This window comes from Streptomyces sp. WAC 06738 (assembly GCF_003945505.1).
Taxonomy (GTDB): Bacteria; Actinomycetota; Actinomycetes; order Streptomycetales; family Streptomycetaceae; genus Streptomyces.
This window is the reverse complement of record NZ_CP029618.1, coordinates 974283-1031670: the sequence shown is the minus strand read 5'-3', so window position 1 is coordinate 1031670 and position 57388 is coordinate 974283. Positions and strand designations below refer to the sequence as shown.

General features: G+C 72.3%; 49 protein-coding genes, 1 tRNA gene and 1 pseudogene (2 of these 51 only partly in view). 37 read left to right on the top strand and 14 right to left on the bottom strand.

Features of this window, described 5'->3' with window-relative positions; translation table 11 throughout:
- Window positions 1-791, top strand: partial view of a helix-turn-helix transcriptional regulator gene (locus DMB38_RS04180; RefSeq protein ID WP_125933995.1) — the 3' portion only. 109 nt of this gene lie to the left of the window's left edge; only the last 791 of its 900 coding nucleotides appear in the window; its start codon lies off the left edge, out of view; the stop codon is at window positions 789-791.
- A gap of 187 nt (window positions 792-978) precedes the next feature.
- Here the strand turns inward: DMB38_RS04180 and DMB38_RS04175 are convergent.
- Window positions 979-1065 (bottom strand) — tRNA-Leu (locus tag DMB38_RS04175).
- A gap of 144 nt (window positions 1066-1209) precedes the next feature.
- Here DMB38_RS04175 and DMB38_RS04170 point away from each other — a divergent pair.
- The 3 genes from DMB38_RS04170 to DMB38_RS04160 all read left to right on the top strand — a co-directional run bounded on the left by DMB38_RS04170 (window position 1210) and on the right by DMB38_RS04160 (window position 3842).
- Window positions 1210-2544 carry a M20/M25/M40 family metallo-hydrolase gene (locus tag DMB38_RS04170; RefSeq protein WP_047014880.1) on the top strand — a complete coding sequence of 445 codons (1335 nt, stop codon included), beginning with the start codon at window positions 1210-1212 and terminating at the stop codon, window positions 2542-2544.
- 183 nt (window positions 2545-2727) lie between these two features.
- Window positions 2728-2961 carry a chaplin gene (locus DMB38_RS04165; protein WP_125933994.1) on the top strand — a complete coding sequence of 78 codons (234 nt, stop codon included), beginning with the start codon at window positions 2728-2730 and terminating at the stop codon, window positions 2959-2961.
- Between the two features lie 140 nt (window positions 2962-3101).
- Window positions 3102-3842: a chaplin gene (locus DMB38_RS04160; RefSeq protein WP_206337636.1), complete on the top strand. Its 741-nt coding sequence runs from the start codon at window positions 3102-3104 to the stop codon at window positions 3840-3842.
- 231 nt (window positions 3843-4073) lie between these two features.
- Here the strand turns inward: DMB38_RS04160 and DMB38_RS04155 are convergent, their stop codons facing one another.
- A complete protein-coding gene (locus DMB38_RS04155) occupies window positions 4074-4262 on the bottom strand; it encodes a DUF5703 family protein (RefSeq protein WP_026276372.1) in 189 nt (62 codons plus the stop codon).
- 47 nt (window positions 4263-4309) lie between these two features.
- On the opposite strand from DMB38_RS04155, the gene DMB38_RS04150 reads away from it, so the two are divergent.
- A complete protein-coding gene (locus tag DMB38_RS04150; RefSeq protein ID WP_164715920.1) occupies window positions 4310-5068 on the top strand; it encodes a hypothetical protein in 759 nt (252 codons plus the stop codon).
- Between the two features lie 114 nt (window positions 5069-5182).
- On the opposite strand, the gene DMB38_RS04145 is transcribed toward DMB38_RS04150, so the two are convergent.
- Entirely contained in the window at window positions 5183-7474 is a 2292-nt protein-coding gene (locus DMB38_RS04145; protein WP_240661967.1) for a helix-hairpin-helix domain-containing protein, read from the bottom strand.
- Window positions 7471-8478, bottom strand: a complete 1008-nt coding sequence (locus tag DMB38_RS04140; protein ID WP_125933992.1) for an aldo/keto reductase — start codon at window positions 8476-8478, stop codon at window positions 7471-7473. The genes DMB38_RS04145 and DMB38_RS04140 overlap by 4 nt, the downstream gene beginning before the upstream one ends.
- A 124-nt stretch (window positions 8479-8602) precedes the next feature.
- Here DMB38_RS04140 and DMB38_RS04135 point away from each other — a divergent pair, with 124 nt between their 5' ends.
- Complete coding sequence (locus tag DMB38_RS04135) at window positions 8603-9652, top strand: LLM class F420-dependent oxidoreductase (protein ID WP_125933991.1); 1050 nt, start codon at window positions 8603-8605, stop codon at window positions 9650-9652.
- 227 nt (window positions 9653-9879) lie between these two features.
- On the top strand, window positions 9880-10671 hold the full coding sequence (locus DMB38_RS04130; protein WP_125933990.1) for a ferritin-like domain-containing protein: 792 nt from the start codon (window positions 9880-9882) through the stop codon (window positions 10669-10671).
- Window positions 10672-10720: 49 nt separating this feature from the next.
- Here the strand turns inward: DMB38_RS04130 and corA are convergent, their stop codons facing one another.
- Entirely contained in the window at window positions 10721-11719 is a 999-nt protein-coding gene (gene corA / locus DMB38_RS04125) for a magnesium/cobalt transporter CorA (protein ID WP_125933989.1), read from the bottom strand.
- A 56-nt stretch (window positions 11720-11775) separates the two neighbouring features.
- Between corA and DMB38_RS04120 the strand changes: the two genes are divergently transcribed.
- The 4 genes from DMB38_RS04120 (at window position 11776) to mshC (ending at window position 15417) form a co-directional block, all read left to right on the top strand.
- Window positions 11776-12501 (top strand): histidine phosphatase family protein, encoded by a 726-nt coding sequence (locus DMB38_RS04120; protein ID WP_125933988.1) that lies wholly within the window; start codon window positions 11776-11778, stop codon window positions 12499-12501.
- 85 nt (window positions 12502-12586) lie between these two features.
- Entirely contained in the window at window positions 12587-13177 is a 591-nt protein-coding gene (locus tag DMB38_RS04115; RefSeq protein WP_047014870.1) for a DUF3090 domain-containing protein, read from the top strand.
- On the top strand, window positions 13141-14061 hold the full coding sequence (locus tag DMB38_RS04110) for an SCO1664 family protein (protein ID WP_125933987.1): 921 nt from the start codon (window positions 13141-13143) through the stop codon (window positions 14059-14061). The genes DMB38_RS04115 and DMB38_RS04110 overlap by 37 nt, the downstream gene beginning before the upstream one ends.
- 126 nt (window positions 14062-14187) lie before the next feature.
- Entirely contained in the window at window positions 14188-15417 is a 1230-nt protein-coding gene (gene mshC, locus DMB38_RS04105) for a cysteine--1-D-myo-inosityl 2-amino-2-deoxy-alpha-D-glucopyranoside ligase (RefSeq protein WP_125933986.1), read from the top strand.
- A gap of 19 nt (window positions 15418-15436) precedes the next feature.
- Here mshC and DMB38_RS04100 read toward each other — a convergent pair whose 3' ends face one another.
- On the bottom strand, window positions 15437-16705 hold the full coding sequence (locus DMB38_RS04100; RefSeq protein WP_125933985.1) for a PAC2 family protein: 1269 nt from the start codon (window positions 16703-16705) through the stop codon (window positions 15437-15439).
- A 260-nt stretch (window positions 16706-16965) separates the two neighbouring features.
- Between DMB38_RS04100 and DMB38_RS04095 the strand changes: the two genes are divergently transcribed.
- The 6 genes from DMB38_RS04095 to DMB38_RS04070 all read left to right on the top strand — a co-directional run bounded on the left by DMB38_RS04095 (window position 16966) and on the right by DMB38_RS04070 (window position 23978).
- On the top strand, window positions 16966-18285 hold the full coding sequence (locus DMB38_RS04095; protein WP_125933984.1) for an enolase C-terminal domain-like protein: 1320 nt from the start codon (window positions 16966-16968) through the stop codon (window positions 18283-18285).
- 133 nt (window positions 18286-18418) lie between these two features.
- On the top strand, window positions 18419-19465 hold the full coding sequence (locus DMB38_RS04090) for a sugar ABC transporter substrate-binding protein (protein WP_125933983.1): 1047 nt from the start codon (window positions 18419-18421) through the stop codon (window positions 19463-19465).
- A 3-nt stretch (window positions 19466-19468) separates the two neighbouring features.
- A complete protein-coding gene (locus DMB38_RS04085) occupies window positions 19469-21112 on the top strand; it encodes a sugar ABC transporter ATP-binding protein (RefSeq protein WP_125933982.1) in 1644 nt (547 codons plus the stop codon).
- Between the two features lie 53 nt (window positions 21113-21165).
- Window positions 21166-22170: an ABC transporter permease gene (locus DMB38_RS04080; protein ID WP_047014864.1), complete on the top strand. Its 1005-nt coding sequence runs from the start codon at window positions 21166-21168 to the stop codon at window positions 22168-22170.
- A 10-nt stretch (window positions 22171-22180) separates the two neighbouring features.
- Window positions 22181-23146, top strand: a complete 966-nt coding sequence (locus tag DMB38_RS04075; protein ID WP_125933981.1) for an aldo/keto reductase — start codon at window positions 22181-22183, stop codon at window positions 23144-23146.
- A 4-nt stretch (window positions 23147-23150) separates the two neighbouring features.
- Window positions 23151-23978, top strand: a complete 828-nt coding sequence (locus DMB38_RS04070; protein ID WP_047014862.1) for an amidohydrolase family protein — start codon at window positions 23151-23153, stop codon at window positions 23976-23978.
- A gap of 60 nt (window positions 23979-24038) precedes the next feature.
- Here DMB38_RS04070 and DMB38_RS04065 read toward each other — a convergent pair whose 3' ends face one another.
- The 5 genes from DMB38_RS04065 to DMB38_RS04045 all read right to left on the bottom strand — a co-directional run bounded on the left by DMB38_RS04065 (window position 24039) and on the right by DMB38_RS04045 (window position 29873).
- Window positions 24039-24710, bottom strand: coding sequence for a FadR/GntR family transcriptional regulator (locus tag DMB38_RS04065; protein WP_047014861.1), 672 nt, complete (start codon window positions 24708-24710; stop codon window positions 24039-24041).
- 172 nt (window positions 24711-24882) lie between these two features.
- Entirely contained in the window at window positions 24883-26505 is a 1623-nt protein-coding gene (locus DMB38_RS04060) for a glycerol-3-phosphate dehydrogenase/oxidase (protein WP_125933980.1), read from the bottom strand.
- Between the two features lie 5 nt (window positions 26506-26510).
- Window positions 26511-28037, bottom strand: coding sequence for a glycerol kinase GlpK (glpK, locus tag DMB38_RS04055; protein ID WP_125933979.1), 1527 nt, complete (start codon window positions 28035-28037; stop codon window positions 26511-26513).
- A gap of 84 nt (window positions 28038-28121) precedes the next feature.
- Complete coding sequence (locus DMB38_RS04050; RefSeq protein ID WP_125933978.1) at window positions 28122-28919, bottom strand: MIP/aquaporin family protein; 798 nt, start codon at window positions 28917-28919, stop codon at window positions 28122-28124.
- 189 nt (window positions 28920-29108) lie between these two features.
- Window positions 29109-29873 carry an IclR family transcriptional regulator gene (locus DMB38_RS04045; protein WP_125933977.1) on the bottom strand — a complete coding sequence of 255 codons (765 nt, stop codon included), beginning with the start codon at window positions 29871-29873 and terminating at the stop codon, window positions 29109-29111.
- Between the two features lie 258 nt (window positions 29874-30131).
- On the opposite strand from DMB38_RS04045, the gene metH reads away from it, so the two are divergent.
- The 4 genes from metH (at window position 30132) to DMB38_RS04025 (ending at window position 38177) form a co-directional block, all read left to right on the top strand.
- On the top strand, window positions 30132-33671 hold the full coding sequence (metH, locus tag DMB38_RS04040) for a methionine synthase (protein WP_125933976.1): 3540 nt from the start codon (window positions 30132-30134) through the stop codon (window positions 33669-33671).
- A gap of 165 nt (window positions 33672-33836) precedes the next feature.
- The gene (locus DMB38_RS04035) at window positions 33837-34571 is read left to right on the top strand and encodes an HAD family phosphatase (protein WP_125933975.1); all 735 of its coding nucleotides are present in this window, start codon (window positions 33837-33839) and stop codon (window positions 34569-34571) included.
- A gap of 340 nt (window positions 34572-34911) precedes the next feature.
- The gene (locus DMB38_RS04030) at window positions 34912-36516 is read left to right on the top strand and encodes an ABC transporter substrate-binding protein (protein ID WP_164715919.1); all 1605 of its coding nucleotides are present in this window, start codon (window positions 34912-34914) and stop codon (window positions 36514-36516) included.
- Between the two features lie 59 nt (window positions 36517-36575).
- Window positions 36576-38177, top strand: coding sequence for an ABC transporter substrate-binding protein (locus DMB38_RS04025; RefSeq protein ID WP_125933974.1), 1602 nt, complete (start codon window positions 36576-36578; stop codon window positions 38175-38177).
- A 66-nt stretch (window positions 38178-38243) separates the two neighbouring features.
- Here the strand turns inward: DMB38_RS04025 and DMB38_RS04020 are convergent, their stop codons facing one another.
- Window positions 38244-38915, bottom strand: coding sequence for a response regulator transcription factor (locus DMB38_RS04020; RefSeq protein ID WP_018836882.1), 672 nt, complete (start codon window positions 38913-38915; stop codon window positions 38244-38246).
- A gap of 32 nt (window positions 38916-38947) precedes the next feature.
- A complete protein-coding gene (locus tag DMB38_RS04015; protein ID WP_125933973.1) occupies window positions 38948-40021 on the bottom strand; it encodes a PD-(D/E)XK nuclease family protein in 1074 nt (357 codons plus the stop codon).
- A gap of 104 nt (window positions 40022-40125) precedes the next feature.
- Between DMB38_RS04015 and DMB38_RS04010 the strand changes: the two genes are divergently transcribed.
- The 8 genes and pseudogenes from DMB38_RS04010 to prcA all read left to right on the top strand — a co-directional run bounded on the left by DMB38_RS04010 (window position 40126) and on the right by prcA (window position 48949).
- On the top strand, window positions 40126-41295 hold the full coding sequence (locus DMB38_RS04010; RefSeq protein WP_125933972.1) for a site-2 protease family protein: 1170 nt from the start codon (window positions 40126-40128) through the stop codon (window positions 41293-41295).
- 26 nt (window positions 41296-41321) lie between these two features.
- Window positions 41322-42227 carry a tRNA (adenine-N1)-methyltransferase gene (locus DMB38_RS04005; RefSeq protein WP_125933971.1) on the top strand — a complete coding sequence of 302 codons (906 nt, stop codon included), beginning with the start codon at window positions 41322-41324 and terminating at the stop codon, window positions 42225-42227.
- Between the two features lie 100 nt (window positions 42228-42327).
- Window positions 42328-42903 (top strand): hypothetical protein, encoded by a 576-nt coding sequence (locus DMB38_RS04000; protein WP_125933970.1) that lies wholly within the window; start codon window positions 42328-42330, stop codon window positions 42901-42903.
- A 292-nt stretch (window positions 42904-43195) separates the two neighbouring features.
- A pseudogene (gene arc, locus DMB38_RS03995) lies at window positions 43196-44961 on the top strand (proteasome ATPase).
- A gap of 244 nt (window positions 44962-45205) precedes the next feature.
- Window positions 45206-46717, top strand: coding sequence for a depupylase/deamidase Dop (gene dop, locus DMB38_RS03990; protein WP_125933969.1), 1512 nt, complete (start codon window positions 45206-45208; stop codon window positions 46715-46717).
- A 161-nt stretch (window positions 46718-46878) separates the two neighbouring features.
- Complete coding sequence (locus tag DMB38_RS03985) at window positions 46879-47097, top strand: ubiquitin-like protein Pup (RefSeq protein WP_018836875.1); 219 nt, start codon at window positions 46879-46881, stop codon at window positions 47095-47097.
- Between the two features lie 130 nt (window positions 47098-47227).
- Window positions 47228-48073 (top strand): proteasome subunit beta, encoded by an 846-nt coding sequence (gene prcB, locus DMB38_RS03980; RefSeq protein ID WP_125933968.1) that lies wholly within the window; start codon window positions 47228-47230, stop codon window positions 48071-48073.
- 54 nt (window positions 48074-48127) lie between these two features.
- A complete protein-coding gene (gene prcA / locus DMB38_RS03975; RefSeq protein WP_240661965.1) occupies window positions 48128-48949 on the top strand; it encodes a proteasome subunit alpha in 822 nt (273 codons plus the stop codon).
- A gap of 84 nt (window positions 48950-49033) precedes the next feature.
- Here the strand turns inward: prcA and DMB38_RS03970 are convergent, their stop codons facing one another.
- Window positions 49034-50131, bottom strand: coding sequence for a LacI family DNA-binding transcriptional regulator (locus DMB38_RS03970; protein WP_125938799.1), 1098 nt, complete (start codon window positions 50129-50131; stop codon window positions 49034-49036).
- Window positions 50132-50232: 101 nt separating this feature from the next.
- On the opposite strand from DMB38_RS03970, the gene DMB38_RS03965 reads away from it, so the two are divergent.
- The 8 genes from DMB38_RS03965 to tatA all read left to right on the top strand — a co-directional run.
- A complete protein-coding gene (locus DMB38_RS03965; protein ID WP_125933967.1) occupies window positions 50233-51483 on the top strand; it encodes an MFS transporter in 1251 nt (416 codons plus the stop codon).
- A gap of 9 nt (window positions 51484-51492) precedes the next feature.
- The gene (gene pafA / locus DMB38_RS03960) at window positions 51493-52854 is read left to right on the top strand and encodes a Pup--protein ligase (protein ID WP_018836870.1); all 1362 of its coding nucleotides are present in this window, start codon (window positions 51493-51495) and stop codon (window positions 52852-52854) included.
- A gap of 127 nt (window positions 52855-52981) precedes the next feature.
- Complete coding sequence (locus tag DMB38_RS03955) at window positions 52982-53968, top strand: FKBP-type peptidyl-prolyl cis-trans isomerase (protein ID WP_125938798.1); 987 nt, start codon at window positions 52982-52984, stop codon at window positions 53966-53968.
- A 276-nt stretch (window positions 53969-54244) separates the two neighbouring features.
- Window positions 54245-54619 (top strand): FKBP-type peptidyl-prolyl cis-trans isomerase, encoded by a 375-nt coding sequence (locus DMB38_RS03950; RefSeq protein WP_047014842.1) that lies wholly within the window; start codon window positions 54245-54247, stop codon window positions 54617-54619.
- 179 nt (window positions 54620-54798) lie between these two features.
- The gene (locus DMB38_RS03945) at window positions 54799-55815 is read left to right on the top strand and encodes a WYL domain-containing protein (protein WP_047014841.1); all 1017 of its coding nucleotides are present in this window, start codon (window positions 54799-54801) and stop codon (window positions 55813-55815) included.
- Between the two features lie 47 nt (window positions 55816-55862).
- On the top strand, window positions 55863-56798 hold the full coding sequence (locus DMB38_RS03940; RefSeq protein WP_125938797.1) for a WYL domain-containing protein: 936 nt from the start codon (window positions 55863-55865) through the stop codon (window positions 56796-56798).
- A 95-nt stretch (window positions 56799-56893) separates the two neighbouring features.
- A complete protein-coding gene (locus DMB38_RS03935; protein ID WP_125933966.1) occupies window positions 56894-57118 on the top strand; it encodes a hypothetical protein in 225 nt (74 codons plus the stop codon).
- Window positions 57119-57252: 134 nt separating this feature from the next.
- A protein-coding gene (gene tatA / locus DMB38_RS03930) for a Sec-independent protein translocase subunit TatA (protein WP_047014839.1) crosses the window boundary here: on the top strand, window positions 57253-57388 show its beginning. Its footprint extends 173 nt past the window's final position; only the first 136 of its 309 coding nucleotides appear in the window; the start codon lies at window positions 57253-57255; the stop codon falls past the right edge of the window.

The following is a 57388-nucleotide window of genomic DNA, read 5'->3' as shown; positions in this document are numbered from 1 at the left end:
TGCGCCGTGAGGAACTGGCCTTCCTGGCGGGGATCAGCGCCGAGTACTACGTACGCCTCGAACAGGGACGCACTCCGAACGTCTCCGCCGACGTGCTCGACGCCGTGGCCGACGTCCTGCGTCTCGACGCGGACGAGCGCGCTCACCTCCACCGCATCGCCCGCCACCCGACGACCCCGCCGCGCCGTCCGCGGGCCCAGCACGTGCGGCCCGGCATGCTCCAGATGCTGCACGCCATGGGCGACAGCACCCCGGCGTTCGTCTTCGGCCGGCGCATGGACATCCTGGCCTGGAACCGGCTGGCCTGCGCCCTCATCACCGACTTCGGCGCGCTGCCGCCGCAACGCCGCAACGTCGCCCGTCTCGTCCTGCTGGACGAGGACGTCGTCCGCCTCTACCCGGACCGGGAGTTCGTGGCCCGGGACACGGTCGGCCATCTGCGCGTCGACGCCGGGCGCAACCCCGAGGACCCGAAGCTGGCGGCGCTCGTGGGCGAGTTGTCGCTGAAGAGCGAGGAGTTCCGCAAGCACTGGGCGTCGCACACCGTCAAGAGCAAGTCCCACGGCTACAAGCGCATCGACCACCCTGTCGTCGGACGGCTCACGCTGAACTTCGAGACGCTGCATCTGCCCGACGACCCCGAGCAGTTCCTCACCGTCTACACCGCCCCGGCGGGCTCACCTGACGCGGAGCGCCTGCGGTTGCTGAGCAGTTGGCAGGGGCAGGGGAACGAAGCCGCCCCCGCCGCACACGCCGCCGACCACGACGCGCTCGGCGCACCCGGCGGGTGACGTCCGCGCCGCGGGGGCCGCACGCGCCGTCAGTCCCGGACGAATGGCGCGGAAGCCCGGCGTGCAGAGGCGGTCGCTCAGAGTACCCGGAGTTCCGGGAAGCGCCCGATGGTCAAGGAGGAGATCCAGGCCGTGATCGGACCGCTCAGCTCTATCGGAGGAGCCCTCGCCGCGGTGGAGCCGAGGATGGTGTCCAGGGGGGACTTGAACCCCCACGCCCTAATACGGGCACTAGCACCTCAAGCTAGCGCGTCTGCCATTCCGCCACCTGGACCGGTGGAAGCCGCGCGGGCGGGGCCCGCCGCGACGCGGTACACCTTAGCAAACCCGCGGGGGCCCGCGATCACCCCGCGGGTTGGGTCGGGGGGTCCGGCGGGGCAGGATGGGGCGTGGACCCCGAACGTGCCAGGGAGGCATCGTGAGCCAGCCGGAGAACGCCCGTGGCGGCACCGTCGAGCGCGCGGAGAGCGAGGTCGTCGACCTCTGCCGCGAGCTGATCCGGATAGACACCAGCAACTACGGCGACCACTCCGGACCGGGGGAGCGGGCGGCCGCGGAGTACGTGGCGGAGAAGCTGGCCGAGGTGGGTCTCGAACCGGAGATCTTCGAGTCGCACCCCGGGCGGGCGTCGACCGTGGCGCGGATCGAGGGCGAGGACTCCTCGCGGCCGGCGCTGCTCATCCACGGACACCTCGACGTCGTGCCGGCCAACGCCGCCGACTGGACCCACGACCCCTTCTCCGGGGAGGTCGCCGACGGCTGCGTCTGGGGGCGGGGGGCGGTGGACATGAAGGACATGGACGCGATGACCCTCGCCGTCGTACGCGAGCGGCTGCGTACCGGGCGCAAGCCCCCGCGCGACGTCGTGCTCGCCTTCCTCGCCGACGAGGAGGCCGGCGGGCTCTACGGGGCCAGGCACCTCGTGGACACGAAGCCGGAGCTCTTCGAGGGCGTGACCGAGGCCATCGGCGAGGTCGGCGGCTTCTCCTTCACCGTGAACGAGGACGTGCGGCTGTATCTCATCGAGACCGCGCAGAAGGGCATGCACTGGATGCGCCTGACCGTCGACGGGACCGCCGGGCACGGCTCGATGACCAACCGCGACAACGCCATCACCGAGCTGTCCGAGGCGGTGGCCCGGCTGGGGCGGCACGAGTTCCCGGTGCGGCTCACCAAGTCCGTACGCGGCTTCCTCGACGAGCTCGGCGACGCCCTCGGCGTCGAGCTGGACCCCGAGGACATGGACGCCACCCTCGCCCGGCTCGGCGGCATCGCGAAGATCATCGGCGCCACCCTCCGCAACACCGCCAACCCCACCATGCTCGGCTCGGGCTACAAGGTGAACGTGATCCCCGGGCAGGCCACGGCGCACGTCGACGGCCGCTTCCTGCCGGGGTACGAGGAGGAGTTCCTCGCCGACCTCGACCGCATCCTCGGCCCGCGCGTCAAGCGCGAGGACGTGCACGCCGACAAGGCGCTGGAGACCACCTTCGACGGGGCGCTGGTCGAGGCCATGGCGACGGCCCTGAAGGCGGAGGACCCGATCGCCCGCGCCGTGCCGTACTGCCTCTCCGGCGGTACCGACGCCAAGTCCTTCGACGACCTCGGCATCCGCTGCTTCGGCTTCGCGCCGCTGCAGTTGCCGCCGGAGCTGGACTTCGCCGGGATGTTCCACGGGGTCGACGAGCGGGTCCCGGTCGCGGGTCTGCAGTTCGGCGTCCGGGTGCTGGACCGGTTCCTCGACGCCTGCTGAGCTGGGGTTTCTCCCCGGCGGAGGCGCGGGTGCGGGCGGGTGGCACAAGCCGTCGAATCGGCCACCTGTACCAATCGGACTGAAAAGGGTGAATGGCACGATAAGCGCGTAGCTCGAAACCTACCTCGTCGTTGCATTGGGTGCGGTCCGCTGCTGGGGCCGCACCGTCAACGAGGAGGAAGAATGATCAAGAAGGTTGTCGCCGCGGCGGCCGCCACGGGCGGTCTGATGCTGGCGGGTGCCGGCGTCGCCGCTGCCGACGCAGGTGCCCAGGGCGCTGCCGTGCAGTCCCCGGGCGTGCTCTCCGGCAACGTCGTCCAGGCTCCGATTCACATCCCCGTGAACGCCTGCGGCAACACCGTGAACATCATCGGTCTGCTGAACCCGGCGTTCGGCAACACCTGCATCAACAAGTGACGTTGAACCTCCCGTAAGGGTGTGACCGTACGGCCCCGGAGTGCGCTGCAGTGCTCCGGGGCTGGACGGGCTTTTGGGCGAGTAGGACGGGGACGGCCCGCCTGCTCGCGTACTCAGAGCTCAGAAGGCAGGAAAGACCCATGCGACATGTCGCAAGGAAGGGCCTGTTCACCATCGCCGCCGCAGGCGGCATGCTGGTCGCCGCAGGCGCCACCGCCGCACAGGCGGACGCGGGCGCCGAGGGCGCAGCGACGAACTCCCCGGGCGTCGGCTCCGGTAACACGGTGCAGGCGCCGGTGAACGTTCCGGTGAACGTATGCGGCAACACGGTGAACGCCGGGGGGCTGCTCAACCCCGCGTTCGGCAACACGTGTGTCAACGACGGCGGAGGCACGAAGACCGGCGGCCACGCCACCGGCGGCGGGGCCCAGGCCCAGGGCCAGTCGTCGCAGTCCCCGGGCGTGCTCTCCGGCAACACGGTGCAGGTGCCCGTGGACGTGCCGGTGAACGCGTGCGGCAACTCCGCCAACGTCGTCGGGGTCGGCAACCCCGCCTTCGGCAACAAGTGCGGCAACGGCGCGGTCCCCGACACTCCGAAGCCGCCCAAGCCCGAGGAGCCGACGACGCCGGAGGAGCCGGACCGTCCCGACGTGCCGGACACCCCCGAGCAGCCCGACACCCCGGACCGGCCCGACGAGCCCAAGGACCGGAGCCACACCCCGCCGAACCACGAGACGCAGGCCGGCGCGCCCGCCCCGGAGACGGAGCAGCTCGCGGAGACCGGGTCCGAGATCCCGGTGGGGGCCCTCATCCCGCTCAGCGGCGGTCTGCTGCTCGGCGGCGCGGTGCTCTACCGCCGCGCCCGCGCGGCCGCGGCCTGATCACGCGGGCAACCCGATCAAGCGGGCAGCCCGATCAGGCAGGCGGCCTGATCGCGCCGGCTCCTTGATCAAGTAGTCGACGGCCGGGGGCGGGTCCGGGCAACCGGACCCGCCCCCTTGCCGTCCGTATCGTCTCCGCCACTGTCCGGCACCCTCCGGTGCCGACCCCCTGGGCGCGTGGAAACCGCAGGTCAGCGGGGCGTCCACGCGAGGGATAGGCCCCCGCGGGGCTCACCACGTCGCTCGCACCTGTCTGATGATCCGGCGCCGCAGCCGCGCCCTGCGACTGCCGTCGGGATACAGCCGGAGCCGGTGCAACTCCCAGTGCCCGTACTCGGCTTGGTCGGTCAGAAGCCTCGCCGCGGCGGCCCGTGAGACTCCCCGCGGCACATAGACATCACGAAACTCGTATTCCGGCATCGCATCCATTGTGCGGAAAGTGCCTCGCTCCGGATAGCGTCTGCACTATGTCTGATGCTGCGCAGCCTACGGCTGCCGAGGTACGCGCCGCCGCGTCGGTGCTGAAAGCCGCGATCGACCGCCACCTCGAAGCGGTCGAGCGCCGGTCGGGCGAGGAGGGCTCTGCCGTCTATGCCGCCTTCGAGGAGCTGGCAGCGGCAGCCGAGGCGTACGACGAGGTGTTGTACGAGGTCCACGACGAGGTGACCCCCTTCGAGATCCCCAGCAGCGACACGCTGCCCGCCTACACCGGGCCGGACGAGCCGGGGGCGCTCAGTGTCCTCATGCGCCGGGACTACACCGTGGCGGAGCCGCACCGGCTGCTGGCTCAGGCACAGCGCATCGCCGACCTCGACCCGGACGTCGCGGGCGGGGACGAGACCGGCGACCGGGAGGCCGTGGGCAGCAGCCTGACGGCGGCGGTCGGCGTGCTCTTCGGCGAGTTCGAACCGGACGAGATCGCCTCGCGGCACCGGGAGTTCGGCCTCTCCGAGGGCGACTCCGCGGTGTGGGTGGCGGCGGCGGAGGAGCCGGCGGAGCCGGGGGAGTGGCTCTCGGCGCCGTTCGACCAGGTCGACCCCGAGCTGGTCATCTGCCGCTTCGACGTCAGCGCGTCGTTCGAGGACGAGCTGGACTTCGACGCGGACGACGAGGCGGACATCGAGGACGACGACGCCGCGGGCCGCGAGGACGACCGGGTGGTCGACGCGCTCGACGACCTGGACGACGGCGACGACGAGCTGGAGCGGGTGGACACGGGCCGCTGAGCGCCGTTCCGCGGGGCCCGGCGCGGACGCGCCGGGCCTTCCCCGTGCCGGCGCCGCCTGACGCCCTCCGGGCGGCCTCGTGCCGCCTCGCGGGGCTTCGTGCCGGTCCTGCAATCAGGCCCGCGTCTGGGCGCCGAGCAGGCCGCGCAGCCGTGTCGTACGCCGCGGGGCCGGCACCTCCGCGAGGCGCCGGGCAAGCACGGGGCCCGCGCCGTGCACGACGGACAGGTGCCGCTCGCCGCGGCTGAACGCCGTGTACGCCCAGGCGCGGCTGAGCGCCGCCTCCGCGTCCCCGGGCACCACGACCACCGCGGCGGGCCAGCGCCGCCCCGCCGCCTGGTGCGCGGTGAGCGCCCAGCCGTGCCGTACGGCTTCGGCGACCCGGTCGGGGCGGACGACGACGGCGGTGCCGCCGCAGTCGAGGTGCAGCCCCGCGTCGTCACCGGAGGTGACCAGTCCCGGCACTGCGGTGCCGGGGGCGGGGACGTAGACCACGCGGTCGCCCGCGTCGAAGCCGCCGAACGCGCCCGGGCCGGGGTTCAGCCGCTCCTTCAGCGCCGCGTTCAGCACTCGGGTGCCCGCGGCACCGCCGTGTCCCACGGCGATCACCTGCGTGTCCGCGGCGGGCACCCCGAGGGCGCGCGGTACGGAGTCGGCGACGAGCTGCACCGTGCGGTGGACCGCCTCGCCGGGGTCCTGCACCGGGACGATCACGACCTCCTTGCCCGGCGCCTCGACGGCCTGCAGCTCGCCGGCGCCGACGCCGGAGACCAGCTCCCCGATCGGTCCCGGGTCGGGGGTGCGGGACGTCACCCGCGGGCAGACCCGCGCGGCGGCCACGTCGGCGTAGACCCGGCCGGGGCCCGCGGACTCCAGCAGCCCGGGGTCGCCGCTGAGCACCAGCCGGGCGCCGTCGGGCAGCGCCTCGACGAGGGCGGCGGCGGCCTCGGCGTCGAGCTGCGGCGCGTCCAGCACGGCCAGCACGTCGACGGCGAGCAGGCCGTCCGGATCGCGGCCGGGGCCCTCCCGGCCGGCGAGCAGCCCGCGCACGGTCACGGCTCCGCCGGACGCCGGGTCCTCCGCGCCGGGGCCGGAGCGGCCTTCTCCGGCGGCGGCCTCCGGTCCGGTGGCCGCCGCGGCGAGCAGGCCGGCCAGGCGGGCGCGGCCGTCGTCGGTGTGGGCCGCCGCGTACGCGCGCAGCCCCAGGGCGCGGGCCGCGGCGACCAGCGCCGCGGGCTCCGCGCGGGCGGCCTCGCCGCCGCTGTGCAGCACGAGCCCGCTGCCCGCGGCGGCGCGGATCAGCTCCGCGGCGGAGGGCGACGGCGCGGCGGCGGCCGCGGCCTCCCACGCGCCCGCGTCCGCGACGCGGACGGCCGGGTCCTCACCCTGCGCGCCGGCGTCCTCCTCCGCCGGTCCCGGAGGCGGCGTGAACGTGCTGACGAGCCGGGAGAGGCCGTCCGCCAGGCCCTCCTCCGCCATCGCGTAGCGCTCCAGGCCGAGCAGCAGCCGTACGGGGACCTCCTCCTCGCCGTCCTCCCCGCCCTCCGGTACGGGGGCCCCGGCTGGCGGCTCCTCGCGCTCCTCGAAGACGAGCACGCCGCCCGTGGCCGCCGCCTCGCGCAGTGCCTCCTCGGCGTCCGGCACCCCGTACCCCGACAGGGCCTCGGCCAGCGCCGGGAACTCCAGCGCGGTGTGCCCCCTGAGGGCCGCCTGCGCCAGCAGCCAGCCCACCAGCGCCTCCACCCGGCGCTCGTCGCCGGGCTCCGCGGACTCCAGCAGCCCGCGCGCGAACTCGTCGGCCTGCGACGGCCGTACGCCCGGCACCGCGAGCAACTGCCACGGGTCCGCACGCAGCAACTCCGCCGCGCCTTCGCCGAACTGCCCCGCGATCCGCGCCGCGGGATCCTCCGGGGCGCCCGCGCCGGCGAGCAACCGCCGTACGGCGGCGACCGCCTCGGCGCCCGGCTCCCGCGGCCGCACCGGCTCCCCCTGCTCGCCACCGGCCCCTGCCCCGGGCCCCGCACCGGCCTCCGGCGCCGTCCCGGCCCCGGCCGGCGGCTCCGCGCCCGGTACGGGCCGGGGCGCGGTCGCGCGCGCGGGCGCGCGGAAGAACGCGGCGGCGTCCCGCTCGCCCCGCTCCACCGCCCGCACGGCGGCCAGCAGCTCCGCCGCCTTCCCGGTCAGCGCCGTCCCGCTCTCGACGGCCGCGGCGGCCCGCCTGGGCCGCTCCTCGCCGCCGCCCTCGCCCTCACCGGACCCGCCGCCCGCCGCGCTCGCGTCGGCCCCGGTACCCGCGTCGCTCCCGGCGCTCGCGCCGGTCTCCGCGCCCCCGCCGCCGTCCCCCGCAGCCCCCGGCTCCGTACCGCCCCCCGCCGCCGTCTCCGCGGCCTCCGGTGCGTCGTTCACAGCGTGCTCCAGTCCTGATCGGGATAGCGGTGCACGGGCGCCGACACGTCGTCCAGCGCCTGGCAGATCTCGTCAGGAAGCGTAAGACCCTCCACCGACAACGCCGCCGACAACTGCTCGGCGTTGCGCGCCCCCACCAGCGGCGCCGCCACCCCCGGCCGGTCCCGTACCCACGCGAGCGACACCTCCAGCGGCGTCACCGCGAGACCGTCCGCCGCCGTGGTCACCGCGTCGACCACCCGGCTCGCCTCCTCGTCCAGGTACGGTGCGACGAACGGCGCCAGGTGCTCCGAGGCCAGCCGCGACCCCGGCGGCGTGGCGTCGCGGTACTTGCCGGTCAGGACCCCCCGGCCGAGCGGCGACGACGGCAGCAGGCCCACGCCCAGGTCCAGGGCCGCCGGCAGCACCTCCCGCTCCACCCCGCGCTGCAGCAGCGAGTACTCCATCTGCGTCGACGCCAGCCGCGTCCGGCCGCCCGCCGCGCCCGCGCCGCCGCCCGCGGCCCCGGCGAGCTGCCAGGTCGCGGCCTTGGCGAGCTGCCAGCCGCTGAAGTTGCTCACGCCCGCGTAGCGGGCCCGGCCGCTCGCTATGGCGGTGTCGAGGGCCTGGAGGGTCTCGTCCATCGGCGTGTACGGGTCGAAGGCGTGCACCTGCCACAGATCGACGTAGTCGGTGCCCAGCCGCTCCAGCGAGGCGTCGAGCGCGCCCAGCAGGTGCCGCCTGGAGGTGTCGAAGCGGCGCTCGGGGTCGGGCACGCTGCCCGCCTTGGTGGCGACGACGATGTCCCGCCTCGGCACGAGGTCCCGCAGCAGGCGTCCCAGCAGGTGCTCCGCGCCGCCGTCCGCGTACACGTCGGCGGTGTCGACGAGCGTCCCGCCGGCCTCCCAGAACGTCTTCAGCAGCCCGGCCGCCTCCGGCTCCCCGGTGTCCCGCCCCCAGGTGAGGGTGCCCAGTCCCATGCGGGAGACGCGAAGGCCCGTGCGGCCGAGTTGCCTGTGCTCCATGGGCGTTGAGATTACTGGGGCGGGCGCGCTGCGGCGGCGGGGACCGTCGCGCTAGAGTCGCACAGATATATTACCCACCGGTACGAAACCTCGGCGCGAGGCGCCGGAGAGCAGGGAGGCCCGCATGCGGCTCGGGATCAACCTCGGCTACTGGGGCGCCGGCATGGACGCCGACAACCTCGCCGTCGCGCAGGAGGCGGACCGTCTCGGCTACGACGTGTGCTGGGCCGCCGAGGCGTACGGCTCCGACGCGGCCACCGTGCTGAGCTGGGTCGCCGCCAAGACCGAGCGGATCGACGTGGGCTCCGCGATCTTCCAGATCCCGGCCCGCGCCCCCGCCATGACCGCGATGACCGCCGCCACCCTCGACTCGCTCACCGAGGGCCGCTTCCGCCTCGGCATCGGCGTCTCCGGGCCGCAGGTCTCCGAGGGCTGGTACGGGGTGGAGTTCGGCAAGCCGCTCGCCCGCACCCGCGAGTACGTGGAGATCGTGCGCAAGGCGCTCTCGCGCGAGCGGCTGTCGTACGCGGGCGAGCACTGGACGCTGCCGCTGCCCGGCGGCGCCGGGAAGCCGATCAAGCTGACCGTGCACCCCGTCCGCGAGCACATCCCCGTCTACATCGCCGCCATCGGCCCGAAGAACCTGGAGCAGACCGGCGAGATCGCCGAGGGTGCCCTGCTCGTCTTCTACTCGCCCGAGCACGCCGAGGAGACCACCCTGCGCCACGTGCGCGCCGGGCGGGCGAAGGCCGGCAAGGAGCTGGACGGCTTCGACATCGTGCCCACGGTCCCGATGGCCCTGGGTGACGACATCGCCGCGCTCGCCGACGTCTTCCGCCCGTACACGGCCCTGTACGTCGGCGGCATGGGCAGCGCCAAGCAGAACTTCTACAACCGTCTCGCCGGCCGTATGGGGTACGAGCGCGAGGCCGCCGAGATCCAGTCGGCCTACCTCGCCGGCGACAAGGCCGGCGCGGCCGCCGCCGTGCCGCAGGAGCTGATCGACGCCACCACGCTGCTCGGTCCCGTGGAGCGGATCGCGGACCGGATGCGGGCGTACGCCGAGGCGGGGGTGACGTCGCTGTCGCTGGCGCCGTCCGGGTTCACGCGGGAGGAGCGCATCGCGGGCGTGCGCGCCGGAGTGGAGGCGCTGGAACGCGCCGGCCTCGCCTGAGTCCTCACGGCTCCGGCCCTGCGTGCCGGGCCCTCTCACCCGTGCAACGGCCGTGGTGAGGGCTCGGGTGTCCCCACCACGGCCGTCACCCTGACCAACGCGCCGTCACCGGATCGGTTACGGATCGCCCGCATGGCGGATGGTGCGCACCGCGGGTGTTGCGTCATACGCATCCGCGTCATTCACTCGGATACGGGTGTATTCCGGCAGTGAAAGGCGACGGTGACATGCTCTCGGCCAAGGACCTGTACCAGGAGATCCTCGACAACGACGACACCTTCCGGCTGTTCTGCTCCATCGCCGCCGCCGGGGAGGCCCAGGGCGGCTGGGAGAACGCCCGCATCTCCGCCCTCGTCCCCGACTCGTACCGGAAGCTGGCCCCCAAGGTGGCCCGGCACGGCGCCGACGAGGACAAGCACGGCCGCATCTTCAACGCGCTGCTGAAGAAGCGCGGCCTGGAGCCGGTGGCCGTCCCCGCCGAGACCGACTACACGATGCTGCTGGAGGGCATCGGCATCGGCCTCGCCCACGACCGGCTCCGCCGGGACGGGCAGCTCACCGAGGCCGACCTCATCACGTACCTCGCGCACAGCAGGGTCACCGAGCAGCGGGCGTCGGACCAGATGCGGATGCTCCTCAAGTACTTCGGCGACCACCCGGACATCGGCCGCGCGGTACGGATGATCTCCCACGACGAGGACAACCACCTCGCGTACTGCCACGAGGAACTGCTCGCCATGGCCGCGCACGGCCACGGCCGCCGCGTGCGGGCCGCGCTGCGCGAGGCGGCGCTCGCGGAGATCCGGGTGTACCGGGACGTGAGCCACGCGGTGATGGCGCACATGGGGCGGATCCTGAAGTGGTCGCGGGCCAGGCGCGCGCTGCTGTCCGCGGGCATCGACGCGGTGTACGCGTACGAACGCGCCGGCGGCTGGCGGCGGATGGTGAGGCTGCGGATGCCGGAGTTCCGCGACGCCCTCGGCGGGCCGCCGCCGCGCACCACGGCCGAGTTCGCCTGACGCGAACGGCGTCCGGCGCGAACGGCACCCGCCAGGGGCCCGCGACCCCTCAGCGCTCGCCGTTGCCCAGCCAGCCGCGCCGGCGGAAGAACACGTAGAGCGACAGCACCACGGACGCCATCACCAGCAGCACCGCCGGATACCCGAGTGTCCAGTGCAGCTCCGGCATGTGGTCGAAGTTCATCCCGTAGATGCTGCCGATGACGGTCGGCGCCGCGGCCATGGCGGCGTACGCGGAGATCTTCCGCATGTCGTCGTTCTGCTGCACCCCCACCCGCGCGAGGTGCGCGGCGAGGATGTCGGACAGCAGCCGGTCGATGGTCTCCAGATGCTCGTTGACGCGCATGAGATGGTCGCCGACGTCGCGGAAGAACGGCCGTGCCCGCTCGTTGACGAACGGCAGCCCGGCGCCCGCCAGCCGGGCGATCGGGTCGGCCAGCGGGCCGGTGGTGCGGCGGAACTCCAGCGCCTGCCGCTTGAAGTCGTAGATCCGCCCCGCGGAGCGGCCGGGGTCGCGGCCGCCGGGCTGGAAGACCTCGGCCTCCAGCTCCTCCAGGTCGGTATGGAAGTCGTCCGCGACATCGAGGTAGTTGTCGACGACGGCGTCGCACACCGCGTACACCACCGCCGTCGGCCCGTGCGCCAGCACCTCGGGCTGCCCCTCCAGCCGGGCCCGTACCCGGCCGAGGGGGTTCGCCTCGCCGTGCCGGACGGTGACCACGAAGGAGTCGCCGACGAAGGTGTTGATCTCGCTCACGGTGATGGTGTCGGTGCTGTCGTCGTAGAGCACGGGCTTGAGCACGAGGAACAGCGCCGCGTCGTACACCTCCAGCTTCGGCCGCTGGTGCGCGGTGACCGCGTCCTCCGCCGCGAGCGGGTGCAGCCCCAGCCCGTGGGTCAGCTCGTCGAACTCCTGGCGCGACGGTTCGAAGAGCCCGATCCAGCAGAACGTGTCGTCGTCGGCGCGCGCCTGCGCCAGCACGGCCGGGACGTCCGCGGGCGCGGGGACGCGCCGGCCGTGCCGGTAGAGCGCGCAGTCGACGATCACACCGTCATTCTTTCCCGAACCGTGCCGCCTGTCGCGCAGGACGTACGCTGGCTGCCATGCCCACCCTCCTCCTGCTCCGGCACGCCCGGTCCACGGCCAACGTGGACGGCGTGCTCGCCGGCCGCGGCCCGGGTGTCGGGCTGGACGAACGCGGCACGGCGCAGGCCGCCGCGCTGCCCGCCCGGCTGGCCGCCCTGACGCCCGCCGCCGTGGTCACCAGCCCGCTCGAACGCTGCCGCGAGACCCTCAAGCCGCTGCTGGCCGCCCGTCCGGAGCTGCCGGTGCACGTCGACGAGCGGCTGACGGAGTGCGACTACGGCGAGTGGACCGGCGGCAAGCTCGCCGAGCTGGCGGACGACCCGCTGATGGCCACCGTGCAGCAGCACCCGTCCGCGGCGGTCTTCCCGGGCGGCGAGACGATGCGTGCGATGCAGGCGCGCGCCGTCGAGGCGGTACGGGACTGGAACGCCACCGTGCTCGCCGAGCACGGCCCGGAGGCGCTGTACGTGATGTGCAGCCACGGCGACGTCATCAAGTCCGTGGTGGCGGACGCCCTCGGGATGCACCTGGACCTCTTCCAGCGCATCGCCGTGGGCCCCGCCTCCGTCACCGCGATCCGGTACACGCCCCTGCGCCCCTTCGTGCTGCGGCTCGGCGACACCGGCTCGCTCGACGGCCTCGCGCCGCCGCCTCCCGCGGCGGAGCCGGGGGCGGACGGGGCGCGGGAGGACGCGGCGGACGCGTCGGCCGCGGAGGTGGGCGGCGGTGCCGGAGCCGGTTGATCCCCGGTGATCAGCTCGCGCAGTAGGGTGGTCGGATCGGGCCCGCAGCGGATCCCGTTCAGAAGTCGAGCAATCGGAGCAGCACGTGCCGCGTGAGGTGTACTTCTACGACCCGCCGGACCGCTTCGTGGCCGGCACGGTCGGGCTGCCGGGGCGCCGCACCTTCTTCCTGCAGGCGTCCAAGTCCGGCCGTACGACCAGCGTTGCGCTGGAGAAGGCGCAGGTGTCCGCGCTGGCCCAGCGGATCGACGAGCTTCTTGACGAGGTGGTACGGCGCAGCGGCGGCACGAGCGACGTGCCGGCCGTCGCCCCCGCCGAGCTGACCGACACCGCGCCCCTCGATGCCCCCATCGAGGAGGAGTTCCGGGTCGGCACGATGGCGCTGGCGTGGGACGCGGAGAGCGAGCGGATGGTCGTCGAGGCGCAGGCCCTCGTCGAGTTGGACGCCGACTCCGACGAGGACCTGGCGGCGGCCGAGGAGGCGCTGCTCCAGGACGACGAGAACGGCCCGCCGATGCTGCGCGTACGCCTCACCGGGCAGATGGCGCGCGCCTTCGCCAAGCGGGCCAACGACGTGGTGAACGCCGGCCGGCCGCCCTGCCCGCTGTGCAGCCTGCCGCTCGACCCGGAGGGACACGTATGTCCGCGCCAGAACGGATACCGCCGGGGGGAGTGAGCCCGCTCGCCCTGGCGTCCGACGAGGCCCGCGAGCTGCTCACCGGCGGCGAGCTGACCGTCGCCGGGCGCATCCGCGGCGCGTCGAACGCGGTCCTGTTCTGCACCGTCGCCCACGCCGGGCGGACGGCGGAGTGCGTGTACAAGCCGGTCGCGGGGGAGCGGCCGCTGTGGGACTTCCCGGACGGCACGCTGGCGCAGCGCGAGGTCGCGGCCTACGAGGTCTCGGAGGCCACCGGGTGGGGCCTGGTGCCGCCGACGGTGCTGCGGGACGGGCCGTTCGGCGAGGGCATGTGCCAGCTCTGGATCCCGGCCGCGGACGAGCGGGACGGGACGGACGCACCGGACGGGATGGACGCACAGGACGGCCAGGGCGGCACGGCGGGGGCGGCGCCCGGCGGCGCGGACCTGCTCGCCCTCGTCGACGGCGACGAGCCGGGACCCGGCTGGAAGGCCGTGGGCTACGCCGAGACCGGCGAGGGCCGCCCCGCGCTGCTGGTGCACGCCGACGACGTCCGGCTGCGCCGCCTCGCCGTACTCGACGCCGTGATCAACAACGGCGACCGCAAGGGCGGCCACCTGCTGCCCGCCGCCGGCGGCCGGCTCTACGCCATCGACCACGGTGTGACGTTCCACACCGACGACAAGCTGCGCACCCTGCTCTGGGGCTGGGCCGGCGAGCCGCTGCCCGCCGAGGCCGTCGCCGTGCTGCACCGGCTCGCAGCCGGACTCGCCCCGGAGGGCCCGCTGGCCGCCCGGCTGGCGCCGCTGATCACGGCGGCGGAGGTGGCCGCGCTGCGGGCCCGTACCGCCGCGCTGCTGGCCTCGGGACGGCACCCGGAGCCCAGCGGCGAGTGGCCGGCCATCCCCTGGCCGCCCGTCTGATCCCGCCGGTCCGCGCCGGGGCTCGCGCGGGCATATTCCGTACGAACCCTCCCACCGCTGTCCGAAACCGCGGGCCGGCGCCGCCCCGGTCGTTTCACCAGGCAACCGGCGGTTACGCTCGTTTACATGCATGCCTGGCCTGCCCCCGAGGTCCCGGTGCTCCCCGGCACCGGCCGCGACCTCCGCCTCCACGACACCGCGACCGGAGGGCTCGTCACCCTCGATCCCGGCCCGGAGGCCCGCATCTACGTCTGCGGCATCACTCCCTACGACGCCACCCACATGGGGCACGCGGCCACGTACACCGCGTTCGACCTCGTGCAGCGCGTCTGGCTGGACAACAAGCGGCAGGTCCACTACGTCCAGAACGTCACGGACGTCGACGACCCGCTGCTCGTCCGGGCCGCCGAGACGGGCGAGGACTGGACCCTGCTCGCCGACCGCGAGACGGACCTGTTCCGCGACGACATGACGGCCCTGCGGAACCTGCCCCCGCGCGAGTTCGTCGGCGCGGTGGAGGCGATACCGCGGATCGTGCCCCTCGTGGAGCAACTGCGCGACGCCGGTGCGGCGTACGAGCTGGACGGCGACATCTACTTCTCGGTCGAATCCGACCCCCGCTTCGGTGCCGTCTCCGGGCTCGACGCGGCCACCATGCGGGAGCTGTCCGCCGAGCGCGGCGGCGACCCCGACCGGCCGGGCAAGAAGAACCCCCTCGACCCGCTGCTCTGGAGCGCCGCCCGCGAGGGCGAGCCGAGCTGGGACGGCGGGTCCCTGGGCCGCGGCCGGCCCGGCTGGCACATCGAGTGTGTCGCCATCTCGCTCGACCACCTCGGCATGAGCTTCGACGTGCAGGGCGGCGGCAGCGACCTGATCTTCCCGCACCACGAGATGGGCGCGTCCCACGCGCAGGTGCTCACCGGCGAGTTCCCCTTCGCCAAGGCGTACGTGCACTCCGGGCTCGTCGCCCTCGACGGCGAGAAGATGTCGAAGTCGAAGGGCAACCTGGTCTTCGTCTCCCAGTTGCGCCGCGACGGCGTCGACCCCGTGGCCGTACGGCTCGCGCTCCTCGCCCACCACTACCGCACCGACTGGGAGTGGACCGCCCACGGGCTTGAGGAGGCGGAGCGGCGGCTGGCGCGCTGGCGGGACGCCGTCTCCCGGCCGGAGGGACCGCCCGCGGAGGGGCTCGTGGAGGAGGTCCGCGCCGCGCTGGCGGAGGACCTGGACTCGCCCGCGGCGCTGGCCGCCGTGGACCGCTGGGCGGCGCTGCAGCGCGCCGGGGGCGGTCAGGACACGGGCGCGCCGGGCGTGGTCTCGCGGGCGGTGGACGCGCTGCTGGGCGTGGCGCTGTAGCGGGGCGGGCGGGGCGGCGTCAGTCCTTGCCGCCGGCCTCGCCTTCGCCGTCGCGGCCGGGGCCCTTGCCGTCGTCGGTCCCGGCGTCCGGGACGTCGTCGCCGGAGGCGTCGTCGCCGGCGCTGCGGTCCGTGCCGTCCGAGTCCTCCGTGCCGTCCGAGTCCTCCGTGCCGTCCGAGTCCTCCGCGGCCCCGGATTCTCCGGTGTCCCCGTCCTCCCCGGCCGTCCCGGAGTCCTTCTCGCCCTCGTCCCCGGCGGTCCCGGAGTCCTTCTCGGCGCCGTCCTCCTCCGGCTCCGCGGCGCCCTTCGCCTTCTCCGTACCGCCGTCGTCCTCGCGGTCCCCGTCGCGCTCCTCAGGCGTCCGGGACTCCTCCCGCTCCGTGAGGTCCGCGAGGGACTGCGGCCCGGAGAGGTCGCGCAGATACGGTCCGGCGCCCGGGTCCCGGCGGCGCAGATAGCGCTCGAACTCGCGGGCGATCGCCTCGCCCGACGCCTCCGGCAGCTCCGCGGTGTCGCGCGCTTCCTCCAGCGTCTGCACGTACTCCGCGACCTCGCTGTCCTCCGCGGCCAGTTGGTCCACGCCCAACTGCCAGGCCCGCGCGTCCTCGGGCAGTTCGCCCAGCGGGATGCGCACGCCGATCAGGTCGTCGAGCCGGTTGAGCAGCGCCAGGGTGGCCTTCGGGTTGGGCGGCTGGGAGACGTAGTGCGGGACGGCGGCCCAGAGGCTCGCGGTCGGCACGCCCGCGTGCGTGCACGCCTCCTGGAGGATGCCGACGATCCCGGTCGGGCCCTCGTAGCGGGTCTCCTCCAGATCCATCGACACCGCCAGCTCCGGGTCCGAGGTCACCCCCGTCACCGGTACGGGCCGGGTGTGCGGCGTGTCGCCGAGGAGCGCGCCGAGCAGGACGACCAGCTCGACGCCCAACTCGTGGGCGAAGCCCAGGATCTCGTTGCAGAACGAGCGCCAGCGCATGCTGGGCTCGATGCCGCGGACGAGCACCAGGTCCCGCGGGTTGCCCTTCCCGTCGGCGTCCGCGATCCGCACCGCGGACAACTGCGTGGTGGGCCAGGTGACCTTCCGTACGCCGCCGTGGAGGGTGACGGTGGGCCGGTTGACCTGGAAGTCGTAGTAGTCCTCCGCGTCCAGTGACGCGAAGACCTCGCCCTTCCACTCCCGGTCGAGATGGCCGACCGCCGAGGAGGCGGCGTCACCGGCGTCGTTCCAGCCCTCGAAGGCGCAGATCATCACCGGATCGACCAGCTCGGGCAGCCCCTCCAGCTCGATCACCCAGCGCCTCCTTCCCCTGTGCCGGCCCCTGTGGCCACGTGCTCCGGAACATGCGGCCCCCAGCCTAAGGCTTCCCCGTCGGCGCGCCGTATCCCGTGCGGGGCGAGTACCGATTCATCCGAGGTGTGCACCTTGAGGAGGGTTGGCAGTGCGTCAGTACGGATAAATCACTCACGGCCTCTGGACGTTGGCAAGCCCACCCGGATATACATCGGATGACTGCTGAAAGATCCGATGTTCCAGACGCGAGGGAAGCCCGCATGCGACCGACTGTCACCGATGTGGACGTCTCCGACATCCGCTTCCCCACCTCACTGGAGCTCGACGGGTCGGATGCCATGCACCCCGACCCGGACTACTCCGCCGCGTACGTCGTCATCCGCACCGACGACCCCGGCGTCGAGGGGCACGGCTTCTGCTTCACCATCGGCCGCGGCAACGACGTCACCGCCGCGGCCATCCGCTCCCTCGCGCCCTACGTCGTCGGCCGCCCCGCGCCGCGTACCGCCGCCGAACTGGCCGAGCTCTGCAACACCCTCACCCACGACTCCCAACTGCGCTGGCTCGGCCCCGAGAAGGGCGTGATCCACATGGCCGCGGGTGCCGTGGTCAACGCCGCCTGGGACCTGGCCGCCGGGCTGGCGGGGCTGCCGGTCTGGGAGTTCCTGTCCCGCATGTCTCCCGAGGAGCTGGTGTCCCTCGTCGACTTCCGCTACCTCTCCGACGCCCTCACCCCCGACGAGGCGCTGGCCCTGCTGCGCGCCGCCGAGCCCGGCCGCGCCGAGCGCGCCGCGCTGCTGCGCGCCGAGGGCTACCCCGCGTACACCACCACCCCCGGCTGGCTCGGCTACTCCGACGAGAAGCTCATCCAGCTCTCCAAGGCCGCCGTCGCCGAGGGCTTCGGCCAGATCAAGCTGAAGGTCGGCGGCGACCTCGACGCGGACGTACGCCGCATGCGGCTCGCCCGCGAGGCCGTCGGCCCCGACGTGCGCATCGCCGTGGACGCCAACCAGCGCTGGGACGTCGCCGACGCCGTGCGCTGGATGACCGCCCTGGCCCCGTACGCGCCGCACTGGATCGAGGAGCCCACCAGCCCCGACGACGTGCTCGGCCATGCCGCCGTCCGCGCCGGGCAGCCGGTGAAGGTGGCCACCGGCGAACACGTCGCCAACCGCGTGATGTTCAAGCAACTGCTCCAGGCCGGCGCCGTCGACTTCGTGCAGATCGACGCCGCCCGGGTGGCCGGCGTCAACGAGAACCTGGCCATCCTGCTGCTCGCCGCCAAGCACGGCGTGCCGGTCTGCCCGCACGCCGGCGGCGTCGGCCTCTGCGAACTGGTGCAGCACCTGGCCATGTTCGACTACGTCGCCGTCTCCGGCACCCGCGAGGACCGCGTCATCGAGTACGTCGACCACCTCCACGAGCACTTCGCCGACCCGGCCGTCGTCGTCGACGGCCGCTACCGCGCACCGGAGGCCCCCGGCTTCTCCGCGCGCATGCTCCCCGAGTCGCTGGCCGCGCACCGCTACCCGGACGGCCCCGTCTGGCGCGCCGTGGCCGGGCGGGCCCAGGGGAGCTGAGCCCCATGCGCGACGCACCGCACACCGCACCCCACGCCGCAACCCTCGCCGCACGGCCGGCTCCCCGGTCCGCCGCGGCCCGAGCCGAACCCCCCAGCCGCATACCCGAGACGAACGACGGGACGGGACTCCCATGCTGACTCGCAGCCTCCGCACGACGGCCGTCGCGGCCTGCACCACCCTCCTCGCCCTCGCCCCGCTCACCGCCTGCAACCGCGGCAACGACGCGGCCGGAGCCGACGGCCAGGTCGGCATCGACATGCCGCGCACCGACACCGACTTCTGGAACTCCTACCACCAGTACCTGAACAAGGGCGTCTCGGACGGCGTGGTCGACGCCCTGCCGATCACCAACTCGCAGAACGACATCGGCAAGCTGGTCGCCAACGTGCAGGCGTTCACCGACCAGGGCGCCGACGCCGTCATCATGGCGCCGCAGGACACCGGCGCCGTGGCCTCCACGCTGGAGCGGCTGGCGGAGGAGGACATCCCCGTCGTCAGCGTCGACACCCGCCCCGACAAGGGCGACGTCTACATGGTCGTACGGGCCGACAACGAGGCGTACGGCATCAAGGCATGCGAGTACCTGGGCGAGCAGTTGAAGGGCAAGGGCAAGGTCGTGGAGTTCCAGGGCGACCTGGCCTCCATCAACGGCCGGGACCGCTCGGTGGCGTTCAAGAAGTGCATGGACGAGAAGTACCCCGACATGCAGGTCTTCGAGCTGCCCACCGAGTGGAAGGGCGACGTCGCCTCCGCCAAGCTGCAGAGCGTCCTGGCCAAGGAGAAGTCGATCGACGGCATCTACATGCAGGCCGGCGGGGCCTTCCTCCAGCCCACCCTCGCGCTGCTGGAGCAGAAGGGGATGCTCAAGCCCGCCGGGGAGGACGGCCACATCACGATCGTCTCCAACGACGGCATCCCCGAGGAACTGGACGCCATCCGCTCGGGGAAGATCGACGCCACCGTCTCCCAGCCCGCCGACCTCTACGCCGAGTACGCGCTCTTCTACGCCCAGCAGGCGCTGAAGGGCAAGGAGTTCAAGCCGGGCAAGACCGACCACGGCTCGGAGATCGTCAAGATCCCGAACGGCCTGGAGGACCAGTTGCCGGCCCCGCTGGTCACCAAGGAGAACGTCGACGACCCCGAGCTGTGGGCCAACCAGCTCGAGAAGCAGGGCTGAGCGGTGCCCGCGGCGCCCCCCGCCGTACGCGCCGACGGCGTCGTCAAACGCTTCGGCCCCACGCTCGCGCTCGACGGCGTGCACCTGGAGGTCGCGGCCGGCGAGGCGCACGCCCTCGTCGGCCGCAACGGCGCCGGGAAGTCCACCCTCGTCTCCGTGCTCACCGGCATGGAGCGGCCCGACGCCGGCACCGTGACCTTCTCCGGCACGCCCGCGCCGCCGTTCGGCGACACGGCGGCGTGGCGCGCCAAGGTCGCCTGCGTCTACCAGAAGCTCATGATCGTCCCGGACCTCACGGTCGCCGAGAACCTCTTCCTCAACCGCTACACCGGCGGCGGCGCCATCAACTGGCGCGGGCTGCGCTCGCGCGCCCGCGAACTGCTGGCGGCGTACGGCGTGGAGGTGGACCCCTCGGCGCGGGCGAAGGACCTCGGCGTCGAACAGCGGCAATTCGTGGAAATCGCGCGAGCCCTCAGCTTCGGCGCCCGGCTGATCATCCTCGACGAACCGACCGCCCGGCTCGACGCCGGCGGCATCGACCGGCTCTTCGGCAAGCTGCGCGAACTGCAGCGGCAGGGCGTCGCCTTCCTCTTCATCTCCCACCACCTCCAGGAGGTCTACGAACTCTGCGACACCGTCACCGTCTTCCGCGACGCCCGGCACATCCTCACCGCGCCGGTCTCCGGGCTGCCGAAGGAGGACCTGGTCGCCGCGATGACCGGCGAGGGCGCGCCCGCGGGCGCCGGGGGCCGCGCCGCACTGCCGCGGCAGGCGACGGCGGCGAGCGGCGCCGAGCCCGTGCTGCGGGCGCACGCGCTGGCCGTGGCCGGTGCGTACGAGCCGCTGGACCTGGCCGTGCGCGCCGGGGAGGTCGTCGGCCTGGCCGGCGCCGCCGCCAGCGGCAACACGGCGATCGGCGAGACCCTCGTCGGCATGCGGGCGCCGGACGGCGGCCGGGTCGAGGTGCGCGGGACCGCCGTGCGCACCGGCAGCGTGCCGCACGCGCTGGAGGCCGGCATCGGGTACGTACCGGAGGACCGGCACGTGCAGGGCCTGGTGCCGGGGCGCAGCGTCGCGGAGAACGCCACGCTCACCGTCGCCGACCAACTGGGCCCGTACGGCACCGTGCTGCCCTCGCGCACCCGCCGGTTCGCGCAGCGCATGATCGAGTCGCTGGACATCAAGACCTCGGGTCCCGCACAGGACGTCGACGGGCTCTCCGGGGGCAACCAGCAGAAGGTCGTGATCGCCCGCGCGCTCGCCCGGGACCCCGGCGTGCTCGTGGCGATCAAGCCGACCGCGGGGGTGGACGTGAAGTCCAAGGACGCCCTGCTGGGCGTCGTCCGGCGGGTGGCCGACGGCGGCAGCGGCGCCGTCATCGTCTCCGACGAACTGGACGACCTGCGCGTCTGCGACCGCGTGCTCGCGCTCTTCCACGGGCGGGTGATCGCGGAGTTCGGCGGCGGCTGGACCGACCGGGAACTGGTCGCCGCCATGGAGGGCATCGAACCGGGAGCCCGCGACCCGCAGCAGGACCACGGCACGGGCCAGCGGGACCCGCACGTACAGCAGGACCAGCACGCACAGCCGGACCAGTCAGTTGAACCCGACCAGCGGGATCAGCCGGAAAAGGGGCAGCAAGCATGACACGGCCTACGTCGACAGCACCGCCGGCCGGCGCGGCCGAGGGCGGAGCGGCGGTGGAGAAGAAGCCGCAGTTGCAGCTCGGCGGGGTGGAGATCGACCTCGGCCGCTGGCGCGACTTCTCGCTCGTACCCGTCATCTTCGTGCTCGGCGTGATCGGCTTCATCGTCTCGCCCGCCTTCCTCACCTCCGACAACCTCATCGGCGTCGTCCAGCAGTCCACCGAACTCGGGCTGCTGGTCCTCGCCCAGGCCCTCATCCTCATCAGCGGCCGGATGGACCTCTCGCTGGAGTCGACGATCGGCGTCGCGCCGGTGATCGCGCTCTGGCTCGTCCTGCCCGCGGAGGGCGGCCGGTTCACCGGCATCGAACTGCTGCCGTCCGGTACGTCGATCTTCCTCTGCCTCCTCGTCGGCGCCGTCATCGGGCTCTTCAACGGCTTCCTCATCCTGAAGCTCAGAGTCAACGGCTTCATCGCCACGCTCGGCATGCTGGTCATGCTCCGCGGCCTGCACGAGGGCATCACGGGCGGCAAGTCCATCATCGAGGTGCCCGAGTCCTTCGCCTACCTCGGCAAGGAGAGCTGGCTCGGCGTGCCCGCCGCCGTCTACGTCTGCCTCGGCCTCTACGCCGTCGGCGGGCTGATGCTCGGTTACCTGCGGCACGGGCGCGCGCTGTACGCCATCGGCGGCAACCCCGAGGCGGCGCGCGCCGCGGGCATCCGCGTCGATCGCATCACCTGGATCGTGCTGGCCATCGGCGGCATGCTCGCGGCCTTCGCCGGCGTGCTCTACACCGGCCACTACGGCTCCGTCTCCGCCGGCCAGGGCAAGGACATGATCTTCCAGGTGTTCGCCGCGGCGGTCATCGGCGGCATCAGCCTGCGCGGCGGGCGCGGCACCCTCTTCGGCGCGCTGACCGGTGTGCTGACGCTCCAGCTCGTCATCAACGTGATGACCCTCGCGGGCGTGCCGGCGGAGTGGACGAAGTTCCTCAACGGCGCGATCATCATCGTGGCCCTGGTCATTTCCCGGTTCGTCAGCGGCGAGAAACAGGACTGAGAGGCGGCGGATGCCCTCCATACCCAGGCTCGGCCTCGGCTGCGCCAACCTCGGCAACCTCTACCGGGCGATGCCGGACGCGACCGCGGCCGAGATCGTCGAGACCGCGTTCGCGCACGGCTACGGCTACTTCGACACCGCGCCCCACTACGGCGTCGGGCTGTCGGAGGAGCGCCTCGGCCGTGCGCTCGCGGGCCGGCCGCGGGACTCGTACACCGTGTCCACCAAGGTCGGCCGGCGGCTGCGGCCCCTCGGCCCGGGGGAGACCGAGCCCGCCCACGACTTCGTCGATACCCCGGCCCGCGGCCGGGTGTGGGACCTGAGCCGGGACGGGATCAGGGCGACGCTGGAGTCGTCCCTGGAGCGGCTGGGGCTCGACCGGGTGGAGATCGCGTACCTCCACGACGTCGAGAACCACCTGCCGCAGGTGTACGAGACGGCCTTCGCGGCGCTCGCGGAGCTGAAGGCGGAGAAGGTCGTCGGCGCCATCGGCTTCGGCATGAACTTCAGCGACCACCTGGGCCGGCTCGTCGCCGACCTCGACGTCGACGTGGTGCTCTGCGCCGGCCGCTGGACGCTGCTGGAGCGGAGCGCGTACGACGACCTGCTGCCCGTCTGCGAGCGGCGCGGCACCTCCGTCGTCGTCGGCGGCGTCTACAACACCGGGCTGCTCGCCGACCCGCGGCCCGGCGGGCGGTTCCACTACCGCGAGGCGCCGGCCGAGGTGGTGGAGCGGGCGCGCGGGATCGCCGAGGTGTGCGGCGAGTTCGGGGTGCCGCTGAAGGCGGCGGCGCTGCGCTACCCGTTCGCGCACCCGGCGGTGGTCTCCGTCATCCCGGGCGCCTCCCGTACCCGGGACGTCCGGGAGAACGCGGAGATGTTCGCGTACGACATCCCCGACGCACTCTGGCCCGCGCTCGTCGAACTCGGGCTGCTCGACGCCGACCTGCCGCTGCCCGCCGCCACCGGAGGCTGAGCCCATGCCGCGCATCGACGCCCACCACCACCTCTGGGACATCAGCCGCCGCCCGCAGCCGTGGATGGACGGCTCCTGGGCCGACCCGCTGCGGCGCACGTTCACCCTGGCCGACCTCGCGCCCCATCTGGCGGAGCACCGCATCGACGCCACGGTGCTGGTGCAGAGCTCGTCGTCGTATGAGGAGACGCTGGAGCTGTGCGAGGAGCCGGACCCGCCGGTGGCGCTGGTCTGCGGCTGGCTCGACCTGACCGCGCCCGGACTGGACGCGGACACCCTGCGCCGCACGCCGCCGCGCCTCGGGGCGGTGCGCCACCAGGCGGAGGAGGAGCCCGACCCGCGGTGGCTGGAGCGCCCCGACGTGCTGCGGGCGCTGGGGCTCGTGGGCGAGGCCGGCCTCGTCTACGACCTGCTGGTGACGGAGCGCGAGCTGCCGGCGGCGATCGCCGCGGCCCGCGCGGTGCCGCACACCCGGTTCGTCCTCGACCACGCGGGCAAGCCGCAGATCGCGGCGGGGGAGTGGCAGCCGTGGGCGGACCTGGTCGCGGGGCTGGCCCGGCTGCCCAACGTGAGCTGCAAGCTGTCCGGCCTGGTCACGCAGGCGGACTGGGAGCACTGGCGGCCGGCGGACGTGCTGCCGTACGCCCGGCACGTGATCGACGTCTTCGGGCCCGGCCGGATCCTCTTCGGCTCGGACTGGCCGGTGTGCACGCTGGCGGCGGACTACGGGCGGGTCGTCGAGCTGGCCGAAGAGGCGGTGGCGGACCTGACGGCGGCGGAGCGGGAGGCGTTCTTCGGCGGCAACGCCCGCCGCCTCTACCTCGGGGACTGAGGCCGGGCGGCCGGGCGCGGCAGGCGGCCGCGGCCCGGCCCTACCCCTCCGGGCCCCGGGTCACAGCGTCCGGCGCAGCCACTGCTCCACGCTCGCGATGTGCACCGTCGCCCACGACCTGGCCGCCTCCGCGTCCCGGCTGCGCATCGCGTCGAGGATCGCCCGGTGCTCGGTGAGCGTGCGCCGTACCGCGTCCTCCTGCGTGAGACCGCGCCAGATGCGCGCGCGGGCCGTCGGCCCCGACAGCCCCTCCAGCAGCGAGCTGAGCACGGAGTTCCCCGACGCCTGCACGATGCGGCGGTGGAACTCCAGGTCGGCGCGGACCAGTTCCTCCACGGACGGGTCGTGGCCCAGCTCCGCCAGCTCCGCCTCCAGCGCGTCCAGCTCGGGGTCCCCGATGCCGGCGCAGGCCAGCGCGGTGGCGGCGGGCTCCAGGATGCGGCGTACGGCGAGCAACTCCAGCACCGTGTCGTCGCGGTGGAAGTCGACGACGAAGCTCATCGCCTCCAGCAGCAGTTGGGAGTCGAGGCTCGTGACGTACGTGCCGTCGCCCTGCCGCACGTCCAGGATGCGTATCAGCGCGAGCGCGCGCACCGCCTCACGGAGCGAGTTGCGGGACAGGCCGAGCTCGGCCGCCAGCTCGCTCTCCTTGGGCAGCCGGTCGCCCGGCCGCAGCTTGCCGGAGACGATCATTCCCTTGATCTTCTCGATCGCCTCGTCCGTGACCGCCATCTCGCGCCCTCCCTGACACAGACATCCGATGTCTGCGCGCTTCCATTATGCCTGCGTCCCGGGTGAGCGGAGCGGGGGAGGGCGGCGAATCCGGCGGGAGGCGGAAACGGGGGAGGGGAGAGGCGCCCCCATGGTGCCTCTCCCCTCCGGACTTCCGGCCCGCGGCGGGCGCTCAGCCCCGCTTGCGCGCGAGGAGGTCCCGCACCCTGGCCCGTACGCCGGCGGTGTCCAGGCCGCGGATCGTCACCGTCGTACGGCGGCGCAGCACGTCGTCCTCCGTCTCGGCCCACTCGTGGTCGCGGGCGTAGACCACCTGCGCCCAGATCTCGGGCCCGTCCGGGTGGATGCGCTCGCCCAGGTCCGGGTTCTCGTTGACCAGGCGGGCGATGTCGAACGAGAGCGAGCCGTAGTGCGTGGCCAGTTGGCGGGCGGTGTCCGGGGCCATGCGGTGGCCCGGGTCGCGGTCGACGAGGAGCCGGTGCGCGACCGCGTTGGGGTTCGCCACGCCGGGCAGCGGCGTGTGCCGTACCAAGGACTTCACCGGCTGCATGTCCTCGGCGATCGCCCCGCCGTGCTCCTTGGCGAGCTTGCGGAGCACCATCCGGCCGATGTGGCGGTACGTCGTCCACTTGCCGCCCGCCACCGACAGCATCCCGCCGGCGCCCTCGGTGACGACCGTCTCCCGCTTGGCCTGCTCCGTACCGCCGGGACCGCCGGGCAGCACCCGCAGCCCGGCGAAGGCGTACGTCACGAGGTCGGGCGACAGATCGTCGTCGCGCACGGAAAGCGACGCCTCGTCGAGGATCTGCGCGATGTCGGCGTCCGTCGGGTGCACGGCGGCGGGATCGCCCTCGTACGGCTCGTCCGTGGTGCCCAGCAGCAACTGGTCCTCCCACGGCAGCGCGAAGGTGACGCGGTACTTGTCCACCCACGTCGACATCGCCGCACGCCACGGCGACCGCCGCTTGAGCACGATGTGCGCGCCCTTGGAGAGCCGGATGGACGGGGCCGCGGCGGCGTCCTCCAGGCGCCGCAGGTGGTCCACCCACGGCCCGGTGGCATTGAGCACCAGCCGGGCGTCGACGCCGAACTCGTCGCCGCTCAGCCGGTCCCGCAGGTCGGCGCCCGTCACCTGGCCGTGGGTGAAGCGCAGCCCGGTGACCTCGGCGTGGTTGAGGACGACGGCACCGGCGCCGACGGCGGCCCGTACCGTCATGACCGCCATCCGCGAGTCGTTCATCTGGTGGTCGCCGAAGACCGCGACCGCCTTCAGCCCCTCGGTGCGCAGCGCGGGGACCTCCCTTGCCGCCCGGCCGGGGGTGATGAGGTGGCCCACGCCGTCGCGGAACCCGGAGAGCGCGGAGTAGGCGAAGACGCCGGCGCCGAGCTTGGCGGCGCCGTGCGGGCCGCCCTTGTAGAGCGGCAGGTAGAAGGGGAGCGGGTTGACCAGGTGCGGCGCTACGTCGCGGGCCAGCACCCGGCGCTCGTGGTGGTTCTCGGCCACCAGCTTCACCGCGCCGTTCTGCAGGTAGCGGATGCCGCCGTGGACGAGCTTGGAGGACGCGGACGAGGTGGCGCCGGCGAAGTCGCCGGCGTCCACCATCGCCACCCGCAGTCCCGACTGGGCGGCGTGCCAGGCCACCGAGGTGCCCAGGATCCCGCCGCCGATGACCAGGAGGTCGTACGTGGCCCGGGCGAGCAGATCCCGGGTCTCCGCGCGGCCGAGGGTGCGGCCGGCAGTCGGGTGGGTCCCGAGTGTGGGTATCGCCGCCGGGACGGTCTGCGGGAGAGTCATCGCCGCTACTCCTTGTCTTCGATCCAGCCCATGGTGCGCTGGACTGCTTTGAGCCAGTCCTTGTATTCGCGTTCGCGGGTGGTTTCGTCCATGCGGGGGGTCCATTCGGCGGCGCGGCGCCAGTTGGCGCGCAGGGTGTCGGTGTCGGGCCAGTAGCCGACGGCGAGTCCTGCGGCGTAGGCGGCGCCCAGGCAGGTGGTTTCGGCGACGAGGGGGCGTACGACGGGGGCGTCGAGGACGTCGGCGAGGGTTTGCATGAGGAGGTTGTTGGCGGTCATGCCGCCGTCGACTTTGAGGGAGGTGAGTTCGACGCCGGAGTCTTTGGTCATGGCGTCGACGATTTCGCGGGTCTGCCAGGCGGTGGCTTCCAGGACGGCGCGGGCGAGGTGTGCTTTGGTGACGTAGCGGGTGAGGCCGGCGATGACGCCGCGGGCGTCGTCGCGCCAGTAGGGGGCGAACAGGCCGGAGAAGGCGGGGACGAAGTAGGCGCCGCCGTTGTCTTCGACGCTCAGGGCGAGGGTTTCGATTTCGGCGGCGGTGGAGATGATGCCCATCTGGTCGCGCATCCATTGGACCAGGGCGCCGGTGATGGCGATGGAGCCTTCCAGGGCGTAGACGGCGCTCTGGTTGCCGATGCGGTAGCCGACGGTGGTGATGAGGCCGTTTTCGGAGTGGACGGGCTCGCCGGCGGTGTTCATGAGGAGGAAGGTGCCGGTGCCGTAGGTGGATTTGGCTTCGCCCTGGGCGAAGCAGGTCTGTCCGAAGAGTGCGGCTTGCTGGTCGCCGAGTGCGGAGGCGACGGGGGTGCCGGTGAGGGTGCCGGAGGTGGCGTGGCCGTAGATCTCGGCGGAGGAGCGGATCTGGGGGAGGACTGCTTGGGGGACGCCCATGGCTTCGCAGATGCCGGGGTCCCAGTCGAGGGTTTCGAGGTTCATGAGCATGGTGCGGGAGGCGTTGGTGACGTCGGTGACGTGGACGCCGCGGCCGGGGCCTCCGGTGAGGTTCCAGATGACCCAGGAGTCCATGGTGCCGAAGAGGATGTCGCCGGCTTCGGCGCGGGCGAGGAGGCCGGGGGTGTTGTCGAGGAGCCAGCGGATTTTGGGGCCGGCGAAGTAGGAGGCCAGGGGCAGGCCGGTGGCGGCGCGGAAGCGGTCTTGGCCTTGGGTGCCGCCGAGTTGGCGGCAGAGTTCGGCGGTGCGGGTGTCTTGCCAGACGATGGCGTTGGCGACGGGTTCGCCGGTGTTCTTGTCCCAGAGCAGGGTGGTTTCGCGTTGGTTGGTGATGCCGATGGCTTTGACGTCGGCGCGGGTGATGCCGGCTTTGGCGACGGCGCCGTCGACGACTTGCTGGACGTTGCGCCAGATCTCGGTGGCGTTGTGCTCGACCCAGCCGGGCCTGGGGAAGATCTGCTCGTGTTCCTTCTGGTCCACCGACACGATCCGGCCATCGGTGTCGAACACGATGCACCGGCTCGAAGTCGTCCCCTGATCGATAGCCGCAATGAACGGGCCTGCAGTGTGTGCGTCGGTCATGTCGCTCCGATACGTCGTTGGTTCGGCGTGGGTCGAGGTGGTGGCCAGTGCCGTCCCGCCCGGCGGGCGGGCGGGACGTCCGGCTCAGGCGAAGACGGCTTGGTAGAGACCGCCGGCGGCGGCGCCGCCGATCAGCGGGCCGACGACCGGGATCCACGCGTAGGTCCAGTCGGAGCCGCCCTTGTTGGGCAGGGGCAGGAGGGCGTGGACGATGCGCGGCCCGAGGTCGCGCGCGGGGTTGATCGCGTAGCCCGTGGGGCCACCGAGCGAGAGGCCGATGCTGACGACGACGAGCGCGGTGATCAGCACGCCGAGCGTGCCGAGCCCGTTGCCCGCGTCGTTGAGGCCCTGGGTGAGGATGGCGATGACGAGGACGAAGGTGGCGATGATCTCGGTCATCACGTTCTGCACGACGTTGCGGATCTCGGGGCCGGTGGAGAAGACGCCGAGCACCGGTCCCGCGCCCTTCTCATGGGCCTCGATGGCCTTCTGGTCCGCGTTCTCCAGATGCCCGATGACTTCCTTGTCGGTCAGGTGGTGGTGGAACTGGCCGTAGTAGGCGAGCCACACGAACGTGGCGCCGATCATGGCGCCGAGCATTTCGGAGGCGAGGTACAGCGGGACGTCGCTCCAGGAGGTGTCGCCCTTGATGGCGAGCCCCAGGGTCACCGCGGGGTTCAGATGGGCGCCGGAGACACCGGCGACCGCGTAGGCGCCGGTGAGGACCGCAAGACCCCAGCCGAAGGAGACCGCGACCCAGCCTGCCTGGTGGGCCTTGGACTTCTTGAAGGTGATGGCGGCGACCACACCGCCACCGAGAACGATCAGCAAGGCCGTCCCGAGCACCTCGCCGCTAAATATGTCCCAATTGGACGGGTCCATCCTGCGACTCCTTTGTCCTGGCTGGTCCGTACAAGGAATCCGGTCCGCGCATAACACCCTACGTCAAAATTATCGTTAGGTGTTCGACAATGCCGACCGGTGCACGGCAGTGTTCCGCCACGTCACAGGCGCGTCAAGGCCCGGTGGCGGGAAAACGGGGAATCGGCCAGTCGGAGGAGGCCCGCGCGGTCAGAAGCGCCCGGCGCCCAGGTCCCTGGCCACCGCCCGGGCGCAGTCGCGCACCGCGGCCACCAGTTCCGGCCGCAGCTCGCCGCCGGGGCAGACGCGCTCCACCGCCCCGGTGACGCCCACGGCGCCCACGGGCATGCCGCGGCGGTCCCGTACGGGCGCGGCGACGGCCGCGATGCCGTCCCAGGTCTCCTCGACGTCGGAGCCCCAGCCGCGGGCCCGGGTCAGCTCCAGGATCCGCTCGAAGTCCGCCGCCTCGGTGACCGTGGCGGGCGTGAGCGCCTTGCGGTCGCCCTCCGCGGCCTCGGCGTGGGCCACCGGGTCGACCGCGCACAGGACCTTGCCCAGCGCCGTGCTGTGCAGCGGCAGCATGGCGCCTATCTCCAGCACCTGCCGGCTGTCGTCGGGCCGGAAGACGTGGTGGACGATGAGCACGCCCTGGTGGTGCAGCACGCCCAGGTGCACGCTCTCGCCGCTGGCCCTGGCCAGGTCGTCGGTCCAGGGCAGGGCGCGGGCGCGCAGCTCGTGCACGTCCAGGTAGCTGTTGCCCAGGCGGAGCAGTTCGGCGCCGAGCTGGTACCGCCCGGAGACCGGGTCCTGCTCGACGAAGCCCTCCTGCTGCAGCGTGCGCAGGATGCCGTGCGCCGTGCCCTTGGCCAGGCCCAGCGTCGAGGCGACGTCGGACAGGCCCAGGCGCCGCTCTCCTCCGGCCAGCAGGCGCAGCACCGCAGCCGCTCGCTCGAGCGACTGGATGTTCCGTGCCACGGAAGATCCTCCTCAACGAGACCGGGAGTTCGACAATGCTGAACAGTATCGGTCATTGTTCCGCCGCAGGGGAGCGGTCGGGGAAGACCCCGGACGTGCCGATCGTGCCCGAGTCTGCCGGAAAACCCCGCAAACCTGCACCGTCCGGGTCGTGGGACAGCCCGCGCCGCACCGGCTCCGGCCGATACCCTTGGCCCGTGCACCGGCCCCCGCGGGCCGCGCATAGCCGACAGCCGTCGCACACGAGGGAGTATCCCCATGGCCTCGCAGCCGTCCCAGCCCGCCGCCAGCCAGCAGACCCGCGCCGACGCACTGCGCGAGGCCCTCGCCACCCGCGTGGTGGTGGCCGACGGTGCCATGGGCACGATGCTCCAGGCGCAGGAGCCCACGCTCGACGACTTCCAGCAGCTGGAAGGCTGCAACGAGATCCTCAACGTCACCCGCCCGGACATCGTGCGCTCCGTGCACGACGAGTACTTCGCGGCCGGCGTCGACTGCGTCGAGACCAACACCTTCGGCGCCAACCACGCCGCCCTCGGCGAGTACGACATCGCCGAGAGGATCTTCGAGCTCTCCGAGGCCGGCGTGCGCATCGCCCGCGAGTCCGCCGACGCCCACACCGCGGGCGACGGCCGGCAGCGCTGGGTCCTCGGCTCCATGGGCCCGGGCACCAAGCTGCCGACCCTCGGCCACATCGCGTACGGCACGCTGCGCGACGCGTACCAGCAGAACGCCGAGGGCATGATCGCCGGCGGCGCCGACGCGCTGCTCGTCGAGACCACCCAGGACCTGCTGCAGACCAAGTCCGCCGTCCTCGGCGCCCGCCGGGCGCTGGCGGCCACCGGCGTGGACCTGCCGCTGATCTGCTCGGTGACCGTCGAGACCACCGGCGCCATGCTCCTCGGCAGCGAGATCGGCGCCGCGCTCACCGCGCTGGAGCCGCTGGGCATCGACATGATCGGGCTGAACTGCGCCACCGGGCCGGCCGAGATGAGCGAGCACCTGCGCTACCTCGCCCGGCACTCCCGGGTGCCGCTGTCCTGCATGCCCAACGCCGGCCTCCCGGTGCTCGGCAAGGACGGCGCCCACTACCCGCTCACCCCGGGCGAACTGGCCGACGCCCAGGAGACGTTCGTCCGCGAGTACGGGCTGTCCCTGGTCGGCGGCTGCTGCGGCACCACCCCGGAGCACCTGCGGCAGCTCACCGAGCGGGTACGGGAGCTGCAGCCGGGCGAGCGCACGCCCCGCCCCGAGCCGGGGGCCGCGTCGCTGTACCAGACGGTGCCGTTCCGGCAGGACACCTCGTACCTGGCGATCGGCGAGCGCACCAACGCCAACGGCTCGAAGAAGTTCCGCACCGCCATGCTCGAAGGCCGCTGGGACGACTGCGTGGAGATGGCCCGCGACCAGATCCGCGAGGGCGCCCACATGCTCGACCTCTGCGTCGACTACGTGGGCCGCGACGGCGCCGCCGACATGGCCGAGCTCGCGGGCCGGTTCGCCACCGCCTCCACGCTGCCCATCGTGCTGGACTCCACCGAGGTCGACGTGATCCGCGCCGGCCTGGAGAAGCTCGGCGGCCGGGCCGTGATCAACTCCGTCAACTACGAGGACGGCGACGGCCCCGAGTCCCGCTTCGCCCGCGTCGCGACGCTCGCCCGCGAGCACGGCGCCGCCCTGATGGCGCTCACCATCGATGAGGAGGGCCAGGCCCGTACCGCCGAGCACAAGGTCGCCATCGCCGAGCGGCTGATCGAGGACCTCACCGGCAACTGGGGCATCCACGAGTCCGACATCCTCATCGACTGCCTCACCTTCACCATCTGCACCGGCCAGGAGGAGTCCCGCGGCGACGGCGTCGCCACCATCGAGGCGATCCGCGAGCTCAAGCGCCGCCACCCCGACGTGCAGACCACGCTCGGGCTGTCGAACATCTCCTTCGGCCTCAACCCGGCCGCCCGCGTCGTGCTCAACTCCGTCTTCCTCGACGAGTGCGTGAAGGCCGGCCTCGACTCGGCGATCGTGCACGCCAGCAAGATCCTGCCGATCGCCCGGCTGGAGGAGGAGCAGGTGCAGGTGTGCCTGGACCTCATCTACGACCGGCGCCGCCCGGCCGAGGGCGACGAGCCCGCGTACGACCCGCTGCAGCGCCTGCTGGAGCTCTTCGAGGGCGTCGACACCAAGTCGATGAAGGCCGGCAAGGCCGAGGAACTGGCCGCGCTGCCGCTGGAGGAGCGGCTGAAGCGGCGGATCATCGACGGCGAGAAGAACGGCCTGGAGGCCGACCTGGACGCCGCGCTCGCCGAGCGGCCGGCGCTGGAGATCGTCAACGAGACGCTGCTCGACGGCATGAAGGTCGTCGGCGAGCTGTTCGGCTCCGGGCAGATGCAGCTCCCGTTCGTGCTCCAGTCCGCCGAGGTGATGAAGACCGCGGTGGCCTATCTGGAGCCGCACATGGAGAAGATCGACGACGGCGAGGGCGGCTCGGGCAAGGGCACGATCGTGCTGGCCACCGTGCGCGGCGACGTCCACGACATCGGCAAGAACCTGGTCGACATCATCCTCTCCAACAACGGCTACACCGTGGTCAACCTCGGCATCAAGCAGCCCGTCTCGGCGATCCTGGAGGCCGCGGAGGAGCACGCCGCCGACGTGATCGGGATGTCCGGGCTGCTGGTGAAGTCCACGGTGATCATGAAGGAGAACCTGGAGGAGCTGAACCAGCGCCGGCTGGCCTCCCGCTACCCGGTGATCCTCGGCGGCGCCGCGCTCACCCGCGCGTACGTCGAGCAGGACCTGCACGAGGTCTACGAGGGCGAGGTCCGCTACGCCCGTGACGCCTTCGAGGGCCTGCGGCTCATGGACGCCCTCATCGGCGTCAAGCGGGGCGTCCCCGGCGCCGAGCTGCCCGAGCTGCGCCCCCGCCGGGTACGCGCCGCCACCCCGGCGCCCGCCGCCGCCGACGAGGAGGCTCCCGCCCGCTCCGACGTGGCCACCGACAACCCCGTGCCCACCCCGCCGTTCTGGGGCACCCGGGTCGTCAAGGGCATCCAGCAGGCGGACTACGCCTCCTGGCTGGACGAGGGCGCGCTCTTCAAGGGCCAGTGGGGGCTGAAGGCGCCGCGCGGCGGCGGCCCGTCGTACGAGGACCTGGTCGCCACCGAGGGCTGGCCCCGGCTGCGCGGGCTGCTCGACCGGCTGCAGACCGGCAACCTGCTGGAGGCGGCCGTCGTCTACGGCTACTTCCCCTGCGTCTCCAAGGGCGACGACCTGATCGTCCTCGGCGACGACGGCGCCGAGCGCACCCGCTTCACCTTCCCGCGGCAGCGGCGCGGCCGGCGGCTGTGCCTGGCGGACTTCTTCCGGCCGGAGGAGTCCGGCGAGACGGACGTCGTCGGCTTCCAGATCGTCACCGTCGGCTCGAAGATCGGCGAGGCCACCGCCGAGCTGTTCGCCGCCGACTCCTACCGCGAGTACCTGGAGCTGCACGGGCTCTCCGTACAGCTCGCCGAGGCGCTGGCGGAGTACTGGCACGCGCGGGTCCGCGCCGAGCTGGGCTATGCCGGCGAGGACCCGGCGGAGATCGAGGACATGTTCGCGCTGAAGTACCGCGGCGCCCGGTTCTCGCTCGGCTACGGCGCGTGCCCGGACCTGGAGGACCGGGCGAAGATCGCCGAGCTGCTGGAGCCGGAGCGGATCGGGGTGAAGCTCTCCGAGGAGTTCCAGCTCCACCCGGAGCAGTCCACGGACGCGATCGTCATCCACCACCCCGAGGCGAAGTACTTCAACGCCCGCTGAGCGCCGCCGGCGCCCGGCCCCCGCCGGCGCCCCGGCATCGCCGTAAAAACACCCCGAACGGTCTCCACGGGCGCTTTCCGGACAGTCGGCTTACACTGGTCGGTCCGGAACAGGCCGGTCGCTTCTGGCGGCCGGCCTTTGCGCCCCTTCGAGGGAGGTGAGCGGATGACCAGCAGCATTCCCGCTGAAGGCACCCGAACGGCCCAGGACACCGCCCGGGAACGCCGGGTGCGGTCCCTCCGCGGTACGACGCCGCAGGCCGTACTGCTCGACATGGACGGCACCCTGGTCGACACCGAGGGCTTCTGGTGGGCCGCCGAGGTCTCGGTCTTCGCCGAGTTCGGCCACGAGCTGACCGAGGAGCAGCGCCAGGTCGTCGTCGGCGGCCCGATGTCGCGCAGCGCCGCGTACCTCATCGCCACCACCGGCGCCGACATCGGCCTGCCGGAGCTGACCGTGCGCCTCAACACCCGCTTCGAGGAGCTGGTCGACGGCGACGTGCCGCTCATGCCCGGCGCCCGGCGGCTGCTCACCGAACTCGCCGCGCACGACGTGCCCACGGCCCTCGTCTCCGCCTCCCACCGGCGCATCATCGACCGGGTGCTGCGCTCGCTCGGCCACGAGTTCCACCTCTCGGTGGCCGGCGACGAGATCCCGCGTACGAAGCCGCACCCCGACCCGTACCTGCACGCCGCGGCCGCCCTCGGGGCCGACCCGCGGCACTGCGCGGTGATCGAGGACACCCTGACGGGCGTGACGGCGGCGGAGGCGGCCGGCTGCGCCGTCGTGGCGGTGCCGTCGGTGGCACCGATCGAGCCCGCGCCCGGACGGCACCTGGTGCGTTCCCTCGCAGAAGTCGATCTCCCCTTTCTCCGCTCCGTAGTCGAGCGCCTCCACTGAGAAAGCGCTTGGGAAACTCCGCGCAGCGGTTCATGTATTTTGCGTGACGAAAGCCGTTACCCCATTGCCGTCACCGGGCGCGGATTCGACAGGGTGAGCTTTCTCACGTGCGCGCCTCTCGACAGGGGTGCGGAACTGTGCTGGACGGGTCCCGAGGCTCTCCCGAGGTGCCTCCCTGTGCCCGGTTTGGTCGGGGTTCGCGGTCATTGTTCCCGCGTCCGGTTATCGGAAAGACGCCGGGCGTAATCGGCATGTGATTTCTTCTCAACTTCCCTGCCACCCAGCCCGGCTGGGTGCTCCGGCTAATCTCTCCGGGGACGCCTGAGGGAGAAAGTCGACCATGATTCGTAAGTCGTTGGTGCTGCCCGCGCTGCTGGGTGTGCTCGTCCCGGTCGTCACCTCCTGCGGCGTGGTGGGCGACTCCGGCGGAGACGACGACGCGATCGTGGTGGGTACGACCGACAGGCTGGAGCTGACGAAGGAGAACCCGGCTCCGCTCGACCCCGCCACGGCGTACGACATCAACTCCTGGAACATCCTGCAGAACACCTTCCAGACGCTGATGCGGATGCCGCGTACGGGTTCGGAGCCCGAGCCGGACGCCGCCGAGCGGTGCGTCTTCGCCGACCGGCTCAGCGAGCAGTACCGCTGCACGCTCCGCGACGGCCTGACGTTCACCAACGGCCACGACCTCACCGCCGCGGACGTGAAGTTCTCCATCGAGCGGATGCTGGAGATCAAGAACCCCAACGGCCCGTTCCCGCTGCTCGCCAACGTCGACACGGTGGAGACTCCGGACGCGCTGACCGTGGTCTTCCACCTCAAGACGCCTGACGCAACGTTCCCTCTCAAGCTCGCCACCCCCGCCGCCGCCATCGTCGACAGCCAGGTCTACGAGAAGGACAAGCTCTACGAGGGCTTCGAGATCGCCGGCTCCGGCCCGTACAGCCTGAAGGTGGAGCACGACGACGACGTGGCCACCAAGGCCGTCTACACCGGCAACGGCGACTACAAGGGCGAGGTCGAGCCGCAGAACGACGCGGTCGAGGTCCGCTACTTCGGCACCTCCAAGAGCATGGAGGACGCCATCGCGGGCGGCGACATCGACGTGATGGGCCGCAGCCTGAAGCCGGAGCAGATCAACCGCCTCGACGAGGGCACCGACGGCGACGTCAGCCTCTTCGAGACGCCGGGCGCGGAGATCGCCTACCTCGTCTTCGACGTCGAGAACCCCACCGTGAAGGACCGGGCCGTACGCCAGGCCGCGGCCGAGGTGATCGACAGGACGAAGCTCGCCCGCGAGGTCTACCAGCGCACCGTCGACCCGCTGTACGCGATGATCCCGCGCGGCATCGTCGGCCACAACACCGCGTTCCACGACGCCTACGGCGACCGTCCGGACGCCGGCGGCGCCCGCGAACTGCTGCGGGAGGCGGGTGTCGAGACACCCGTGAAGCTCACCCTGAACTACACCACCGACCACTACGGCGAGACGACGAAGGCCGAGTTCGAGGAGTTGCGCGACCAGCTCAACAGGTCCGGCCTGTTCGACGCCGACATCAAGGGCGACACCTGGGAGACGTACAAGAAGAACTACGCGGAGAACAGGTACGCCGTCTACGGCCTGCACTGGTATCCCGACTTCCCCGACCCCGACACGTTCACCGGGCCGTTCGTCGGCGAGGAGAACTTCACCTTCAACAACTACGACAGCTCCGTCATCGAGGATCTGATCCCGCGGACCCGCCAGGAGGCACAGCGGGAGCGCACGACGGACAGCTTCGAGCGGATACAGGACGTGCTCGCCAGCGACGTCCCGTACCTTCCGCTCTGGCAGGGCAAGCAGTACATCGCGGCGCGCGACACCGTCACGGGGGCGGAGTGGGCGCTCAACTCGTCGTCGACGCTGCAGCTCTGGGAGCTGCGGCGCGGGCTGAGCGAGTAGGGGCCTCCGGCGGTGCCGCGCCGGGCAGAGATCCGACCCGAGTGAAGGAACCCACACACGTGAAGAAGGCTGTCCAGCGGCTCGCCCCACCCCTCGGCGCCGCCATGGCCACCGTACTGCTCGCTGCCGGCTGCGGCTCGGACTCCGGATCGGGGGCCGGCTCCGGCGACGCGGTCGTGATGGGGATGACCGACGAGGTCAGCGCCATCGACCCCGCCGCGGGCTACGACGTCGGCTCCTGGCTGGTGTTCAACAACGTCTTCCAGTCCCTGCTGAGCTTCCCCAAGGGGTCCACGGAGCCCGAACCGGAGGCGGCCGAGGAGTGCGCCTTCGAGGACGCCGACAGCCGCGTCTACACCTGCAAGCTGCAGGACGGGCTGAAGTTCTCGAACGGCTCGGAACTCACCTCCGAGGACGTGAAGTTCTCCTTCGAGCGCACCATCGGCATCGACGACCCCGCGGGCCCCGCGGTCATGCTCGACTCGGTCGGCAACATCGAGACGCCCGACGAGCTGACCGTGACGTTCCGGCTGGACTACCCCGACGCGACCTTCCCCATGAAGATCGCCTCCGGCGCCGGCTCGATCGTCGACAGCGAGTCCTACCCCGAGGACAAGCTGCGCGACGACGGCAAGGCCGTGGGCTCGGGACCGTACAAGCTGGACTCCTACCAGGAGGGCAAGGAAGCCAAGTTCTCCGTCAACTCCGGCTACAAGGGCACCGCCAAGGTGCAGAACTCCGGGATGACGCTGAAGCTCTACGGCGGCACCGGCGGCGACGAGAAGCTGAAGGCGGACCTGGAGAGCGGCGACATCGACCTGGCCTACCGCGGCCTGGCGATGAAGGACATCGCCGAGCTGCAGGACCAGGCCGGCGCCGGCCAGAAGATCCAGCTCGTCGAGGGCACCAGCGCCGAGGTGCAGCACCTGGTCTTCAACATGGACGACCCGGTCGCCGGCGACCCCGCCGTGCGCAAGGCGTTCGCGTACCTCATCGACCGCAACGCGCTGGTCCGCGAGGTCTACGAGGGCACCGCCGAGGAGCTGTACTCGATCGTCCCGGCCGGCATCACCGGCCACAACACCGCCTTCTACGACACCTACGGCGACCGCCCCGACCCGTCCAGGGCCGAGCAGGCGCTGCGCGAGGCGGGCATCGACGAGAAGGTCCGGGTGACGCTGTACGCCACGCCCGAGCGCTACGGTCCCGGCACGGTGCCGTCCTTCGAGCTGATCGCCAAGCAGCTCAACGACAGCGGCCTCTTCCAGGCCGACGTGAAGTCGGTGCCGCTGGACGAGTTCGAGAAGGGCGTCGAGAAGGGCTCGTACGGCGTCTACGTCAAGGGCTGGGTGCCGGACTACCCGGACCCGGACAACTTCACCGCGCCGTTCTTCGGCGAGGGCAACGTGCTGGCCAACAACTACAACCCGGGCCGGATCACCAGCGAGCTGATACCGGCGACCGCCGCGCAGTCGGAGCGTACGGCCACGGTCGACGACTACGGCGAGCTGCAGGACATCGTCGCCGACCAACTGCCGGTGATACCGCTGTGGCAGGGCAAGCAGTACGCGGCCGCCCGGGAGAACATCCTCGGCCTGGAGTGGACGCTCGACGCCTCGACGGTCTTCCGCTTCTGGGAGATCTCGAAGGGCTCGGAGTGATCCGCCCGCACTGACCCGGGGTACGCGACCGGGAGCCCGCGCACGGAAGGGCTCCCGGTACGCCCCTCAGGACCCGCCGGGGCGCACCAGCCCGCTCTCGTACGCGTACACCGCGGCCTGCACCCGGTCGCGCAGGCTCAGCTTGGTCAGCACGTGGCCCACATGGGTCTTCACGGTCGTCTCGCTCACGAACAGGTCGGCGGCGATCTCCGCGTTCGACAGCCCGCGGGCGACCAGCTTCAGCACCTCTACCTCGCGCTCGGTGAGCGTGTCCAGGGTGTCCGGCACGTCCTGCTCTCCTGTCGGCAGCTTGGTGGCGAACTTGTCGAGCAGCCGCTTGGTGATGCTCGGGGCGAGCATCGCGTCCCCTGCGGCCACCACGCGGATCGCCTGCACCAGCTCTCCGGCCGGCGCGTCCTTCAGCAGGAAGCCGCTGGCCCCCGCGCGCAGCGCCTCCACCACGTACTCGTCGAGGTCGAAGGTCGTCAGGACCAGCACCTTCGCGGGCCCGTCCCGGCCCGCGCCGGTGATCTGCCGGGTGGCCTCCACACCGTCCATGCGGGGCATCCGGATGTCCATCAGCACCACGTCCGGCTGCAGCGCCCTGACCTGGTCGAGCGCCTGCAGCCCGTCGCCGGCCTCGCCGACCACGGCGATGTCCTGCTCTGCCTCCAGGATCATGCGGAAGCCGGTGCGCAGCAACGGCTGGTCGTCGACGAGCAGGACGCGGATGGCCACAGGGTCTCCTCTACCTCGGCCGGACCGGACTGTCAGGCGGTCTCCATTCTGCCCTGCGCACCCTCCCCGGCCCCGGCCGGGCGGGGCTGCGGCAGGCCGGGATCGACGCCGGTCAGCGGATACGGGGGCGGGGTGCCGCCGAAGGCCGGGCAGGAGTCCTTGAAGTCGCACCAGTCGCAGAGCCGGCCCGGCCGGGGCCGCCAGTCGCCGCTCTCCGTCGCCCGCCGGATCGCCTCCCACAGGGCGTGCACCTTGCGCTCCACGCCGCGCAGGTCGGCCTCGTCCGGGTCGTACGTCAGCACGTCGCCGCTGCCCAGGTAGACCAACTGCAGCCGGCGCGGGACACTGCCGCGCAGCCGCCACAGCACCAGCGCGTAGAACTTGATCTGGAAGAGGGCGTCCGCCGCGTACTCCGGCGGGGGCGCCTTGCCCGTCTTGTAGTCCACGACGCGGACCTCGCCCGTCGGCGCCACGTCCACCCGGTCGATGACGCCGCGCAGCTTCAGCCCGGAGGCCAGCACAGTCTCCACGAACAGCTCCCGCTCCGCGGGCTCCAGACGCGCCGGGTCCTCCAGCGTGAACCACCGCTCGACGAGCCGCTCGGCCCCGGCCAGCCACTCCGCCAGCCGCTCCGCGGCCCCGGCCGCGGAGCCGTCCCCGCCGTCCCCGCCGTCCCCGCCGTCCCCGCCGTCCCCGCCGTCCCCGGTCCCGTCCGCGCTCCCGGCAGCGCCTCCGGGCCGCCCCTCGTCACCGTCCGTGAAGAGCTCGGCCAGCTCCGGCCGGTCCGCGAGCAGCCGCTCCCAGGCCGGCGCCACCAGCGCCCGCGCCCGCGGCGGCGTACGCTCGGCGGCAGGATCGTCGAACAGGCGCTCCAGGACCGCGTGCACCAGCGTCCCGCGGGCGGCGGAGGCGCGCGGCTTCTCCGGCAGCCTGTCGATCACCCGGAAGCGGTACATGAGCGGGCAGGTCATGAAGTCCGCCGCGCGGGAGGGAGACAGCGCCTGGGGCGGCGCCGGGGCCCGTGGCGCGTCCGGCCCGCCGTCCCCCTCGGGCGGCGGCGGTACGGGGTCCGCGGGGTGGTTCCCGGTGTCGGTGCGGGTACTCATGGTGTACGACCCTAGGGCCCGGGACCGACATCCGGCGGCATACGATGCAGGCCGGACCTGCGGGCAAGGAAGACGGGCACCGCGAGCGGGCAGGAGTGGGAGTCGTGAGCGAGGAGCGCAGGGGCGATCGGCCCGGCCGCGGCGGCGGCATCCTCATGGGCCGCCCCTTCGGCGTGCCCGTGTACGTCGCCCCGAGCTGGTTCCTCGTCGCCGCCCTCATCACCTGGGTCTTCGGCGGCCAGCTCGAACGGATCCTGCCCGAGCTGGGCGCCCTGCGGTACGTGATCGCGCTCTTCTTCGCCGTCGCGTTCTACGCCTCCGTCCTCGTCCACGAGCTGGCCCACACCCGCGTCGCCCTCCACTACAAGCTGCCCGTACGCCGCATCCAGTTGCAGTTCTTCGGCGGCGTCTCGGAGATCGAGAAGGAGTCCGAGACCCCCGGCCGCGAGTTCTGGCTCGCCTTCGCCGGCCCGCTGCTCTCCCTGGTCCTCGCCGGCGGCTTCTACGGCGCCCTCCAGCTCGTCGAGGAGGACACCGTGCCGGCGGTGCTCCTCGCCGCCCTCACGATCTCCAACCTGATCGTCGCCGTCTTCAACCTGCTGCCCGGCCTGCCGCTGGACGGCGGCCGGATGCTGCGCGCCGCGGTCTGGAAGGTCAGCGGCAAACCCATGACGGGCACGGTCGTCGCCGCCTGGGTGGGCCGCGCGCTGGCCGTGGCGACGCTCATCGGCCTGCCGCTCTTCACGCACTCGCGCGCCTCCGACCCCGGCAGCGTCGACACTGTCACCGACGCCCTGCTGGCGGCGATCCTCGCCGCGATCATCTGGACCGGCGCCGGCAACAGCCTGCGCATGGCCAGGCTCCGCGAGCGGCTGCCCGAGCTGCGCGCCCGCGCCCTCACCCGCCGGGCGGCCCCCGTCACCGCCGACACCCCGCTCTCCGAGGCGCTGCGCCGGGCCGAGGCCGCGGGCGCCCGCGCCCTCGTGGTCGTCGACGGCCGCGGCTTTCCCACCGGGGTCGTCCGCGGCGCGGCCATCGCCCAGACCCCCGCCCACCGCCGCCCCTGGGTGGCCGTCAGCTCGCTCTCCCAGGACCTCACGGACGAGATGAAGCTCTCCGCCGAGCTGACGGGCGAACAACTGCTGGAGCACCTGCGCGAGAGCCCCCACAGCGAGTACCTCGTGCTGGAGGAGACCGGCCACATCTACGGCGTCCTCGCCACCGCCGACGTCGAGCGCGCCTTCGTCGCCGCCATGGCCCGGCCGCAGTCCTGATCACCCCCGGCGGTAGGGTGAGCGGCATGTCCGAGCCGACCGGTGCCGCCCGCCGCCGCGGGCCCTTCCAGGTCGGGGACCAGGTACAGCTCACCGACCCCAAGGGCCGCCACTACACGTTCACGCTCGAAGCCGGGAAGTCCTTCCACACCCACAAGGGCTCCTTCCCGCACGACGAGCTGATCGACGCCCCCGAGGGAACCGTCGTGCGCACCACGGGCAACGTCCCGTATCTCGCGCTGCGCCCCCTGCTCCCCGACTACGTCCTGTCCATGCCGCGCGGAGCGGCCGTCGTCTACCCCAAGGACGCCGGCCAGATCCTCGCGTTCGCCGACGTCTTCCCGGGCGCGCGCGTGGTCGAGGCGGGCGTCGGCTCAGGGTCGCTGACCAGCTTCCTGCTGCGCGCGGTGGGCGACAGCGGCATGCTCCACTCGTATGAGCGCCGCGCGGACTTCGCCGACGTCGCCCGGCAGAACGTCGAGCGGTACTTCGGCGGCCCCCACCCCGCCTGGCAGCTCACCGTCGGCGACCTCCAGGACAACCTGTCCGACACCGGGGTCGACCGCGTCATCCTGGACATGCTCGCACCCTGGGAGTGCTTGGACGCGGTCGCCAAGGCCCTGGTGCCCGGCGGCATCGTCTGCGCCTACGTCGCCACCACCACCCAGCTCGCCCGCACCGTGGAGTCCATCCGCGAGCACGGCAACTTCAACGAGCCGCAGGCGTGGGAGACCATGCTGCGCAACTGGCACGTGGAGGGCCTGGCCGTGCGCCCGGACCACCGCATGATCGGCCACACCGGCTTCCTGCTCACCGCCCGCAGGCTCGCCGACGGCGTCGAGCCGCCGCTGCGCCGCCGCAGGCCCGCGAAGGGGGCGTACGGGGAGGATTACACCGGCCCCGGCGGGCAGCGGGCCGCCGCGGGCGACTGAAGGGGGCAGAGAAGCGGCAGGGGTCGTTCCGCGGGCGGCCGGTGTGTGACACCATGCTGGCCTCCCCACGGCCCTCCCAGCCCTCCCAGGAGCCTCACCCGTGCAGCCTCTGCCCGGCGCCGACCTCCCGCACACGCAGCCCCGCGCGGTGCACTGGGTCGCGACGGCGGCCGCCATGGCCGCCGTCATCGCCCTCGCGGCGCTCATCAAGCCCCCGTCCGTCGCCGCCGGTAACGACGGCAAGAGCGACCACGGCGGCAGACCCGCCCCCGGGCCCGACGCGAGCGCCGCCCACTACCCGGTCGACTGCGCCGGCACCGAGCCCGAGGTCTACAAACAGGGCTCCGCCGACTTCGACGCCGACGGCCGCGCCGAGACCGTCGCCGTGGTGCGCTGCCGCGCCGCCGCAGGCACCCCGCCCAGCGGGATGTACGTCGTGTCCGCCGCCAAGCCCGGCCGGTCACCGCGCGTGACCGAGACTCTCGTCGATCCCGCCGAGGGCATGAGCGTCGGGGAATTCGCTGTGCGCGAAAACGAGATTTCGGCCACCCTCCTCGGCTACTCCTCGCCCGACGTTCCCCGCAGCAAGCCGGACAAGCAGCGCAACGTGACCTGGACGTGGGAGAACGGCCGCTTCCGCCTCACCGCGGAGCCCGTCCCCGGCACCCAGGTCTGACCCCGCCGCGGCACCCCCTCCCACATCGCCTTCCCGCCGGTTCCCGGAACCGGCGGGGGAGCGGTCGCCGTTCCGCTGCAATTCCAGGCACCCTTGGTGGGTGTTGAGCGTTGTAGACGAAACAAATGGCTGCTTTCCGATGTTGCTGGATGGGTATTTGCCTGGCGTGAGGACGGGCGCACGGGTGAAGATCGGATGCACCCCGACCGTCTTTGTGATCTAGGGGTTTCAAGTGGGACGCGGCCAGGTAGGGTCAGGAAGCGTCCAGCTCCCCTTGGAGGAGGTGAGGACCGTGGCAGCCCACGACGACGACACCAACCGCGGCATCCGGCCGGGTCGAGGGTCCGAAGACCCTGCCGGTCAGGTCGCCTACCTTGAGCAGGAGATCGCCGTCCTGCGACGAAAGCTCGCCGACTCGCCGCGTCACACGAGGATCCTCGAAGAACGCATCGTCGAGTTGCAGACCAACCTCGCCGGAGTGTCCGCGCAGAACGAGCGCCTGGCAAGCACTCTCCGTGAGGCCCGGGACCAGATCGTCGCCCTGAAAGAAGAAGTCGACCGGCTGGCCCAGCCGCCCGCCGGCTTCGGAGTCTTCCTCCAGGCCAACGACGACGGCACGGCGGACATCTTCACCGGCGGCCGCAAGCTGCGGGTGAACGTCAGCCCCAGCGTGGAGCTCGACGAGCTGCGCCGAGGTCAGGAGCTGATGCTCAACGAGGCGCTGAACGTGGTCGAGGCCATGGCGTTCGAGCGCTCCGGGGACATCGTCACCCTGAAGGAGATCCTGGAGGACGGCGAGCGCGCCCTCGTGATGGGGCACACCGACGAGGAGAAGGTGGTACGGCTCGCCGAGCCGCTGCTGCACACCACCATCCGCGCCGGCGACGCCCTGCTCCTGGAGCCCCGCTCCGGGTACGTCTACGAGGTCATCCCCAAGAGCGAGGTCGAGGAGCTCGTCCTCGAAGAGGTCCCGGACATCGACTACACCAAGATCGGCGGCCTGGGCAACCAGATCGAGCTGATCAGGGACGCCGTCGAGCTGCCGTACCTCTACCCCGACCTCTTCAAGGAGCACGAGCTGCGGCCCCCAAGGGCGTGCTCCTCTACGGCCCGCCCGGCTGCGGCAAGACGCTGATCGCCAAGGCGGTCGCCAACTCGCTCGCCAAGAAGGTCGCGGAGCACACCGGCCGCCCCGCCGGCAAGAGCTACTTCCTCAACATCAAGGGCCCCGAGCTGCTCAACAAGTACGTCGGCGAGACCGAGCGGCACATCCGCCTGGTCTTCCAGCGGGCCCGCGAGAAGGCCAGCGAGGGCACCCCCGTCATCGTCTTCTTCGACGAGATGGACTCCCTCTTCCGCACCCGCGGCTCCGGCGTCAGCTCGGACGTGGAGAACACCATCGTCCCGCAGCTCCTCTCCGAGATCGACGGCGTCGAGGGCCTGGAGAACGTGATCGTCATCGGCGCCTCCAACCGCGAGGACATGATCGACCCCGCGATCCTCCGCCCCGGCCGGCTCGACGTGAAGATCAAGATCGAGCGCCCGGACGCCGAGGCCGCCAAGGACATCTTCTCCAAGTACCTCACCCGGACCCTGCCGCTGCACGCCGAGGACATGTCGGAGCACGGCGACTCCGCCGAGGCCACCGTCGACGCGATGATCCAGTCCGTCGTCGAGCAGATGTACGCGGAGTCCGAGGAGAACAGGTTCCTCGAAGTCACGTACGCCAACGGCGACAAGGAAGTCCTCTACTTCAAGGACTTCAACTCCGGCGCGATGATCGAGAACATCGTGGACCGCGCCAAGAAGATGGCCATCAAGGCGTTCCTCGACCACAACCAGAAGGGCCTGCGCGTCTCCCACCTCCTCGCCGCCTGCGTCGACGAGTTCAAGGAGAACGAGGACCTGCCCAACACGACCAACCCCGACGACTGGGCCCGTATCTCCGGAAAGAAGGGCGAGCGGATCGTGTTCATCCGCACCCTCGTCACCGGAAAGCAGGGCGCGGACACCGGCCGGTCGATCGACACGGTGGCCAACACCGGTCAGTACCTGTAAATGCGGCGATCCGGCTGCGGGGGGCACCACACGGCCGCCCGCAGCCGGACACGTATTTCCACGGGTGCAAACGGACCGGAGCAAAGACTGTAATGATCTCCCCACTGCCGCCAAGGCGTTCTAGGCTCTTCCGTACCGGCGCGCAGCGCAGCGCATCGCCGCCGCGGGGACCACACGTGCCGCAGACGCAGCGGCACTTGAGTTCCGTCCAGGGCCGCGGACGGTACCGGGCAAGGAGGGCCGCATGACCGTACGGCGAGTAATGGGCATCGAGACGGAGTACGGAATCTCCGTTCCGGGCCATCCCAACGCCAATGCCATGCTCACCTCGTCCCAAGTCGTCAACGCCTACGCGGCGGCGATGCACCGGGCGCGCCGTGCCCGGTGGGACTTCGAGGAGGAGAACCCGCTGCGGGACGCCCGCGGCTTCGACCTCGCCCGCGAGGCCGCCGACGCCAGCCAGCTCACCGACGAGGACATCGGCCTCGCCAACGTCATCCTCACCAACGGCGCCCGGCTCTACGTCGACCACGCCCACCCCGAGTACAGCGCCCCCGAGGTCACCAATCCCCGCGACGCCGTGCTCTGGGACAAGGCCGGCGAACGCATCATGGCGGAAGCGGCGGAACGCGCGGGACAACTGCCGGGTGCGCAGCCCATCCTTCTCTACAAGAACAACACCGACAACAAGGGCGCGTCCTACGGCTGCCACGAGAACTACCTGATGAAGCGGGAAACCCCCTTCTCGGACATCGTGCGGCACCTCACGCCCTTCTTCGTCTCCCGCCAGGTCTTCACCGGCGCCGGCCGCGTCGGCATCGGCCAGGACGGCAACGAACACGGCTTCCAGATCAGCCAGCGCGCCGACTACTTCGAAGTCGAGGTCGGCCTGGAAACCACCCTCAAACGCCCCATCATCAACACCCGCGACGAGCCCCACGCGGATGCCGAGAAATACCGCAGACTCCACGTCATCATCGGCGACGCGAACCTCTCGGAAATCTCCACCTACCTCAAGCTCGGCACCACGGCCCTGGTGCTGTCGATGATCGAGGACGACTTCATCGCGGTCGACCTGGCCGTGGAGCAGCCCGTGCGCACCCTGCACCAGGTCTCCCACGACCCCACGCTCCGTCACCAGGTGGTGCTGCGCAGTGGCCGCACGCTCACCGCCGTACAGCTCCAGATGGAGTACTGCGAGCTGGCGCGGAAATACGTCGAGGAGCGCTTCGGCGCGGACGCGGACGAGCAGACCAAGGACGTGCTCACCCGCTGGGAGGACACCCTCAACCGGCTGGAAGCCGACCCCATGAGCCTCTCCGGCGAGCTGGACTGGCTGGCCAAGCGGGAGCTGCTGGAGGGCTACCGCCGCCGCGACGCCCTGGACTGGGACGCGGCCCGCCTCGCGCTGGTCGACCTCCAGTACGCGGACGTACGGCCGGAGAAGGGCCTGTACAACCGGCTGGCGGCCCGCGGCCGCCTCAAGCGGCTCCTCACCGAGGACGAGGTCCTGCGGGCCGTGAAGAACCCGCCGGAGGACACCAGGGCGTACTTCCGCGGCCGCTGCCTCGAACAGTACGCGGACGACGTCGCCGCCGCCTCCTGGGACTCGGTCATCTTCGACCTCCCCGGCCGCGACTCCCTCCAGCGGGTCCCCACCCTGGAACCCCTGCGGGGTACCCGCAACCACGTCAAGGAACTGCTGGACCGCTGCCGCACGGCGGAGGAGCTGGTACGGGTCCTCTCGGGCGGCTGATCCGGGACGGACCGGGCTAAAGGTGGCGCGGAGGGGAATCATCCGGGTGGCCTCCGAGCGTTGAGAGAGCACCGGGCCGATGTCGGGCCCAGCTTGTAGGGTCGGATCTTGCAGGGCGACGCAGTCAGGACCATCGGGCGACACCGAGCGGGGTGAGGGATATGGCGACCAAGGACACCGGCGGTGGTCAGCAGAAGGCCACGCGCTCCCAGGAAGAGGTCGAGGAGCAGGCGCAGGACGCCGAGGTCTCCGAGGACCTGAAGGAACGGCAGGAGAAGCTGTCGGAGGACGTGGACTCGGTCCTCGACGAGATCGACGACGTGCTGGAGGAGAACGCCGAGGACTTCGTGCGCTCCTTCGTGCAAAAGGGCGGCGAGTAGCCGTCCCGGGCGTCCGTCCGGGGAGCACCCGGGCGGACGCCCGGCAGCGGCACGGGTAAGGTCCGTGCCCAGCGCAAGTCACCGGCTCGGCCCGTGGGGGGCGGGCCGCCGTACCCCCGGAAGGATTCGCGTGGAAGCCAACATCCGTGGCGCAGGGCGACTGCCGGCTGCCTTCCTCACGCCGGGCTCGTCCTCGTTTATGGACTTCCTGGGTGAGCATGCTCCGGCGGCGCTGCCGGGGAACCGGGAGGTGCCGCCCGTGAAGGGCGCCGTCGAGGCGCCGCACGGCACCACCATCGTGGCTCTGACCTTCCCCGGCGGGGTCGTCCTCGCCGGTGACCGGCGGGCCACGATGGGGAACATGATCGCGCAGCGTGACATCGAGAAGGTCTTCCCGGCCGACGAGTACTCCGCCATCGGCATCGCGGGCACCGCGGGCGTCGCGGTCGAGATGGTGCGGCTCTTCCAGCTCGAGCTGGAGCACTTCGAGAAGGTCGAGGGCGCCCAGCTCTCCCTGGAGGGCAAGGCCAACCGGCTCTCCACGATGATCCGGTCCAACCTGGGCATGGCCATGCAGGGCTTGGCCGTGCTGCCGCTCTTCGCCGGGTGGGACCCGGCGCGGGAGAAGGGCCGCATCTTCTCGTACGACGTGACCGGCGGCAGGACCGAGGAGCGGGGGTTCGCCTCCGTGGGATCCGGCTCGGTGTTCGCGCGCGGTGCGCTGAAGAAGCTCTTCACCGACGAGCTGACGGAGCGGCAGGCAGCCACCGTCGTCGTCCAGGCGCTGTACGACGCGGCGGACGACGATTCCGCCACCGGCGGGCCGGACCTGACCCGCCGTATCTTCCCCATCGTCACGTCCATCACCGACGAGGGCTTCCGCAGGCTGCCCGACGCCGAGGTCTCCGAGATCGCCCGCTCGGTGGTCGACGGCCGGCTGGAGCAGCCCGACGGCCCGCGCGCGTCCGTGCTCTAGCGGGCGCGCGGCCCCACGAGATTTCTCCACGAGCAGAGAGGGACGGATAAGCCGGTGTCGACACCGTTCTATGTCTCACCCCAGCAGGCCATGGCGGACCGCGCGGAGTACGCCCGCAAGGGCATCGCGCGCGGCCGCAGCGTGGTCGTGCTGCAGTACAGCGACGGCATCCTGTTCGTCGCCGAGAACCCGTCCCGGGCCCTGCACAAGGTCAGCGAGATCTACGACAGGATCGCCTTCGCCGCGGTCGGCAAGTACAACGAGTTCGAGAACCTGCGCATCGGCGGCGTCCGTTACGCCGACCTGCGCGGGTACACGTACGACCGCGAGGACGTCACCGCCCGCGGCCTCGCGAACGTCTACGCGCAGACTCTCGGCACGATCTTCTCCAGCGGCGCCGAGAAGCCGTACGAGGTGGAGCTGATCGTCGCGGAGGTGGGGGAGACCCCCGCCGACGACCAGATCTTCCGGCTGCCGCATGACGGTTCGATCGTCGACGAGCACGGTTCGGTCGCGGTCGGCGGCAATTCCGATCAGATCAGCAGCTATCTCGACCAGCGGCACCGCGAGGGCATGACGCTGGCGGAGGGGCTGAAGCTGGCGGCGGAGTCGCTGGCGCGGGACAACAACGGCGGCGAGCGGGAGCTGACGTCGAAGCAGCTCGAGGTCGCGGTCCTCGACCGCAACCGGCCGCAGCAGCGCAAGTTCCGGCGGATCCTCGGCAGTCAGCTCGCCCGGCTGCTGGAGGAGGACGGCGAAGGACCGGCGGGTGCCTCCGGCGCGGAGGACGCGGAGGACACCGCGGCGGACGCGGACGGCGGCGCCGAGAGCGGCACCGCGAAGAAGCCGGGCAACGGGTCCGGCAAGAAGAAGTAGCCGTACGGCATCGACCGGGCGGGCCCAGCGACGGGCCCGCCCGTCGTCGTCTCCGGGCCCGTCCCGGGGACGGCCCCGGCGGCTCTACGCGCCCGGGGGGGCCGTAGACGCGCGTACCGTCAGGCGTGCCGGGACCGTCGTGCTGCCCGCGCCGCGGCCCGCGAGGGCGTCGAGCAGCGCCGTCATGCCGGCCGCGCCGACGGTGTCCGCCGGGAGCCGCACGGTGGTCAGCTCCGGCTCGACGGCGGTGGCCAGCGCCAGGTCGTCGAAGCCGGTGACCGACACGTCGTCCGGCACCCGCAGCCCGAGGCGCCGTACGGCCTTGAGGGCACCGGCCGCGAGCAGGTCGTCGTCGCAGACCAGCGCCGTGGGGCGGTCCGCAGCCGGGGCCGTGAGCGCCCGCTGGGCCGCCGCGAGGCCACCGGCGACGGACAGCTCGGCGGGTTCGGTGCGCAGCCGCACGGCGGGCACGGCGCCGAGCGCGTCGGCCAGGGCCCGGCCGCGGGCGGCGAAGGTCCACGAGTCGATGGCGGCGGCGAGGCGGGTGATCCGCCGGTGGCCGAGCTCCAGCAGGTGCCGGGCGACCTGCCGCATGCCGTCGGCCACGTCGGCGTTGACGGTGGCGACGGCGCCGGTGTCGGCCGGGTCGCTGTCGAGCATGACGAGCGGGAGTCCGCCGCCGCGCAGGTTCCGTACCGCGTCGGTGGCCATGGACGAGGCGATCACGCCGTCGACGGCGGTGTGGGCGGCGGCGAAGGGGTCGCGGGCGGGGCCGATGCCCTCGGGGGAGGGGTAGAGCACGACGCCGAAGTCGTGGGCGGCGGCGGCGCGTGCGGCGCCGGCGTGGACGCCGGCGAAGAACTCGTTGGTGAGCGCGGGGACGACGAGGAGCGCGGTGCGGGTGCCGCCGGTGCGCAGGGTGCGGGCGGCGGCGTTGGGGCGGTAGTCCAGCTCGCGGGCGGCGGCGCGGACGGCGTCCGCCTTGGCGGCGGAGACGCGGCCGCGCCACTTGCCGCCGAGGACGAGGGAGACGGCCGCCTGGGAGACGCCGGCGGCGCGGGCGACGTCGCGGCTGGTGACGCCGCCGCCGCGGCCCGCGGCCGGCCGCGGGGCCGGCTCTCCCGCCGCCGGCGGCCCGGTGCGCGCAGCAGCGCGCCTTCCGTCCTCGTGCGCGCCCCGCATCATGCCTCCTCGTCGCGTTCCGGTCTACGGGGTCGACCCTCGCCCGTGTTACGTATAACCTACGGCGTTATACGTAACACTTCAGCGTCTGGGGAGGGACCGTGCTGCGGGGATACGCCGAGTTGCTGCGCGTCAGACACGTCGGCAGGCTGCTCACCGGGACGCTCATCGGGCGGCTGCCGAACGCCACCGCCGCGTTCGCCATCGTGCTCTTCGTCCGTGCGGAAGGCGGCTCGTACACCCTGGGCGGCGTCCTCTCCGGCGGCTACGGCCTGGCCACCGCGATCGGGCAGCCGCTCCTCGGCCGCGCCGTCGACCTGCGCGGCCAGCCGCGCGTGCTGCTGCCCAGCGCGCTGCTCTCCGCCGCCGGGATGGCCCTCTTCGCCGTCGTGGGCATCGATCCGCTCCCGCTGGCCTGCGTCGCCGTCCTGGTCGCCGGGCTCTTCACCCCGCCGCTCGAGGGCGCCCTGCGGGCGCTGTGGCCCAGCGTGCTCAAGCGGGAGGACCGGGTGCACGGCGCGTACGCGCTGGACGCCGTGGCGCAGGAGGTGATGTTCGCCGTCGCGCCGCTGATCGTCACCCTGCTGGTCGCCACCGCCTCCGAGTCCGCCGCGCTGCTCGTGCTGGGCGCCCTGGGCGTGCTGGGCGCCCTGTGGGTCGTCCTGTCGCCGCCCGCCCGCCGGTGGCGCTCCGAGCCGCGCGAAGCGCACTGGCTGGGAGCCCTGCGGGCGCGGGGGCTGCTGGTGATCCTCGGTGCCTTCTTCTTCGTCGGCGTCGCCCTCGGCGGTACGGCCGTCGCCTCCGTCGCGTACGCCGACGCCCGCGGCGACGACGCCATCGGCGGCTACCTCCTCTCCGCGCTCGGCGCCGGGGCCCTGGTCGGCGGCGTCCTCTACGGCGCCCGGCAGTGGCCGGGCCGGGCCGAGCGGCGGCTGCAATTGCTGCTGGCGGGCCTGGCGGTCGGCTATCTGCCGCTGATGGTCACTCCCGGCACCGTCGCCATGACGCTGCTCTCCGGCGTCGCGGGCCTCTTCCTCGCCCCGGCGCTCGCCTGCTCGTTCGTCGTCGTCGACCGGCACGCGCCGCGCGGCACGGCCACGGAGGCGTTCTCCTGGCTGGTGACGACCTTCGGCTTCGGCGCCGCCGCGGGCACCGCGATCAGCGGTCCCGCGGTCGAGCACGGCGGCGAGACGGGCGGCTTCGCGGTCGTCGGACTCGGCGGGGCGGCGGCGCTGCTGGTGCTCACCGGCTTCGTACGGGTTCTGGCGGGCACCGGCCGCCCGCCCATGCCGGTCGAAAAAGATCGAATCGGCGGAGCTGCACCCGGTTTCGAAACAGAGCGACAGGCGTAATGTTCAGTCATGGACCGCCGCATTTTCGGGCTTGAGAACGAGTACGGCGTCACGTGCACGTTCCGGGGACAGCGCCGCCTGTCCCCGGACGAGGTGGCGCGCTACCTCTTCCGCCGGGTCGTCTCCTGGGGCCGCAGCAGCAACGTCTTCCTGCGCAACGGTGCACGCCTGTACCTGGACGTCGGCTCGCACCCCGAATACGCAACTCCCGAGTGTGACAACGTCATCGAGCTGGTCACCCACGACAAGGCGGGCGAGCGCATCCTCGAGGGCCTCCTCGTCGACGCCGAGCGCCGGCTCCACGAGGAGGGCATCGCCGGCGACGTCTACCTCTTCAAGAACAACACCGACTCCGCCGGGAACTCCTACGGCTGCCACGAGAACTATCTGGTGGCCCGGCACGGAGAGTTCTCCCGGCTCGCCGACATCCTCATCCCGTTCCTCGTCACCAGGCAGCTCATCTGCGGCGCCGGCAAGGTGCTGCAGACGCCGCGCGGCGCGGTCTACTGCGTCAGCCAGCGCGCGGAGCACATCTGGGAGGGCGTCAGCTCCGCCACGACGCGCTCCCGGCCCATCATCAACACCCGCGACGAGCCGCACGCCGACGCCGAGCGCTACCGCAGGCTCCACGTCATCGTCGGCGACTCCAACATGTCCGAGACGACCATGCTGCTCAAGGTCGGCGCCACCGACCTCGTGCTGCGCATGATCGAGGCCGGCACGGTGATGCGCGACCTGACCCTGGAGAACCCGATCCGGGCCATCCGCGAGGTCAGCCACGACATGACCGGGCAGCGCAAGGTGCGGCTCGCCAGCGGGCGGGAGGCGTCCGCGCTGGAGGTCCAGCAGGAGTACTACGAGAAGGCCGTGGACTTCGTGGACCGCCGGGGCATCCGCACCGGTGTCGTGGAGCAGGTTCTGGAACTGTGGGGCCGCACCCTGGAGGCGATCCGCTCCCAGGACCTCGCCAAGGTCGGCACCGAGATCGACTGGGTGATGAAGCACCAGCTCATCGAGCGCTACCGGGCCAAGAACAACATCACCCTCTCCCACCCCCGGATCGCGCAGATAGACCTCGCCTACCACGACATCCACCGCCGCCGCGGGCTGTACTACCTGCTGGAGAAGCGGGGCCAGGCCGCCCGGGTCTGCAACGACCTGAAGATCTTCGAGGCCAAATCGGTCCCGCCCCAGACCACCCGGGCCAGGCTGCGCGGCGACTTCATCCGCCGGGCGCAGGAGCAGCGGCGCGACTTCACGGTGGACTGGGTGCACCTGAAGCTGAACGACCAGGCGCAGCGGACCGTGCTGTGCAAGGACCCCTTCCGCTCCGTGGACGACCGGGTGGAAAAACTGATCGCCGGAATGTAGGCGGGGCGCGCGGTGGGTGCGGGACGGATGTGATGACGGGGATCCGGGCGCGAAGGCCGTAGAGTGGCCGAAGCTGCCCGGACCCCCTACACGAGTTGGACCCATGACACATCGCAAAATGACCCGCATGGGGGCGGCGCTCATCGTGCCCGCCCTGCTGTTCGCCGCGGCCTGTGGCTCCGAGGACTCCTCCGACTCGGACAACGGGGGGAAGACCGGCGCCGTGACCAAGGTCACGGGAGCCTTCGGCGAGGAACCGAAGTTCGACGTCCCCGACGACGCCAAGGCGTCCGACGAGGCCGTCGTCAAGGTCCTCGGCAAGGGCGACGGTGCCAAGGTCGGCAAGGGCGACCAGGTCCGGCTGGACTTCGCCGGCAAGACCATGAAGGACGACCAGGACCTGGGGAGCACCTGGGCGCAGCCCGCCGCGGGCGGCGGCGGTGGCCAGCAGGCCGGCGGCGCCGTGCACCAGCAGCTCATGGGCAAGGTCGGCGAGCCGAACCAGTCGCTGCCGCCGGACGTCCTCGACTCCGTCGAGGGCCACACCGTGGGCAGCCGCCTGCTGGTCGAGGGCACCGCGGGTGCGCTCGTCGGCGAGAGCCTGAACCCCGAGTCCGGCATCAAGAAGGGCGACGGCCTGGTCTGGGTCATCGACGTCGCCGGCGCCGGGAAGGTCGACGCCAAGGCCGAGCTGAAGGGCGAGTCCGCCGAGCCGCGCGAGGGCATGCCGGAGATCGAGGTGCCCGCGGGCAAGGCCGCGAAGATCACCATCCCGGACGGCGCGGACGCCCCGAAGGAGCTGCAGGAGCAGGTCCTCATCAAGGGCAAGGGCGCCAAGGTCGAGGCCGGCCAGGGGCTCGTCGCCCAGTACACCGGCTACGCGTGGGAGGACGGCAAGAAGTTCGACTCCTCCTGGGACAACGCCGGTGCGGCCACCTTCCAGATCGGCACCGGCTCGGTCGTCGCGGGCTGGGACAAGGCGCTGGTCGGCAAGAAGGTCGGCGACCGGGTGCTCCTGGTCATCCCGCCGGACCTGGGCTACGGCAAGTCCAAGGGCCACGAGCTGGAGAAGAAGACCCTGGTCTTCGTCGTCGACATCCTCGGCACGGTCTGACCTGCGGTCCGCGCGGCCGGACCCGGTCCGGGACGCGCCGTGGTGCCGCGGTGCGGGGTGCCGGTTCCGGTGCCGTCCGGCGCAGGCGGCCGGCGGACCGGCCCCGGACCGTGAGGGCCGTCGCACCCCGCGTACGGGGGCGACGGCCACCGGGATCCCGGGTCCACCGGACACCCGGCGCCGCGCCCCCGGGGAGGCGGCGGCACCGCCGCCCCCGGGCGTCTGCAAGACTTACGGCCCAGTCACCGTCCACTCATGCGCGAGGAGCGTTCTTCCGTGAGCATCGACAAGCCCGAGGTCGACTTCCCCGAGGGCCCGCCGCCGGCCGACCTGGAGGTCCAGGACCTGTGGGAGGGCGATGGACCCGTCGCGAAGGCCGGTGACACCGTCTCCGTCCACTACGTCGGGGTCGCCTTCTCCAGCGGCGAGGAGTTCGACGCGAGCTGGAACCGCGGCAAGCCGCTGCAGTTCCAGCTCGGTGCCGGCCAGGTCATCCCCGGCTGGGACCAGGGCGTGGCGGGCATGAAGGTCGGCGGCCGCCGCCGGCTGACCATCCCGCCGCATCTGGCCTACGGCGAGGCCGGCGCCGGCGGCGGCCGGATCAAGCCGGGCGAGACGCTGATCTTCGTCTGCGACCTGGTCGCCGTCTGACGGCACCGTCCGCACCCGGCAGCGCCCAGGGCCCCCGCCGTACGGCGGGGGCTTTCGCTTTGGCCGCCGGGCCCAGGCGGAGTACGGTCGTCATCTGCGAACACAAGCGACACGTGCGGTAGACGGTCGCCGGCGGCAGCCGCCCGCTGCCCCGGACGCGCAATAAGGAGACCCCCTCGATGGCGATCGCCAAGGCGGAGCGGCTGATGTGCCTGGCGCTGTGCCTGCTCGGCACCGGCCGCCCGCTCAGCAAGCGTGAGCTGCGCACGTCCATCGAGGCGTACGTGGAAGCCTTCGGACCCGGCCGCGGGACCGCGTTCGGCTCCGACACCTCCGGCGAGGACGCCTTCAACCGGATGTTCGAGCGCGACAAGGACGACCTGCGCGAGCTGGGCATGGTGATCGACACCGTCGAGGGGCTGGACGGCGAGCCCGGCTATCTGGCCCGCCGGGACAACAACCGGCTGCCGCCCGTCACCCTGGACGCGGAAGAGGCCGCCGCGCTCGGAGTGGCCGCGAAAGTCTGGCAGCAGGCCCGGCTCGCGGGCGCGGCCAGCGGCGCGCTGCAGAAGCTGCGCGCCGCCGGGATGCCGCTCGCGGGGGAGGGAGACGACCCCGAGGCGGGCGCGGTGGAGCAGGTCAGCGCGCTGGAGCCGCGGATTCCGGTGCGGGAGGCGGCGTTCGAGCCGCTGATGCTCGCCTGCCGGGACCGCCGGCCCGTCGTCTTCCCGTACCGCAAGGCCAATGCGGCCCGCCCGGAGGAGCGGCACGTCGAGCCGTGGCAATTGGAGTGCTGGCGGGGCCACTGGTACCTCGTCGGCCACGACCGCGGCCGCGACGCCGAGCGTGTCTTCAGGCTCTCGCGGATCACCGGCCGGGTCCGCAACCGCGGCCGCGGCTTCACCGCCGAGGTGCCGGACCGGGTGACCGTGCGCGAGACCGTCGAGCGCTGGGCCGGTGAGAGCGCGGACCGCTCGGCACTGATCCGGCTGCGCACCGGCGCCGGCTACCCGCTGCGCGCCCGCGCGTACGGCATCCGCGAGGCGGTGCTGCCCGGCTGGGACGAGCTGGAGATCCCGTACGGGCACGGACTGGACGCCTGGCTGGTGGAGTTCGGCCCGGACGTGGTGGTCCTGGAGCCCGCTGAGCTGCGGGCCGACGTCATCGACCGGCTGCGTGCCGTGGCCAAGGGCTGAGGGGGAGCGGGGGAGCAGTGGCCAGTGCCATCGACCAGACCCGGCGGATGCTGTCGCTGGTGACGTATCTGCGGGAGCGCAACGGCGCGTACCTGTCGGACGTCGCCCGCGCCTTCGGCGTCACCGAGGACGAGCTCATCGCCGACCTGGACGTGCTGCCGATGTGCGGGACGAGCTTCCGCGGCGGCGACCTGCTGGACATCGACACCGACGGCGAGCGCATCTGGTTCCACAATCCCGAGTCCACCGGTACCGGCGAGCCGCTGCGACTGGCCGCGGACGAGGCCACCGCGCTGCTGGTGGCGGCCCGGGCCGTGGCCACTTTGCCGGGGCTGCGGGCCGGTGACCGGCGGGCGCTGCTGCGGGCCACCGCGAAGCTGGAGGCCGCGGCCGGCGAATCGGCGGCGGCCAGCTCCAGCCTGTCGGTGACGTTCGAGTCCGAGGGCGGGGTCTTCGCCGAGGTGGACCGGGCGATCTCCGAGCGGCGCCGGCTGTGGCTGCGGTACTACTCACCGTCCCGGGACGAGCTGACCGAGCGGGAGATCGACCCGATCCGGCTGGTCTCCGTCGGGCACACGTACGTGGAGGCGTGGTGCCGGCTGTCGGAGGCGCGGCGTACGTTCCGGCTCGACCGGGTCGCCGAGATCCGGATCCTCGACGCCCCCGCGGACCCGCCGCCCGTCGAGCTGCGCGACCTCTCCGAGGGCATCGTCCAGCCGTCCGCGGAGGACCCCGAGGTCGTCATCGAGGTGGGTCCCGGCGGCCGTTGGGTCGCCGAGTACTACCCGCACGACAGCGCGGAGGAGCTGCCCGACGGGGGGCTGCGGATCTCGCTGCGCGCCCCGGACCCGGCGTCGCTGCGCCGGCTGGCGCTGCGGCTGGGGCGGGACGGGCGGATCGTCGCGCCGGGCGATCTCGCGGACAGCGCGCGCGACGCGGCGGTCAAGGCGCTTGCCGCGTACGACGTTGAGCATCAGGCTTAGCCATTCCGGCATAAGGGACGTAACGTGCGAATCGGTGATCGAACCCTCCGGGCACCGGCGTCCTCCGGGGCCGCCGCGGCGGCTAGGCTGCGCCCATGATGTGGCCCATGACCGCCGTCGCGCTCGGCTTCCTCGGGCTCGTCGCCCTCGCCGTTCCGGCCCTCCGCGTCGGCCTCGAAGTGCACCGGCTCGCCCGCCGCCTCGATGACGCGGCGCAGCAGATCAGCCGTGCGACAAGTGATCTGGAACGCTCCGCGGCGGACGTCGCCCGGCGGGCGGGCTCGACACGTGACCTCCCCGGATCGGATTTCGGGAGGTAGGCTGCAGGTCGCGGCTCCGGTGCGAGGCGGGGGCCACGATTGGTGTACGCCGGGGGATTGCCCGGAGTTCACCCCCGCGGGTTACGATCGATCACGCCCAAACCCACGCAGCCTCGGTGAGAAGGTAGACGCATATGTTCGGACGGCTCGGCCCTACCGAGATCATCCTGATTCTCGTCGTCGTCATCCTGCTGTTCGGCGCGAAGAAGCTTCCGGACATGGCCCGTTCGCTGGGCAAGTCGGCCCGCATCCTCAAGAGCGAGGCCAAGG

What these genes read in the sequence shown, in the direction of transcription:
- DMB38_RS04165 (WP_125933994.1), top strand. Translation starts at nt 2,728, where the DNA reads ATGATCAAGAAGGTTGTCGCCGCGGCGGCCGCCACGGGCGGTCTGATG.
- DMB38_RS04160 (WP_206337636.1), top strand. Translation starts at nt 3,102, where the DNA reads ATGCGACATGTCGCAAGGAAGGGCCTGTTCACCATCGCCGCCGCAGGC.
- DMB38_RS04155 (WP_026276372.1), bottom strand. Translation starts at nt 4,262, where the DNA reads ATGCCGGAATACGAGTTTCGTGATGTCTATGTGCCGCGGGGAGTCTCA.
- DMB38_RS04150 (WP_164715920.1), top strand. Translation starts at nt 4,310, where the DNA reads ATGTCTGATGCTGCGCAGCCTACGGCTGCCGAGGTACGCGCCGCCGCG.
- DMB38_RS04140 (WP_125933992.1), bottom strand. Translation starts at nt 8,478, where the DNA reads ATGGAGCACAGGCAACTCGGCCGCACGGGCCTTCGCGTCTCCCGCATG.
- DMB38_RS04135 (WP_125933991.1), top strand. Translation starts at nt 8,603, where the DNA reads ATGCGGCTCGGGATCAACCTCGGCTACTGGGGCGCCGGCATGGACGCC.
- DMB38_RS04130 (WP_125933990.1), top strand. Translation starts at nt 9,880, where the DNA reads ATGCTCTCGGCCAAGGACCTGTACCAGGAGATCCTCGACAACGACGAC.
- DMB38_RS04120 (WP_125933988.1), top strand. Translation starts at nt 11,776, where the DNA reads ATGCCCACCCTCCTCCTGCTCCGGCACGCCCGGTCCACGGCCAACGTG.
- DMB38_RS04110 (WP_125933987.1), top strand. Translation starts at nt 13,141, where the DNA reads ATGTCCGCGCCAGAACGGATACCGCCGGGGGGAGTGAGCCCGCTCGCC.
- mshC (WP_125933986.1), top strand. Translation starts at nt 14,188, where the DNA reads ATGCATGCCTGGCCTGCCCCCGAGGTCCCGGTGCTCCCCGGCACCGGC.
- DMB38_RS04095 (WP_125933984.1), top strand. Translation starts at nt 16,966, where the DNA reads ATGCGACCGACTGTCACCGATGTGGACGTCTCCGACATCCGCTTCCCC.
- DMB38_RS04090 (WP_125933983.1), top strand. Translation starts at nt 18,419, where the DNA reads ATGCTGACTCGCAGCCTCCGCACGACGGCCGTCGCGGCCTGCACCACC.
- DMB38_RS04075 (WP_125933981.1), top strand. Translation starts at nt 22,181, where the DNA reads ATGCCCTCCATACCCAGGCTCGGCCTCGGCTGCGCCAACCTCGGCAAC.
- DMB38_RS04070 (WP_047014862.1), top strand. Translation starts at nt 23,151, where the DNA reads ATGCCGCGCATCGACGCCCACCACCACCTCTGGGACATCAGCCGCCGC.
- DMB38_RS04065 (WP_047014861.1), bottom strand. Translation starts at nt 24,710, where the DNA reads ATGGCGGTCACGGACGAGGCGATCGAGAAGATCAAGGGAATGATCGTC.
- DMB38_RS04060 (WP_125933980.1), bottom strand. Translation starts at nt 26,505, where the DNA reads ATGACTCTCCCGCAGACCGTCCCGGCGGCGATACCCACACTCGGGACC.
- glpK (WP_125933979.1), bottom strand. Translation starts at nt 28,037, where the DNA reads ATGACCGACGCACACACTGCAGGCCCGTTCATTGCGGCTATCGATCAG.
- DMB38_RS04050 (WP_125933978.1), bottom strand. Translation starts at nt 28,919, where the DNA reads ATGGACCCGTCCAATTGGGACATATTTAGCGGCGAGGTGCTCGGGACG.
- metH (WP_125933976.1), top strand. Translation starts at nt 30,132, where the DNA reads ATGGCCTCGCAGCCGTCCCAGCCCGCCGCCAGCCAGCAGACCCGCGCC.
- DMB38_RS04035 (WP_125933975.1), top strand. Translation starts at nt 33,837, where the DNA reads ATGACCAGCAGCATTCCCGCTGAAGGCACCCGAACGGCCCAGGACACC.
- DMB38_RS04030 (WP_164715919.1), top strand. Translation starts at nt 34,912, where the DNA reads ATGATTCGTAAGTCGTTGGTGCTGCCCGCGCTGCTGGGTGTGCTCGTC.
- DMB38_RS04015 (WP_125933973.1), bottom strand. Translation starts at nt 40,021, where the DNA reads ATGAGTACCCGCACCGACACCGGGAACCACCCCGCGGACCCCGTACCG.
- DMB38_RS04005 (WP_125933971.1), top strand. Translation starts at nt 41,322, where the DNA reads ATGTCCGAGCCGACCGGTGCCGCCCGCCGCCGCGGGCCCTTCCAGGTC.
- dop (WP_125933969.1), top strand. Translation starts at nt 45,206, where the DNA reads ATGACCGTACGGCGAGTAATGGGCATCGAGACGGAGTACGGAATCTCC.
- DMB38_RS03985 (WP_018836875.1), top strand. Translation starts at nt 46,879, where the DNA reads ATGGCGACCAAGGACACCGGCGGTGGTCAGCAGAAGGCCACGCGCTCC.
- DMB38_RS03970 (WP_125938799.1), bottom strand. Translation starts at nt 50,131, where the DNA reads ATGCGGGGCGCGCACGAGGACGGAAGGCGCGCTGCTGCGCGCACCGGG.
- pafA (WP_018836870.1), top strand. Translation starts at nt 51,493, where the DNA reads ATGGACCGCCGCATTTTCGGGCTTGAGAACGAGTACGGCGTCACGTGC.
- DMB38_RS03955 (WP_125938798.1), top strand. Translation starts at nt 52,982, where the DNA reads ATGGGGGCGGCGCTCATCGTGCCCGCCCTGCTGTTCGCCGCGGCCTGT.
- DMB38_RS03945 (WP_047014841.1), top strand. Translation starts at nt 54,799, where the DNA reads ATGGCGATCGCCAAGGCGGAGCGGCTGATGTGCCTGGCGCTGTGCCTG.
- DMB38_RS03940 (WP_125938797.1), top strand. Translation starts at nt 55,863, where the DNA reads ATGCTGTCGCTGGTGACGTATCTGCGGGAGCGCAACGGCGCGTACCTG.
- DMB38_RS03935 (WP_125933966.1), top strand. Translation starts at nt 56,894, where the DNA reads ATGATGTGGCCCATGACCGCCGTCGCGCTCGGCTTCCTCGGGCTCGTC.